Annotated in this window: 38 protein-coding genes and 1 tRNA gene; 27 read left to right on the forward strand and 12 right to left on the reverse strand. The window is 58.8% G+C overall.

Annotated features, from left to right (window positions below; all coding sequences use genetic code 11):
* From tuf to higA, 19 genes are all read left to right on the forward strand, one after another.
* Positions 1-148 (forward strand): elongation factor Tu (tuf, locus tag EPN96_07875; protein TAL16769.1); only part of this gene is annotated, 148 nt, incomplete at its 5' end.
* Positions 149-193: 45 nt separating this feature from the next.
* On the forward strand, positions 194-343 hold the full coding sequence (gene rpmG / locus EPN96_07880; GenBank protein TAL16770.1) for a 50S ribosomal protein L33: 150 nt from the start codon (positions 194-196) through the stop codon (positions 341-343).
* Positions 344-358: 15 nt separating this feature from the next.
* Positions 359-434, forward strand: a tRNA-Trp gene (locus tag EPN96_07885).
* Between the two features lie 20 nt (positions 435-454).
* Positions 455-640 carry a preprotein translocase subunit SecE gene (gene secE, locus EPN96_07890; GenBank protein TAL16771.1) on the forward strand — a complete coding sequence of 62 codons (186 nt, stop codon included), beginning with the start codon at positions 455-457 and terminating at the stop codon, positions 638-640.
* 31 nt (positions 641-671) lie between these two features.
* Positions 672-1,202, forward strand: coding sequence for a transcription termination/antitermination protein NusG (gene nusG / locus EPN96_07895; protein ID TAL16772.1), 531 nt, complete (start codon positions 672-674; stop codon positions 1,200-1,202).
* Between the two features lie 49 nt (positions 1,203-1,251).
* Complete coding sequence (gene rplK, locus EPN96_07900; protein ID TAL16773.1) at positions 1,252-1,677, forward strand: 50S ribosomal protein L11; 426 nt, start codon at positions 1,252-1,254, stop codon at positions 1,675-1,677.
* 135 nt (positions 1,678-1,812) lie between these two features.
* Positions 1,813-2,517: a 50S ribosomal protein L1 gene (locus tag EPN96_07905; protein ID TAL16774.1), complete on the forward strand. Its 705-nt coding sequence runs from the start codon at positions 1,813-1,815 to the stop codon at positions 2,515-2,517.
* A gap of 175 nt (positions 2,518-2,692) precedes the next feature.
* A complete protein-coding gene (locus EPN96_07910; GenBank protein ID TAL16775.1) occupies positions 2,693-3,211 on the forward strand; it encodes a 50S ribosomal protein L10 in 519 nt (172 codons plus the stop codon).
* A 67-nt stretch (positions 3,212-3,278) separates the two neighbouring features.
* Positions 3,279-3,659, forward strand: coding sequence for a 50S ribosomal protein L7/L12 (locus tag EPN96_07915; GenBank protein TAL16776.1), 381 nt, complete (start codon positions 3,279-3,281; stop codon positions 3,657-3,659).
* A gap of 352 nt (positions 3,660-4,011) precedes the next feature.
* Complete coding sequence (gene rpoB, locus EPN96_07920; protein ID TAL16777.1) at positions 4,012-8,136, forward strand: DNA-directed RNA polymerase subunit beta; 4,125 nt, start codon at positions 4,012-4,014, stop codon at positions 8,134-8,136.
* Between the two features lie 60 nt (positions 8,137-8,196).
* Positions 8,197-12,294, forward strand: coding sequence for a DNA-directed RNA polymerase subunit beta' (rpoC, locus tag EPN96_07925; GenBank protein ID TAL16778.1), 4,098 nt, complete (start codon positions 8,197-8,199; stop codon positions 12,292-12,294).
* A gap of 260 nt (positions 12,295-12,554) precedes the next feature.
* Positions 12,555-13,124, forward strand: coding sequence for a bifunctional pyr operon transcriptional regulator/uracil phosphoribosyltransferase PyrR (pyrR, locus tag EPN96_07930; protein TAL16779.1), 570 nt, complete (start codon positions 12,555-12,557; stop codon positions 13,122-13,124).
* A 3-nt stretch (positions 13,125-13,127) separates the two neighbouring features.
* Complete coding sequence (locus EPN96_07935; GenBank protein ID TAL16780.1) at positions 13,128-14,054, forward strand: aspartate carbamoyltransferase catalytic subunit; 927 nt, start codon at positions 13,128-13,130, stop codon at positions 14,052-14,054.
* Positions 14,051-15,349, forward strand: coding sequence for a dihydroorotase (locus EPN96_07940; GenBank protein TAL16781.1), 1,299 nt, complete (start codon positions 14,051-14,053; stop codon positions 15,347-15,349). The genes EPN96_07935 and EPN96_07940 overlap by 4 nt, the downstream gene beginning before the upstream one ends.
* Before the next feature lie 13 nt (positions 15,350-15,362).
* Positions 15,363-16,499: a carbamoyl-phosphate synthase small subunit gene (gene carA / locus EPN96_07945; protein TAL16782.1), complete on the forward strand. Its 1,137-nt coding sequence runs from the start codon at positions 15,363-15,365 to the stop codon at positions 16,497-16,499.
* Between the two features lie 156 nt (positions 16,500-16,655).
* Positions 16,656-17,060, forward strand: coding sequence for a hypothetical protein (locus EPN96_07950; protein TAL16783.1), 405 nt, complete (start codon positions 16,656-16,658; stop codon positions 17,058-17,060).
* 134 nt (positions 17,061-17,194) lie between these two features.
* Positions 17,195-20,437: a carbamoyl-phosphate synthase large subunit gene (carB, locus tag EPN96_07955; protein ID TAL16784.1), complete on the forward strand. Its 3,243-nt coding sequence runs from the start codon at positions 17,195-17,197 to the stop codon at positions 20,435-20,437.
* 3 nt (positions 20,438-20,440) lie between these two features.
* Positions 20,441-21,238 (forward strand): dihydroorotate dehydrogenase electron transfer subunit, encoded by a 798-nt coding sequence (locus EPN96_07960; protein ID TAL16785.1) that lies wholly within the window; start codon positions 20,441-20,443, stop codon positions 21,236-21,238.
* 417 nt (positions 21,239-21,655) lie between these two features.
* Entirely contained in the window at positions 21,656-21,940 is a 285-nt protein-coding gene (gene higA / locus EPN96_07965; GenBank protein ID TAL16786.1) for an addiction module antidote protein, HigA family, read from the forward strand.
* A gap of 907 nt (positions 21,941-22,847) precedes the next feature.
* On the opposite strand, the gene EPN96_07970 is transcribed toward higA, so the two are convergent.
* The 8 genes from EPN96_07970 to EPN96_08005 all read right to left on the reverse strand — a co-directional run bounded on the left by EPN96_07970 (position 22,848) and on the right by EPN96_08005 (position 33,960).
* Positions 22,848-26,153, reverse strand: coding sequence for a M20/M25/M40 family metallo-hydrolase (locus EPN96_07970; GenBank protein ID TAL16787.1), 3,306 nt, complete (start codon positions 26,151-26,153; stop codon positions 22,848-22,850).
* An 8-nt stretch (positions 26,154-26,161) separates the two neighbouring features.
* A complete protein-coding gene (locus EPN96_07975) occupies positions 26,162-26,872 on the reverse strand; it encodes a hypothetical protein (GenBank protein ID TAL16788.1) in 711 nt (236 codons plus the stop codon).
* A gap of 89 nt (positions 26,873-26,961) precedes the next feature.
* Positions 26,962-27,891, reverse strand: a complete 930-nt coding sequence (locus tag EPN96_07980; GenBank protein TAL16789.1) for a rhomboid family intramembrane serine protease — start codon at positions 27,889-27,891, stop codon at positions 26,962-26,964.
* Between the two features lie 103 nt (positions 27,892-27,994).
* Positions 27,995-30,214, reverse strand: a complete 2,220-nt coding sequence (locus EPN96_07985; protein TAL16790.1) for a response regulator — start codon at positions 30,212-30,214, stop codon at positions 27,995-27,997.
* Positions 30,215-30,800: 586 nt separating this feature from the next.
* Positions 30,801-31,862: a hypothetical protein gene (locus EPN96_07990; GenBank protein ID TAL16791.1), complete on the reverse strand. Its 1,062-nt coding sequence runs from the start codon at positions 31,860-31,862 to the stop codon at positions 30,801-30,803.
* A 62-nt stretch (positions 31,863-31,924) separates the two neighbouring features.
* Positions 31,925-32,182, reverse strand: a complete 258-nt coding sequence (locus EPN96_07995; GenBank protein ID TAL16792.1) for a hypothetical protein — start codon at positions 32,180-32,182, stop codon at positions 31,925-31,927.
* 211 nt (positions 32,183-32,393) lie between these two features.
* Positions 32,394-33,575, reverse strand: a complete 1,182-nt coding sequence (locus EPN96_08000; GenBank protein ID TAL16793.1) for a hypothetical protein — start codon at positions 33,573-33,575, stop codon at positions 32,394-32,396.
* Complete coding sequence (locus EPN96_08005) at positions 33,562-33,960, reverse strand: CrcB family protein (protein TAL16794.1); 399 nt, start codon at positions 33,958-33,960, stop codon at positions 33,562-33,564. The genes EPN96_08000 and EPN96_08005 overlap by 14 nt, the downstream gene beginning before the upstream one ends.
* A 505-nt stretch (positions 33,961-34,465) precedes the next feature.
* On the opposite strand from EPN96_08005, the gene EPN96_08010 reads away from it, so the two are divergent.
* Positions 34,466-35,359: a hypothetical protein gene (locus tag EPN96_08010; protein TAL16795.1), complete on the forward strand. Its 894-nt coding sequence runs from the start codon at positions 34,466-34,468 to the stop codon at positions 35,357-35,359.
* 993 nt (positions 35,360-36,352) lie between these two features.
* Here the strand turns inward: EPN96_08010 and EPN96_08015 are convergent.
* Both EPN96_08015 and EPN96_08020 read right to left on the reverse strand, forming a co-directional pair.
* Positions 36,353-37,441, reverse strand: coding sequence for a DUF4238 domain-containing protein (locus EPN96_08015; protein ID TAL16796.1), 1,089 nt, complete (start codon positions 37,439-37,441; stop codon positions 36,353-36,355).
* Between the two features lie 232 nt (positions 37,442-37,673).
* Complete coding sequence (locus tag EPN96_08020) at positions 37,674-39,362, reverse strand: hypothetical protein (GenBank protein ID TAL16797.1); 1,689 nt, start codon at positions 39,360-39,362, stop codon at positions 37,674-37,676.
* A gap of 715 nt (positions 39,363-40,077) precedes the next feature.
* On the opposite strand from EPN96_08020, the gene EPN96_08025 reads away from it, so the two are divergent.
* From EPN96_08025 to EPN96_08055, 7 genes are all read left to right on the forward strand, one after another.
* Positions 40,078-40,434, forward strand: a complete 357-nt coding sequence (locus tag EPN96_08025) for a DUF3795 domain-containing protein (GenBank protein ID TAL16806.1) — start codon at positions 40,078-40,080, stop codon at positions 40,432-40,434.
* A gap of 590 nt (positions 40,435-41,024) precedes the next feature.
* Complete coding sequence (locus EPN96_08030; GenBank protein TAL16798.1) at positions 41,025-42,164, forward strand: 3-deoxy-7-phosphoheptulonate synthase; 1,140 nt, start codon at positions 41,025-41,027, stop codon at positions 42,162-42,164.
* A gap of 144 nt (positions 42,165-42,308) precedes the next feature.
* Positions 42,309-42,860, forward strand: coding sequence for a methyl-accepting chemotaxis protein (locus tag EPN96_08035; protein ID TAL16799.1), 552 nt, complete (start codon positions 42,309-42,311; stop codon positions 42,858-42,860).
* Positions 42,832-44,364: a hypothetical protein gene (locus tag EPN96_08040; protein TAL16800.1), complete on the forward strand. Its 1,533-nt coding sequence runs from the start codon at positions 42,832-42,834 to the stop codon at positions 44,362-44,364. Before EPN96_08035 ends, EPN96_08040 begins: the two co-directional genes overlap by 29 nt.
* On the forward strand, positions 44,365-44,913 hold the full coding sequence (locus EPN96_08045; protein TAL16801.1) for a TlpA family protein disulfide reductase: 549 nt from the start codon (positions 44,365-44,367) through the stop codon (positions 44,911-44,913). It abuts the gene before it with no gap.
* Positions 44,914-44,915: 2 nt separating this feature from the next.
* Positions 44,916-45,443: a TlpA family protein disulfide reductase gene (locus EPN96_08050; protein TAL16802.1), complete on the forward strand. Its 528-nt coding sequence runs from the start codon at positions 44,916-44,918 to the stop codon at positions 45,441-45,443.
* Between the two features lie 174 nt (positions 45,444-45,617).
* The gene (locus EPN96_08055; protein ID TAL16803.1) at positions 45,618-45,980 is read left to right on the forward strand and encodes a PilZ domain-containing protein; all 363 of its coding nucleotides are present in this window, start codon (positions 45,618-45,620) and stop codon (positions 45,978-45,980) included.
* A 42-nt stretch (positions 45,981-46,022) separates the two neighbouring features.
* Here EPN96_08055 and selD read toward each other — a convergent pair whose 3' ends face one another.
* Entirely contained in the window at positions 46,023-47,003 is a 981-nt protein-coding gene (gene selD, locus EPN96_08060; GenBank protein ID TAL16804.1) for a selenide, water dikinase SelD, read from the reverse strand.
* A 63-nt stretch (positions 47,004-47,066) separates the two neighbouring features.
* A complete protein-coding gene (yedF, locus tag EPN96_08065) occupies positions 47,067-47,654 on the reverse strand; it encodes a sulfurtransferase-like selenium metabolism protein YedF (GenBank protein ID TAL16805.1) in 588 nt (195 codons plus the stop codon).
* Between the last annotated feature and the right edge of the window lie 227 nt (positions 47,655-47,881).

Consider the following 47,881-nt stretch of genomic DNA (forward strand, 5'->3'; position numbering starts at 1 on the left):
AGGAGTAGAGATGGTAATGCCGGGCGACAACGTAAACCTCACCATCGAACTAATCACGCCCATCGCGATGGCCGACGGCCTTCGCTTTGCGATACGCGAAGGCGGCAGAACCGTCGGCGCAGGCGTCGTCACCAAGATAATCGAGTAGTGAATGTTCGCGGCCAGCCGAGCCGGCCGCGAGGAGACTTGAGAGATGCGCGACAAGATCCAGCTTGCCTGCACTGAGTGCAAGCAGAAGAACTACCAGACCACGAAGAACAAGAAAAACACTCCGGGAAAGCTGGAGCTGAAGAAGTTTTGCCGCTTCTGCTCAAAGCACACGCCCCACAAGGAATCGAAATAATTTACGTCAGGATACAGGCCAGTAGCTCTAATGGTAGAGCGCCGGACTCCAAATCCGGATGTTGGGGGTTCGAGTCCCTCCTGGCCTGCCATCTTGGTGAAGGGACCTTTCATGCTAGCTAAAGCGCAGGATTTTCTGAGGGAAGCGAAAGCCGAGCTCCTGAAGGTGACCTGGCCTGACCGCAAGGTCACGGCGGCGTCAACCGTGGTGGTGGTCGCGGTCTCCCTTATCATCGGCATCTATCTTGGTATACTGGATGTCATTCTGAGCAAGATTTTTGAAATTATTTTCAAATAAAGCGCTAGACGACGGAGCGGGTGACCTATAAATGGCGAAACAGTGGTACGTCGTTCACACATACTCGGGCTATGAGAATCGAGCCAAGCTTGCGCTCGAACAGCGCATCAAGGAATTCAACAAACAGGATTTCTTCGGCGACGTTCTCGTTCCTTCCGAAAAGGTGGTCGAGGTCGTAAAGGGAGAGAAGCGGACAAGTTCCCGCAAGTTTTTCCCCGGCTACATACTTGTGCAGATGGAGCTCAACGACGAGACCTGGTACGTGGTGAAGAACACTCCCAAGGTAACTGGTTTCATCGGCGGTACGACGAATCCGACTCCGGTATCCGACGACGAGGTGAAGAAGATACTCGGTCAGATGGAAGAGGGGCGCGTCAATCCCCGTCCGAAGTTCGAGTTCTCCCCCGGCGAGCAGATCAAGGTCATCGACGGACCTTTCAGCAATTTCACCGGCACGGTGGAGGACGTTCATCCCGAGAAGGGCAAGCTTCGCGTCCTTGTAAGCATCTTCGGACGCTCGACCCCCGTCGAGCTGGAATTTTTTCAGGTAGAAAAGACCTGAGCGGCGCCGCCGCCACAGGCCGGCACATTTAGTTCAAGGAGTTCTCGTCATGGCCAAGAAAGTAACGGCTATGGTCAAATTGCAGATTCCGGGAGCGCAGGCAAACCCTTCGCCGCCCATCGGTCCCGCGCTCGGCCAGCACGGCGCCAACATCATGGAATTCTGCAAGGCGTTCAACGCCGCGACCAAGGATAATCCCGGCCTCATCATCCCGGTGGAGATCACCATCTTCTCCGACCGCTCCTTCACCTTCATCACGAAGACCCCGCCCGCTGCGGTTCTTCTCAAGCTGGCGGCGAAGATACCCAAGGGCTCCGGCGAGCCCAACAAGAACAAGGTCGGCAAGATAAAGCGCGAAGAAGTGCGCCGCATCGCCGCCGAGAAACTTGTCGATCTTAACACGACCGATCTCGAGGCCGCCGTGCGCACCATCGAAGGCAGCGCGCGTTCAATGGGCCTCGAAGTAATAGACTGAACAAAAGCAGTAGATTAAACCCGAGTAATTTATTAAACCGAGGTTGTTTAAAAACGTAACGAGAAGTAAACGGGTCTCGCAGCAGTTATTAAACAACCTTCAAACAACGCAAAGCTTCGCGGTGGGAGACTAAGTATGGCAAAGCGCGGTAAAAAAACTCTTGCGGCTCGCCAGAAGGTCGACAGGACCACCAAGTACACTCTCGATCAGGCTGTACAGCTGGTCACCGAGTCGGCCTTCGCGGGCTTTAACGAATCCGTCGATCTGGCGGTGAACCTGGGCGTCAACCCCGCCCACGCGGACCAGATGGTACGCGGCACCGTCGCACTTCCCCACGGCACCGGCAAAACCGTGCGCGTCCTCGTCTTCGCCAAGGGCGACAAGATGGCGGAAGCGCGCGACGCCGGAGCTGATTTCGTGGGCGCGGAAGACCTCGTCGAAAAAATCACGGGCGGATGGCTCGATTTCGACAGCGCGGTCGCAACCCCGGACATGATGGGCGTAGTGGGCAAGCTGGGCAGAGTGCTCGGTCCCCGCGGCCTCATGCCCAACCCCAAGACCAACACGGTGACTTTCGACGTTGCCAACGCCGTCAAGGAATTGAAGGCCGGCCGCGTGGAGTTCCGCGTCGAGAAGGCAGGCATCATTCAGGTGCCCGTCGGCAGGAAATCCTTCACGCCCGAGCAGATTCGCGAAAACGTCGAGGCCGTCATGGACAGCCTCGTCAAGGCGAAGCCCTCCACGGCGAAGGGAACCTACATCAAGGCCGTGGGCATCTCCACCACGATGGGCCCCGGCATCAAGATCGATCCGATTGAATTCGTCAAGGTGGCGAAGTAAGTAAATCCGTGCCTTCCGGGCCGTACGAAGACAGCAGGCGCCCTCGGGCTTAAAGTTAAAACGCCTGCCAAGTCGGCTGGATGGGATGGGGATTGGCTCTCCCCCCCTCTTTAGCGGCTGACCGAAGGTATAATTGGCAAACCCTGGCTAAAGGCGAAAGGGGGTAGTAGACACAGTGGACAAACAGAAAAAAGATCTGGAACTGGTCGAACTCCAGGCAAAGTTCAAAGCCGCCGGAGCCGTCTATTTTACCCACAACAAGGGTATGACGGTAAAAGCGACAAACGAGCTGCGCCGCTCCATAGACAAGAGCGGCGGAAAATACCGCGTGGCGAAGAACACCCTTCTTCGCATCGCGATCAGGGACACAGAGTTCTCTGTCCTCGAAAACAGCTTCAAGGGCCCGACGGGAATCATCTTCATCAGCGGTGATCCGGCGGCTGTCGCCAAGACGCTCCTCGAATTCGCGAAGAAAAACGACAAGCTCGAAATTCGCGGCGGCGCGCTCGGCGGCAAACTCCTCAGCGCGGACGACGTAACCGCGATAAGCAAGCTTCCCGGCAGGGAACAGCTTCTCGGAATGCTCGTCGGCGTCATGCAGGGGCCGCTCCGCAACCTCGTGGGTGTTCTCTCCGGTGTTCCGAGAAGCTGCGTGCAGGTTCTCAAGGCCATCGAAGAGAAGAAGGCTGCCTGAGTCCTTCCGGCTCGCAGACCAAAAAAGTTCACAATCCTCGTTTCATTCAGAATAGGAGAAAAGAAAAATGTCCGTTACCAAAGAAGATGTCGTCAAGTTTATCGAGAATATGACCGTGCTTGAGCTTTCCCAGCTCGTCAAGGAGCTGGAGGAAAAGTTCGGCGTCACCGCTTCGGCCCCCATGGCTTTCGCCGCCATGCCCGCCGCCGCCGCTGAGGCCGCCGTTGTCGAGGAGAAGACTGAATTCAACGTCAAGCTCACCGATTCCGGCGCCAACAAGATCCAGGTCATCAAGGTGGTCCGTCAGATCACCGGCCTCGGTCTCAAGGAAGCCAAGGACCTCGTCGATGGCGCTCCGAGCCTGGTCAAGGAAGCAGTCTCCAAGGACGAAGCCAACGAAATCAAGGCCAAGATTGAAGAGGTTGGCGGCAAGGTCGAAATCGCCTAGCTCCATAAGGGCGGCGAATAATCTCTCCAGAAAGTCTGGGGGCTCACGAGCCTTGATGGGTTCGTGCGCCCCCTGTTTTGGCTTTTTAAAACCGGTAACCCCAGGGCGCGCTTCGCGCGTCTAAGGGGCTTGCTGGACAGATTGCTGAAATGCCTTAAATTTAAAGGGGTTTTCAGCTTCTGCACTCCGTCCCTGCGAAGGGGCGCGAAAATGGCTGTAATTCAGCCATCTTGCGAGTGCCGGGTTTTCCCGGCGCCAAATGAAAAACCCCGCCTGGGGAGTTTTTCATTCTACTGTTAGACAAGGCCCGCAAGGCCTTTGCACCTGATTCTCCAGAAGGAGTTGACACGGAATGGCCAATTTTGTCGCCGAAAGCCGCAGGCTCCGCCGCAAATTCAGCAAATTCGGTAAAGTTGTCGAAATTCCAAATCTTATCGAAGTTCAGAAGGAATCCTACGACCGGTTTTTGCAGGCGGCCACTTTGGCCGAAGAGCGCAAGGACTACGGGCTCCAGAAGGTCTTCAATAGCGTCTTCCCCATAAAGGATTTCGCGGAGACGGCCTCGCTGGAGTTCGTCAAGTACGAGCTCGGCGAACCGAAGTACGACGTCGAGGAATGCACCGAGAGGGGAATGACCTTCGCCTGCCCGGTAAAGGTCACCGTACGCCTTGTGGTCTGGGACGTGGACGAAGCCGGGGGGGCGCAGTCGGTGCGCGACGTGAAGGAGCAGGAGGTCTATTTCGGGGAAATTCCCGTGATGACCAAGAACGGCACCTTCATAATAAACGGCACCGAGCGCGTCATCGTCAATCAGCTTCACCGTTCGCCGGGCGTCTTTTTCTCCCACGACGAGGGGAAGCGCCATTCGAGCGGCAAATATCTTTACTCCGCGAGGGTTATACCCTACCGCGGCTCCTGGCTCGATTTCGAGTTCAACCACAAAGACCTCCTCTTCGTGAGAATCGACAGAAGGCGCAAGTTCCACGCCACGGTGCTTCTGAAGGCGCTCGGCTATTCCTCGCAGGAGATTCTCGACAAGTTCTACGAGAAGCTCAGGGTGGAGGCCGACTGGGAGAAAAACGTTTTCCTCAAGGAACTCCGCATCGACCTTCTCGAAGATTCGAGGGCCACGGAGAACATCATCCACCCCGAATCCGGCGCGGTCCTCGTCAAGTCGCAGCGCAAGGTCAACCGCAGAGCCGTCAAGAGGCTCAAGCAGGATGACGTAAAGCAACTGCCGATAGAGCTGGACGATCTCAAGGGCGCGTATCTCGGAAGCGACGCGGTTAACCCCGCGACCGGCGAGATAGTGGTGGAGACCGGAGTACAGCTTTCCGGCGACAAGATAAACGCCATGCGCGAAGCGGGAATCAAGGAGTTCGACCTCCTCTTCATCGACAACCTGAAGGTCGGCCCCTACCTCCGCGACACCCTCATGGAAGACAAAATATCCACCAAGGAAGACGGCATAGTCGAGATATACCGCAGGATGAGGCCCGGCGACCCGCCGACCCTCGACACCGCGTCGAAGTTCTTCGAGAACCTCTTCTTCAACGCCGAGCGCTACGACATCTCCAAGGTCGGAAGAAGGAAGCTCAACCACAAGCTCAAGGTTGACGCCCCTCTGGAGCAGCAGACCCTCACCCGCGAGGATATCCTCGCCGTGGTCCGCTACCTGGCTAACCTCAAGAACGCCCGCGGCACCATCGACGACATCGACCACCTTGGAAACCGCAGGGTCAGAAGCGTCGGCGAGCTGCTTGAGAACCGCTACCGCGTCGGCCTCGTCCGCATGGAGCGCGCCGTCAAGGAGCGCATGAGCCTCCACGAAGTGGATTCCCTCATGCCCCACGACCTCATAAACAGTAAGCCCGTCACCGCCGTCGTGAAGGAATTCTTCGGCTCGGGCCAGCTCTCCCAGTTCATGGACCAGACCAACCCGCTCTCGGAGACCACCCACAAGCGCAGGCTTTCGGCCCTCGGGCCGGGCGGCCTCACCCGCGAGCGCGCCGGTTTCGAGGTGCGCGACGTCCACACCACCCATTACGGACGCATCTGCCCCATCGAAACCCCTGAAGGCCCCAACATCGGCCTCATCGTCAGCCTCGCCATCTACGCGAGGGTTGACGAGTTCGGCTTCATCGAGACTCCCTACCGCAAGGTGGTGAAGGGGAAGGTGCAAAAAGCCATAGTCTACCTCTCCGCGATGGAGGAGGAAGAGCACACCATAGCCCAGGCCAACGCCCCCATTGACGACAAGGGCAAGTTCAAGGAAGACATGATCACGGCGCGCAGAAACGGAGACCCGATACTGGTCCCCGCCGCCGAGGTCGACCTGATGGACGTATCCCCGAAGCAGTTGGTCTCCGTCGCCGCCGCGCTCATACCCTTCCTTGAGCACGACGACGCGAACCGCGCGCTGATGGGCTCGAACATGCAGCGGCAGGCCGTCCCCCTCCTTCGCACCGAGGCCCCCATCGTGGGCACCGGCATCGAAGCGGTGGTCGCCTCCGACTCCGGCGTTACGGTAGTCGCCGACCGCGAGGGCGTGGTGGAAAGCGCCGATGCCTCCCGCATAGTGCTCAAAGTCCGCGAGAACGAAAACGACGAGCTTCGCACCGGAGTGCAGATCTACAACCTGATAAAGTTCCAGCGCTCCAACCAGAACACCTGCCTCAACCAGAGGCCGATAGTGAAGCGCGGAGACATTGTAAGACCGGGCGACGTGCTGGCCGACGGACCCGCCACCTCCAACGCGGAACTGGCTCTCGGCAAGAACGTCGTCGTCGCCTTCATGAGCTGGGGCGGCTACAACTACGAAGACTCGATCATCATCTCCGAAAAGATTCTGGAGAGAGACACCTTCACCTCGGTTCACATCGAGGAGTTCGAGTGCGTCGCCAGAGACACCAAGCTCGGCAAGGAAGAGATAACCCCCGACATCCCCAACCTCGGCGACCGCAAGCTGAAGGATCTCGACGAGCAGGGCATCGTCCGCATCGGCGCTATGGTGCGCCCCGGCGATATTCTGGTCGGCAAGGTCACTCCGAAGGGCGAGACGCAGCTTAGCCCCGAGGAAAAGCTCCTTCGGGCGATCTTCGGCGAGAAGGCCGGAGACGTTAAGGATACGAGCCTTCGGGTTCCCCCGGGCGTAGAAGGCATAGTGGTTGACGCCAAGGTCTTCTCAAGGAAGGGCTCCGGCGAAGACGAGATAATGGAGGACGTAGAGGACCGCGAGGCCGCCCGCCTCCGCGATATCATGGGCGAGGAGGTAGCCATCCTCTCCGGCGCCACCTACAGCTCCATCGCCGACCTTCTCACCGGCGAGAAGGCCGCCATCGACATCCAGGACCTCGACGGCAACACCGTCATCCCGGAGGGCGAGGAGATACGGCGCGAAGCCCTGAAAAACGTCCCCAAGGCCGCCTGGGCCGAAATTCCCCTCCTCGGCGCGCACGAGAAGGAAGACCGCATCTTCCAGCTCGCCGAAAGGCTCGACGAGCGGGTCGCGAAGGTCCGCCAGAAGTTCGAGGAGCGCATCGACCGCCTGCAGGACGGCGACGACCTTCTGCCCGGCGTAATCAAGATGGTAAAGGTCTTCGTGGCCATCAAGCGCAGACTCTCGGTCGGCGACAAGATGGCGGGCCGCCACGGAAACAAGGGTGTCATCTCCAAGATCGTCCCCGTGGAGGACATGCCCTACCTCGAAGACGGCCGCACGGTGGACATCATCCTCAACCCCCTCGGCGTTCCCTCCCGTATGAACGTCGGGCAGGTGCTCGAAACCCATCTCGGGTGGGCCGCCTACAGCCTCGGAAGGTCGATAAAGGCTTTCCTGGCCGAGAACTACGGCCCCGACAAGATGAGGGAGAAACTAAAAGAGGTTTACCACGACGAGGACCTTCGCGCGCTTATCGACAAGGCCTCCGAAGAGACGGTAATGAGCATATCCCGCATGGTCGCGGCCGAGGGCGTAGCCACCGAGAGCCCGGTTTTCGACGGCGCCTCGGAGCCCGAGATACGCAGGTTCCTGGTCAGCGCGGGTTGTTCCGAAACCGGTCAGGAGCGTCTGTGCAGCGGCCAGACCGGCGAGTATTTCGACCAGAAGGTCACCGTCGGCGTCATGTACATGCTCAAGCTCCACCACCTTGTCGGAGACAAGATACACGCCCGCTCAACGGGTCCGTACAGCCTCGTCACCCAGCAGCCTCTCGGAGGCAAGGCGCAGTTCGGCGGCCAGAGACTGGGCGAAATGGAAGTGTGGGCGCTGGAGGCATACGGAGCGGCGCACACCCTGCAGGAGATGCTCACCGTCAAGTCCGACGACGTGGCGGGGCGCACAAGAATTTACGAATCCATCGTCAAGGGCAAGAACGTACTGGAGCCCGGCCTGCCGGAGTCCTTCAACGTTCTCATAAAGGAAATGCAGGCCCTCGGCCTTGACGTAGAACTGCTCGAAGAAGAGGAGGCCGTATAATCCCGGCCGTAACGGAAGTTAACCGAGATTAAGCCTTTTCTTGTTAAGGAGGTCAACGCCTTGCAGAGCATCCATAAGTTTTTCGATCAGCCAAAAGATCCGCTGAGCTTCAACGCCGTCCGCGTCTCCATAGCGGGGCCGGAAAAGATCAGGGAATGGTCCTTCGGGGAAGTAAAAAAACCCGAAACGATAAATTACCGCACCTTCAAGCCCGAATCGGACGGACTCTTCTGCGCGAAGATTTTCGGCCCGGTGAAGGACTACGAGTGCAATTGCGGCAAGTACAAGAGGATGAAGCACCGCGGCGTGGTCTGCGAAAAGTGCGGCGTGGAGGTTATCCGCTCCTCCGTCCGCAGGGAGCGCATGGGCCACATCGAGCTTGCGACGCCGGTCGCCCACGTCTGGTTCCTCAGAAGCCTTCCCTCTCGCATCGGGAGCCTCCTCGGCGTCAAGCTAAAAGATCTTGAGCGGGTTCTCTACTACGAGGCTTACATAATCATAGCCGAGGGCAAAACCGGCCTCGAAATCGGCGAGATAATCACCGAGGAGAAGTACCGCGAGCTGGTACAGCTCCACGGCGCCGAATTTGAAGCGGGAATGGGCGCGGAAGCCGTAAGGAAGTTCCTCGCCAATCTCCACATGCCCAGCCTCGGGGAAACCCTTCGCGCCGAGATGGTGGAAGCCACCTCCAAGGCGCGCAGGAAAAAGTACGCCAAGCGCCTGAAGATCGTAAACGCCTTCAAGCTCTCGGGAAACCTTCCCCAGGACATGATCCTGGAGGTCGTCCCCGTGCTGCCGCCGGACCTTCGCCCCCTCGTCCCCCTCGAAGGCGGAAGGTTCGCCACCAGTGACCTGAACGATCTCTACCGCAGGGTCATCAACAGGAACAACCGCCTGAAAAGGCTTCTGGACCTGAACGCGCCGGACATCATCATAAAGAATGAAAAGCGCATGCTTCAGGAGGCCGTTGACGCCCTTTTCGACAACGGCAGAAGGGGCAGAACTATTACGGGAGCCAACAGAAGGCCCCTCAAGTCCCTCTCCGACATGCTCAAGGGCAAGCAGGGGCGCTTCCGCCAGAACCTTCTGGGCAAGCGCGTCGATTACTCCGGCCGTACCGTCATCGTCGTCGGCCCCGAGCTGAAGCTCCACCAGTGCGGTCTGCCGAAGATAATGGCGCTCGAACTCTTCAAGCCCTTCGTCTTCAACAAGCTCGAAGAGCGCGGGCTGGCCGCGACGATAAAATCCGCCAAGAAGATGGTCGAGCGCGAAGAAGACGTAGTCTGGGACATTCTCGCGGAAGTCACCCGCGAGCATCCCGTCATGCTGAACCGCGCCCCCACCCTCCACCGCCTCGGCATACAGGCTTTCGAGCCGGTTCTGGTCGAGGGCAAGGCGATACAGCTCCATCCCCTCGTCTGCACCGCCTACAACGCCGACTTCGACGGCGACCAGATGGCGGTTCACATCCCGCTGACGGTGGAAGCGCAGATAGAGGCGCGCGTCCTCATGATGTCCACCAACAACATCCTGAGCCCCGCCAACGGCAGGCCGATTATCGTCCCCTCGCAGGACATCGTCCTCGGCGTCTACTACATGACGCTGGCCCGCGGCAAAAGGCTCGGCGAGGGAATGGTTTTCTCCAGCCCCCGCGAGTGCCGCATCGCCTTCGATCAGGAGATGGTGGATCTTCAGGCCAAGGTAAAGGTCCGCGTTGACGGAGTGCTGGCCGAAACCACCCCCGGCAGGATAATCCTCTGGGAGATAATCCCCGCCGAGGTCGGCTTCGAGACGATCAACCGCGTCATAAAGAAGGGCGATCTGGCGAGGCTCATGGGCACGGTCTTCAAGAAGGCCGGCGACAAGGCCACCGTCCTCTTCGCCGACAACGTAAAGACCCTCGGCTACAAGTTCGCCACCCGCGCGGGCGTCTCCATCTCCATCGACGACATGGTGGTGCCCGCCAAGAAGGAACAGATAGTCCAGGATTCCTTTAACGAGGTCGCCACCATCCAGCGCCAGTACCAGGACGGTCTCATAACCGACGGCGAACGCTACAACAAGGTCGTCGATATCTGGTCCACCGCTTCGGACACCATCGCCGGAGAGATGATGAAGGGCCTTGAGGTCGCCGAGGAATCGGAAAAGCTCAACTCCATCTTCATCATGGCCGATTCCGGAGCCCGCGGCTCGACCCAGCAGATGCGCCAGCTCGCGGGCATGCGCGGCCTGATGGCCAAGCCCTCCGGCGAGATCATCGAGACGCCGATCACCGCGAACTTCCGCGAGGGCCTCACGGTTCTCCAGTACTTCATCTCGACCCACGGCGCCCGCAAGGGTCTCGCCGACACCGCCCTCAAGACGGCGAACTCCGGCTACCTGACCAGAAGGCTGGTTGACGTGGCGCAGGACGTGGTCATCACCGAGCAGGACTGCCAGACCCACGCGGGTATCTACGTCTCGGCCCTCGTCGAGGGCGGCGAGGTAGTCGAAAGGCTCCGCGACCGCATACTCGGCAGAACGGCCCTCGTGGACGTGCTCGAACCCTACACCGAAGAGGTTCTGGTGGGGGCCAACGAGGAAATAGACGAAGCTCTCGCCGAGAAGGTGGAAGACGCGGGCGTCAAGGACGTTCTCATCCGCTCGGTTCTCACCTGCAAAGCCAAGGTCGGCCTCTGCATCGAGTGCTACGGACGCGACCTGGCCCGCGGGCGCAAGGTCAACATCGGCGAGGCGGTCGGCATCATCGCCGCCCAGTCGATCGGCGAGCCCGGCACCCAGCTCACGATGCGCACCTTCCACATCGGCGGCGCGGCCAGCAAGAGGGTCGAGCAGTCCACCCTTGAAGCCAGAAGCGCGGGCACAGTCAAGTACATGAACCTCTCCACCGTCACCACCGGCGACGGCGAGATAGTCGTCATGAACAGAAACGGCGAAGTCGCCGTCCTCGACGCCGAAGGCAGGGAGCGCGAGAAATATCCGGTCATCTACGGCGCTACCCTGAAGATACGCGACGGCGGAACGGTCTCGCCCCGCCAGCTTCTCGCCGAGTGGGATCCCCACGTCTCCCCGATCCTCACGGAAGCCAGCGGCATCGTCAAGTTCGGCGACATCGTGGAAGGCGTCACGATGCGCGAACAGCTCGACGAGGTCACCGGCCTTTCCCGCAAGGTCATCATCGAGTCCAGGGGCGGCGACTACCGTCCGCGCGTCTCGATAAAGTCCAAGGAAACCGGGCAGACCGCGGCCCGCTACATCCTCCCCGTCGGGGCGCACATCAACGTCCTCGAAGGGCAGGAGATCTCCGCGGGCTCGGTCGTCGCGAAGATGCCCAGAGAGACCACCAAGACCAAGGACATCACCGGCGGTCTCCCCAGGGTCGACGAGCTCTTCGAGGCCAGAAAGCCCAAGGACTTCGCCATCATCTCCGAGGTAGACGGCGTGGCCACCTTCGGCAAGGACCAGCGCGGCAAGAGAAAGGTGGTCGTCACTCCCGACATCGGAGAGCCCAAGGTCTATCTGATACCCAAGGGCAAACACCTCTCGGTTCACGAGGGCGATTCGATAAAGGCGGGCGAGCCCCTAATGGACGGCGCGACCAACCCCCACGAGGTGTTGAAGGTTCTCGGCGAGCACGAGCTGATGAAATACCTCGTCGATGAAATCCAGGAGGTCTACCGCCTCCAGGGCGTCGATATCAACGACAAGCACATCGAGGTCATCGTCCGGCAGATGCTCCGCCGGGTCGAGATACGCGACGTGGGCGACACCGATTTTCTCCTTCGCGAGCACGTCGAACGCCAGATCTTCGAGGAGACCAACCGCAAGATGGAAGCGGCGGGCAAGAAGAAGGCCGTCGCCATGCCGATGCTCCTGGGCATCACCAAGGCCAGCCTCTCGACGGAATCCTTCATCTCGGCGGCCTCCTTCCAGGAGACGACGAAGGTCCTCACCCAGGCCTCCATCGAGGGCAAGGTCGATTTTCTGCGCGGCCTGAAGGAAAACGTAATCATGGGCAGGCTCATACCCGCGGGCACCGGCCTCGCCCGCTACCGCAAGCTCAAGATAAACGTACAGGACGAGGATCTGCCGCTCATTGCGCCTACCCCCCCCGTAAAGGTCATTGACGATTTCCCTGAAATCGACATGGACGAATAAATAGCGATAACGGCCTTCCCGATGGGAAGGCCGTTTTTTTGAGGCCCCGGGCCTTTCTTTAATCCGGCGTTGCGCTATCCTGAGCGGGGCCGGGTGAAAGATTGCGAAAACGGTTCGCGGGCGTTGACCGTGAAACCCGCCGGTGATATATACGCACGAACTAAATGGAGGAATCCTCATCATGGGATGCCCGGTAAAGAACCATCACAAACAAGACCTTCCGCCTCGCGGCGAGAAGGTTTTTTTTTGAGGTGCGCAAGATGAGCGAGGAACTCCCGAAAAACATCATGGACGCGGCCGCCCTCAAGAGGACGGTCGAGAGGATGGCCCACGAGATACTCGAAACGGAGGGAGGGGCCGAAGGGCTCGCCCTCATCGGAGTGGTGAGGAAGGGCGATTACCTCGCCGCGAGGCTCAAGACGGTGATCGACCGCGTAGAGGGAGTGACGGTGCCTCTGGGCAGGCTGGACATCACCCTCTACCGCGACGACCTCGGAAGGTCGGGTTCCTCTCCGGTCGTCAGAAAGACCCAGATTCCCTTCGACATCACCGGCAAGACCATAGTCCTCGTGGATGACGTTCTTTTCACCGGCCGCACCACAAGGGCCGCCCTCGACGCCATCATGGATTACGGAAGGCCAAGGGCGATACGCTTCGCGGCCCTCATCGACAGAGGCAACAGGGAGCTTCCCATCCAGCCTGATTTCACGGGGATGAAGGTGAAGACCGGACGGGGCGAGAGGGTCATGGTAGAATTGTCGGAGGACGGGCTGGAGGATTCGGTCTACCTTATGAACGCGAAAGCCGGATGGATTCCGGGGGAGGACTGATCGATGGCTTTCTCCGGCAAGGACCTCCTCGGCATGGCGCCCCTCGGGGCCGAAGAGATAACCGCGATACTCGATTCGGCGGAAGGGTTCGCCGACGTGAGCAAGAGGGACGTGAAGAAGGTGCCCGCCCTTCGCGGCAAGACGGTGGTCAACCTCTTCTTCGAGCCCTCCACGAGGACCCGCGTCTCCTTCGAGATAGCGCAAAAGCGCCTTTCGGCGGACGCGGTGAACTTCACCTCCTCGGGCAGTTCGACGACGAAGGGAGAGACCCTTCTCGATACGGTTAAGAATATCGAGGCGATGGCCCCCTCGGTGCTGGTCATACGCCACTCTGCCGCCGGGGCCCCGCACTTCGTGGCGAAGCGCACCCGCGCGGCGGTGGTCAACGCTGGCGACGGCAGGCACGAGCACCCCACGCAGGCGCTCCTCGACCTCTTCACCATAAGGAAGAGCAAGGGGGCGATAGCCGGGCAGAAGGTCTCGATAATCGGCGACATAGCCAACAGCAGGGTCGCCCGCTCGGACATCAATGCCCTTAATAAGCTCGGGGCTAAGGTGACTATCTGCGGCCCCGCGACTATGCTCCCGCCGAGGCCGGAGGTGCTGGGGGTGAGGGCGGTGACGCGGCTGGAGGAGGCTCTTGAGGGGGCTGACGTGGTCATTGCCCTGCGGATACAAAAGGAGCGCCAGACGGGGGGTAACTTTCCCTCAAACCGCGAATACGCGACTTTTTTCGGTATCACCCCGCGTAAACTCGAAATGACCGCGAAAGACTGCATAGTGATGCACCCCGGCCCGATAAACAGGGGGGTCGAGCTTTCTTCCGACGTGGCCGACGGCCCCCGCTCGGTTATACTTGACCAGGTTGAGGCGGGTGTCGCGGTGCGCATGGCGGTTATCTACATGCTGGCCGGAGGCGACTTCAAATGAAAACGGTCATAAGGGGCGCTCACGTAATCGACCCGGCGAACGACGTGGATTCGGTGATGGAAATCCGCGTCGAAGACGGGATTATAAAGGCGGTCGCGCCATCCGTGGACAGGGCCGGAGCCGAGGTCATCGACGCCGGAGGGCTCCACCTCTTCCCCGGCCTCGTGGACATTCACGTCCACCTTCGCGAGCCGGGTCAGGAGTACAAGGAGACGATAGCAACCGGCACGAGGGCGGCGGCGGCGGGAGGCTTTACCTCGGTTGCCTGCATGCCCAACACCCTGCCGGTTAACGACAACGCCTCGATAACCGGGTATATTCTCGAAAAAGCCCGCGAGGAGGGCGTCTGCCGGGTCTACCCGGTGGGGGCGATATCGAAGGGTCAAAAGGGCGAGGAGCTCGCCGAGATGGGGGAACTGCGGCAGGCCGGGTGCGTCGCGGTGAGCGACGACGGAAGGCCGGTAGACTCCTCCCTCCTCATGCGGAAGGCGCTGGAATACGCGAAGGGCTTCGGCCTCACGGTGATAAGCCACTGCGAGGACCTGGAGCTGGCGCGGGGCGGGGCGATGAACGAGGGGGCGGTCTCCTCCCTTCTCGGGATGCCCGCCATTCCCTCGGAGGCCGAGGAGATAATGGCCGCCCGCGACATAATGCTGGCGCGGCGCGCCGGGGCCAGACTCCACCTCGCCCACCTCTCCACCGCCGGGTCGATGGAGCTTCTGCGCTGGGGCAAGGCCATCGGCGTGAAGGTGACGGGGGAAACCGCTCCTCATTATTTCACCCTCACGGAAGAGCTTGTAAAGACCTTCGACTCGGTTTACAAGATGAACCCGCCGCTTCGGGCGGGCGAAGACCTCGAAGCGGTCACTAGGGCGCTTGCGGAGGGGGTTATCGACGCGATAGCGACCGACCACGCCCCTCACGGCAGGGACGAAAAGGAGGTAGAGTTCGAGGCCGCCCACAACGGCGTAATCGGGCTCGAAACCAGCTTCGCCCTGGCCCTTTCGCTCTGGCGCGAGGGGAAGGCGGGGCTGTCCACGATAATCCGCGCGCTCACCATCGGGCCTTCAAGGGCGCTCGGACTCCCCTCGGGAACCCTCTCCCCCGGCGCGAGGGCGGATATCGTTCTCGCCGACCTCGGGGCGAAGTGGCTTGTGGAGCCGGAAAAATTCAAATCGAAGGCGAGGAACTGCCCCTTCGCGGGGATGACATTGACCGGAAAGACGGTAAGGACGATCGTCGGCGGCAAAACTGTGTATCTCGATGGAGAGATAACCGCCGATAATATCATATAGCGGAGATTTCTGGATGGATAAGGCGATTCTGGCCCTCGCGGACGGGACGGTCTACGAAGGGATATCCTTCGGCGCGAAGGGCGAAACCGTCGGCGAAGTGGTCTTCAACACCGCGATGAGCGGTTATCAGGAAGTGCTGTCCGACCCCTCCTACAAGGGGCAGATGGTTGCCATGACTTATACCGAGATAGGAAACTACGGCCTCAACGACGAGGATTTCGAGTCCTCGGGCATTCAGGTCGAGGGTTTCATAGTCAAGGAGGCGTGGAAAACCCCCTCCAACTGGCGAGCCAAGACCTCCCTTCACGAGGGGCTCTTGAAGGCGGGAGTCCTCGGCATCGAGGGGATAGACACGCGCTCCCTGACAAAGCACCTGCGCGACTACGGGGCCCAGATGGGGGTCATCTCCACCATCGACCTCGACCACAAGAGCCTTGTGGAGAAGGCCAGAAACGCGCCCTCCATCGAGGGGCGCGACCTCGTCGGCGAAGTGACCTGCAAAACCCCCTTCAAGTGGGAGATCGGCGACTGGAGCCTCGAAAAGGGGTATACCAGGCCCCGCTCCTCCCGCTACAACGTCGTCGCTTACGACTGCGGCATAAAGTACAACATCCTCCGGCGGCTCACCTCGGTCGGCTGCGCGGTAACGGTAGTCCCGGCCTCTACGAGCGCCGAAGAGGTGCTCGCGCTGAATCCCGACGGGATATTCCTCTCCAACGGCCCCGGCGACCCCGCGGCGGTTCCCTACCTCGCCGAAAACGTGCAAAAGCTCCTCGGCAAGAAGCCGATCTTCGGGATATGCCTCGGGAACCAGATACTCGGAATCGCGCTCGGAGCGGTCACCCGGAAGCTCAAATTCGGCCACCACGGCGCGAACCAGCCGGTAAAGGACCTCACAACGGGAAAGGTCGAGATAACCAGCCAGAACCACAATTTCGTGGTGGACATGGAGAGCCTCAAAAACAGCCCCCACGGCGAGCTGGTCAGGGTTTCGCACCTGAATCTCAACGACAACACTGTGGAGGGGATGGAGCACCTCGAAATGCCGGTTTTCAGCGTCCAGTACCACCCCGAGGCGAGCCCCGGCCCGCACGACGCCTCCTATCTTTTCAAGCGCTTCACCGATATGATTGAAAAAGCGGGCAAATAGCCCGGATTTTTAGGAGATGTAGAAAAACGTCGCGAGAAGATCCGGTTACAAGGAGACGTCTAGCGAGAAGCGAGACGAACTGGTAGTTAGACGAGCTTTCGACGACCATCAGGCGCTACTGGATATCGTTTACGCCCTCACGCGAAGGAGATTTTAATGGCCGGCTCGAAAAAATCAATCTATCTGGCCCCGGATACCCTTAGAATCCTCGGCAAAAGCGACAGCCTTAGCGGTCGGGTAAACAGCATTGTCACTCGTTACGCCGCCATCACCGCAGACGAGCGCCCGAAGTTATCTACCAGCGAGTGGATGCTCCTTTGCGATGTGCTTAACGAGTCGATACTCGATACTGACAACAGAGGCAACGATCCTGCCCGCTTTATCTGGGCCTTTGTCGCCGACTCCAAGCCGAACGGAACGGGCGAGAAACGGGGAGTTGACACCAAGGCTCTTTCCGCCCGGATCCGCGAGATGAGTTATGCTCAGCAGGTGTCCATAATTGAGGTGGTAACGCGTTTTTTGGCGCAAGGCGGGACGGATGATTTTGATTTCGCTGAATAAAATAATCCAGTCCTAAACGGGCCGGAAGGCGTAGCCATGCAGATACTTTGCCTGCGTCTGATCCGGCTTCCGAGGTCAAGAAGAAGTAAACTGGTTCACAGCAGTTTTTCAAAACCTCTTAGCGGAAAGATAAGATGCCTAGAAGAACAGACATCAAGAAGATACTGATTATCGGCGCGGGGCCCATCGTCATCGGTCAGGCGTGCGAGTTCGACTACTCGGGCTCTCAGGCCTGCAAGGCGCTTCGGGAGGACGGCTTCACCGTCATACTCCTCAATTCCAACCCGGCCACCATAATGACCGACCCGACGATGGCCCACCGCACCTACGTCGAGCCGATAACGGTGGACGTTCTGGAAAAGATAATCCAGGCCGAAAAGCCCGACGCGATACTCCCGACCCTCGGCGGCCAGACGGCGCTGAACACGGCGGTGGACGCGGCGAAGATGGGGATACTCGACAAGTACAACGTCGAGCTCATCGGCGCGAAGCTCCCTGCGATCCAGAAGGCGGAGGACAGGGCCAAGTTCAAGGAGGCGATGGAGCGGATAGGTATCGACCTTCCCAAATCCGGCTACGCGCACAACCTCTCCGAGGCGCAGAGGATAGTCGAGCACATCGGCTTTCCCGCAATCATCCGCCCCTCCTACACGCTGGGCGGCATGGGCGGCGGCATAGCCTACAACAAGGAGGAATTCGACAGGCTCGTCTCCTGGGGGCTCGACATGTCGCCGGTGAGGGAGATACTCATCGAGGAGTCGATAATCGGGTGGAAGGAGTTCGAGCTCGAAGTGATGCGCGACATGAAGGACAACGTCGTCATCATCTGCTCCATTGAGAATTTCGACGCGATGGGCGTCCATACCGGCGATTCCATCACCGTCGCCCCGGCGCAGACCCTCACGGACAAGGAATACCAGATAATGCGCGACGCCTCCCTCGCCATCATCCGCGAGATAGGCGTAGACACCGGCGGCTCCAACATACAGTTCGGCGTTTGCCCCGATACCGGCAGGCTCGTCGTAATTGAGATGAACCCCCGCGTCAGCCGCTCCTCGGCGCTGGCCTCCAAGGCCACCGGCTTTCCGATAGCGAAGATCGCGGCCCTCCTCGCCGTGGGCTACACCCTCGACGAGATAATGAACGACATCACCGGCGAGACCCCCGCCTGCTTCGAGCCCACCATCGACTACGTGGTGACGAAGATTCCGCGCTTTGATTTCGAGAAGTTTCAGGGCGCGGATTCCACCCTCACCACCCAGATGAAATCGGTCGGCGAGGCGATGGGAATAGGCAGGACCTTCAAGGAATCCTTCCAGAAGGCTATCTCCAGCATGGAGAAGGGAATGCCCGGCCTCGTCTCCCGCATGGGCAAGTACGCCCATTTGCCGGAAGAAGACCGTTTTGACCTTCTCCGCGAGAAGATACGGGTGCCCAACTGGGAGCGGATCTGGTTCATCGGCGACGCCCTCCGGCAGGGGTTCACCATTAAGGAGATTTACGACCTCTCCGGCATCGACCCGTGGTTTTTGGAGAACATGGAGCAGCTCATCAATTTTGAGGGCGAGCTGAAGGGTTTTCGCGGCGCGAAGGAAAAGCTCACCCCCGCGCTGCTGCGAAAGGCGAAGGAGTGGGGCTTCTCCGACATCCGCATCGGTCAGCTTCTCGGCGTCTCCGAGAGCGAAATATCCGGGCTCCGGCGCGAGTTTTCCATAATTCCGGTCTTCAAGCGGGTGGATACCTGCGGCGCGGAGTTCTTCGCCAAGACTCCCTACCTCTACTCCACCTACGAGAGCGAGTGCGAGGCCTCCCCCACGGACAAAAAGAAGGTCATCATCCTCGGCGGCGGCCCCAACCGCATAGGGCAGGGGATAGAGTTCGACTACTGCTGCGTCCACGGCGTACAGGCCCTGCGCGAGGACGGCTTCGAGACGATAATGGTCAACTGCAACCCCGAGACCGTTTCGACCGACTACGACACCTCCGACCGCCTCTACTTCGAGCCCCTCACCTTCGAGCACGTCATGAACATAGTAGACGTGGAAAAGCCGTGGGGCGTAATCGTCCAGTTCGGCGGGCAGACCCCGCTGAAGCTGACAAAGGCGCTGGAGGCCGCGGGAGTCCCCATCATCGGCACCTCGCCCGACGCCATCGACGTGGCGGAAGACCGCGAGCGCTTCCAGAAGCTGCTGAACGACCTCGGCCTTCGCCAGCCCAAAAACGGCATAGTGCGCAGCATCGAGGAGGCCATAGCCAGCGCGAAGGTTATCGGCTACCCCGTCGTAGTCCGCCCCTCCTACGTGCTCGGCGGCAGGGCGATGGAGATAGTTTACGAGGAGAAGAGTCTTCGCACCTACATGGCCGAGGCGGTGGACGTATCCCCCGAGCATCCCGTCCTCATCGACAAGTTCCTGCGCGACGCGATAGAGGTTGACGTTGACGCGGTGTGCGACGGCAAGACCGTGGTCATAGGCGGCGTGATGGAGCACATAGAGGAGGCCGGAATACATTCCGGCGATTCCGCCTGCTCGCTGCCGCCTTACAGCCTCTCAAAGGAGCTGGTGGACGAGATACGGGAGCAGACGGCAAAGATGGCCCTCGGCCTCGGCGTCGTCGGCCTCATGAACGTACAGTTCGCCATACAGGGCGACGTGATCTACGTCCTCGAAGTCAACCCGCGCGCCAGCCGCACCGTCCCCTTCGTCTCAAAGGCCACCGGCGCGCAGCTCGCCAAGATCGCCGCCCGCGTCATGAGCGGCAAGACCCTGGCGCAGGCGGGCTTCACAAAAGAGATAATTCCTCCCTACGTCTCGGTGAAGGAGGCTGTCTTCCCCTTCATCAAGTTCCCCGGCGTAGACCCCATCCTCTCCCCCGAGATGCGCTCCACCGGCGAGGTGATGGGCATAGACAACGATTTCGGCATGGCCTACCTCAAGAGCCAGATAGCGGCGGGCAACCGCCTTCCCCTCTCCGGCGCTGTCTTCATCTCCGTCAAGGACGAAGACAAGAATGACGCCGTGCAGCTCGCCAGGCGTCTCGTCGAGGACGGCCTCAAAATAATGGCAACGAAGGGCACGGCCGCCAGCATGCGCGCGGCGGGTATAGAGGTGCGCGAGATAAAGAAGATCGCCGAAGGGCGCCCCCACGTCGTGGACGCGATAGTCAACGGCGAGGCCTCGCTCATAATCAACACCATCCTCGGCACCAAGGCGCGGGACGACTCCTACAAGATCCGCAGGGCCATTCTGGAGTACCAGATACCCTACTTCACCACCATGGCCGGCGCGCGCGCAGCCGTGAGCGCCATCCGCTCGACGCGCAAGACCGAGATGACAGTCACGCCCCTTCAGGACTACTACAAGCGCCTGGAGAAGTAGGCGTTGAGCGCACAGGGGTTTCTCACCACCTGCCGGGTGACGCGCACCGAAAACCTTGGCGGCGGCTACCACCGCCTTGCGGTTCGCCCCGATTTTAAGTGCGATCCCGCGCCGGGGCAGTTCGCCATGCTGAGGGTGAGGGGAGGGATGGGAGGGGTGAATCCGGTTGACCCTCTCCTTCGCCGCCCGCTCTCCATTCACCGCCACGGCGGCGGCGAGCTTGAATTTCTCTTCCGGGAAAAGGGTCTCGGGACGAAGATACTCGCCGGACAAAAGGCGGGAGACACGCTAGACATCCTCGCCCCCCTCGGCAAGGGCTTCAAGGTCGAACGGGAATATCCCCTCCTCATCGGCGGAGGCATCGGCGTCGCCCCCCTTCTCTACCTGGCGGAAGACTGCCTCGCGAGGGGGTTTCGGCCCAAGCTTCTCCTCGGAGGCAGAACAGACCGCGACATCCTCTGCCACGGCGAATTCTCCTGCATCAACGTCCCCGCCCTCTACTCCACCGAAGACGGGAGCCTCGGAGAAACCGGCCTCGTCACCGAACTTCTGCTTAGGGAGATCGAGGCCAGGGACAAGACGAAAATGAGCGTCCACGCCTGCGGCCCCGTCCCCATGCTCGCCGCCCTCGCCCGCATCTGCGAAGCGGAATCCGTACCCTGCGAAGTCTCCCTCGAATCCCACATGGCATGTGGAGTCGGGGCTTGCCTCGGATGCGTGGTAAAGGGAAGGAATGGTGCGAATCTTCGCGTTTGCAAGGAAGGACCTGTTTTCGACTCCCGCGAGATTCTCTGGGGGTAGGCGCTTTCTGACGGCTTTCGGCTTTTGGCGTTTTGCCAGCAAATGTAGGTTGTGGTTGAGCGAAGCGAAACCCAACAAAACATTAGTGTAATTCTATACTTGCGGGGCTCTGCCCCGCTCCCCCTGGCACTTCTTTTAGAAAGAAGTGCCCAAGAAATCGGCCCGGACCCGTCGCTCGCGCTATAAAAAGCGCGACCACTTCGTTCCGGCTGGGCCGTACGGGGCACTCGCTCCGCTGTCGCTTCGCTAAGACCCCGCGCCGGCCCGACGCCTCCACTCGTTGCGCCGCGTACGGGCCCCGAAGGGGAACGAAAAGAAAGCTCGCCGATAAGAGGAGTAAATTTTTCTCTTATCGGCTCGAAGGTAGTTTGTTTACAGCTAGCCAAAGTGTAGATAATATTGCCTTAGGAGGCTGACATGACCCAAAATCCCCCTCATCCCGGCGAGGTGATCCGGGAACTGTGCCTTAACCCCCTCGGCATCACCGTAACCGAGGCCGCTAAATCCCTTGGCGTTTCCCGCAAGGCCCTTTCCGAACTTCTCAACGGACACGCGGGCATAAGCCCCGAAATGGCCGTGCGCCTCTCCATCGCCTTCGACACTACCGCCGAAAGCTGGCTCACCCAGCAGATGCAGTACGATTTGTGGCAGGCGGAGAAAAAGAGGGGAGAGTTGAAGGTCAAGAGGTTGTTGGCGGCATAGAGGCGGCTATAAATATTTTAATCGCGAAAACAAAGAAAAGAGGCGCTTTATGACAGGAAATTCTTGGCTAAGCGACATAGCAACCATTTTGAGCATATTGACCCCTCTTTTAGTCATTGGATTTGGAGTTTACTTTCATAGGCGTTTGGAGGGCATCAGGGCTGAGGCTTCGAGGCAATCTGATTTCCGCACGAAATGGGCGGAGCAGTTCTTTAACTGCTGCCAGGATTTTCTTCGTGCAAATGAACGCAATTTGGCTCTTATATGCCGTTTCCCCGGTCTTCCAGACAAGAACGGTAGTTCGGCAATTGAATTGACAAAAGAGGTGGAGCAATTGCATATACAGATAACCGAACTCTCAGTGCGAATACGAAGGTGTTTGGTTTTTGCTCCGAAGACAGGACAGGTAGCGGTAGTTGCCGCAAAAGAGTGTCTAGACCTCGTCAGCAATTCACTAAAGGCAAAACATGTTAATGTTGACGAAATTATCGAGAGCATGAACCGGTTCAATAAATTGTCCCGTGATTCGCACGCTGAAATGCTTGGCATTTGATCTTCAGCCATGTAGGGTGGGCTCGGCCCACCTAATAAAAAAACCTAATGTAATTCTATAATTGCGGGGCTAATCCCGCCCCGCGCCCCGGACCCCATTTCCTTTGACCGCCCAAAGGAAATGGGGGAAAGGAAAGGCGCGCCCCCTTTGCGCCAAAGCGCTCGTTCGTCGCTCGGCGAGCGCGCAAATCGCCACGGGCTCATGGCGCGCTCGGAACACCCTCGCTCTCTCACTCGCTGGCGCCGGAGGGCGTGGGGAACGAAAAGAAGGCTCGCACACGAGCAGAGATTTTTTTGCTCTTGTGCTCGAAGGTGTTTTTACAGCTACAAATACAACAGAGTGATAGGCACCGGACTACCTCTCCTGCACCTTCACCTCGGCCGACATCTCGCTCTCTCCCCGTTTCCAGGTCAGCTTTACGGTATCTCCGGGCTTTTGCTTCCTGAGTAGCTCGGAGTAGCCCTTCAGGTCGGCGGCCTTCTCGCCGCCTACGGCGGTTATCACGTCTCCGGCCTCAATCCCCGCGCCCTGCGCGGGCGAACCCTCGGCGACAGAGGAGACCTTTACCCCTTCGCCCTCCCAGGAAAAATCGGGGATGATGCCTATGCTGACCTTTCTGCTCCCCCCCGGCTGTCCGGGGTGGGACGGGGCGGCTGAAGGCCGGGACGCTCCGGCCAGAGTGGAAGTCAGCGGTGTCTCCCTCGCCGAAAGGTATTCCACAGCCTCTTTCGCGACGGCGGCGACGGCGGCGAGGCCCTCCGGGTCGATCTTTTCAGGGGTATCCGCCGGGGAATGGTAATCCGGGTGGGCTCCGGTGAAGAGCTGAACTGCGGGAATCCCCTTTTCGATGAAGGAGGCCTGATCGCTTGAGCCGAAATCTTTCGAGACGGATTCGACCTTCGCCCCCGTCACGAAAGCGGCTCCGTTGAAGATATGCACCCATTCCCTGGCCGACCCGGCCCCGAGGGCGAGGAGTTTGCCGTCTCCAAGACGCCCCACGGTGTCGAGATTGACCATTCCGATAGTCTTTTCCGGCGGGAAAGAGTTCGGAGCCGAGAGATAGTGGAGAGAGCCCGCCCTTCCGGCCTCCTCGCCTGAGAAAAGGACGAAGACAAGCGCCCTTTCGGGCGAGCTTTTCGCGAAATAGCGTGCCAGTTCGAGAAGGACGGCGACCCCGGAAGCGTTGTCGTCGGCCCCCGGATGGAGCTTTCCCTCGTTGCCTTTCTTCGCCTCCGGCCAGCCGAATCCCAGATGGTCGTAATGGGCTCCCACCACCACGCTTTGCCCGGCGTAGGCGGGATTCGAGCCGGGAACCATCGCCGCGACGTTTTGGAGCGTCACCGTAGCGCCCTCCGGTCCCTTCATTCTGAATTCCTGAAAGTATCCCTCCGGGAAGGCCGGAGCCAACCCCTCCTTTTTCAGTTCCTCCGCGAGGAGCCCCGCGGCGAGCGAAACCCCCTTCGTCCCCGCGCCCCGCCCCTCCATCTCGTCCGAGGAGAGCTTTTCGATTGTCTTTTGCATCCTTTCGCCGGAGAAAACCGGGGGAAGGTCCGCGAGAGGCCTGGTTTTCGGCAGCTTTCCGCGCTCGGACAGGGGGGTGAGGTAAAAGGTCAGCGGCGAGCCCACGGCGGGCCAGCGTCCCTTGACGATGTTGGCGGGCTCTTGCCCCTCGAAGCCGAGGTAGCTGTACTTGTTGTAGTGGGGGAGCTTGCGGGTGAGGCCGTCGAGCGGCTCCGGCCCGTCGGCGGCGAGAAAGGCGACAGGGGCCTTGGGATTGTCCGGATTTCGCCCGGTTACGACTACGGAATGTCCCGCCCGCTCTACGGTGGAGCGCTCAAGGTCTGTTGCGCTATCCGAAAATACCGCCGGGTAGGTTGAAATCGCCTTTCTGAATTCCCCGAAGAAGTTGTTCTCCCACCCGAGGACCCAGACCGCCCTGTCGCCGGGTAGTTTTTCGATTTCCGAGTCCAGCGTCACTTTAATCTCCGACTCCCCCGAGGACGCCCAGTTTTCGGCGAGTTTTCGATAGGCCGAAAGCAGCTTTTCCTCCGCCTTCGAGGGAAGGACCATCAGCACCTTCGGGTAGCCGAAGACCCCCGAAAGCGCGGGCGGGGTCTCGCTTGCGTCGAGAAGGCGGAAGAGGTCGAACTCCGGGTCAACGTCTACCCGGAGGGGGGGATTGGGAAGCTCGAACTCGAAGGAGAGCTTGTCCCCCTCCAGACGAAGCTGTTTCAGCTCGGTCGAGCCGTCTTCGAGAGTTATCTGCACGGGCACGGTGACTATGTAATTCTTGCCGCCCTGCACTTGCTCGATCGTTCCCCGGAGCTTTCCGCCGGAATAAGAGGTTCCCGACAGTTTCATGGAGAGAGCGCCGGTTTCCTTCACCCACTGGTCGAAAAACCACCCCAGCTCCTTTTGCGAGACCTTTTCAAAGGCCGCGCGAAGGTCTTCCCAGGAGGCGCTTTGCCACTTGTTTTCCTCGTAAAAGGTTCCAAGCCCCTTGCGAAAAGCGTCGTCCCCCAGCTCCCGCCGGAGCATGTGAAAGACCATCAGCGCCTTACCGTAGCCGAGCGCTTCGGAGGCCGAGCCGTGGCGGGAGACGAAGGAGGTGAGGGGTGCGTCGGCCTCACCGGCGACGTAATCGGCGTATTTTTGCAGGGTCGATTCCCTGTACTCGTGGCCCTGCCCTGCCTGTTCCCTAAGGAGGTGGTCGGCGAGGTAGGCCGTCAGCCCCTCCGACCAGTTGCCGGTGGCGTAATCCGCGTAGACGCTGTTTCCCCACCAGTTGTGCAGTATCTCGTGGGGATAGGAGGTGCGAAGTATGAAGGGGAAGCGGATTATCTTCGGGCCGAGGAGGGTGAAGGAGGGCATGCCGAAGCCGGTCTCCCAGAAATTCTCCACCAGCGCGAATTTCGAGAAGGGGTAGGAGCCTATCAGGGCTTCGTACATCGTCACGTACTGGATGGTCGCGTCGAGGTATTTCTGGGCGAGCGCGTCGTCCGGTTCGCGCAGGTACGCTTCCGCGAGAACTCCCTTTCCCTTTTGGACGTACCTTTTGAAGGGGGCGCTGATGAGCCAGATGTCGTTCTGGGCGCTCCTCGAGTCCCAGACGACCTCGCCCTTCCCCCCCTCGCCCTTCCCCCCCTCGCGCCGCTCCCCCTGACTCACTGCGTCCCACCCCTTTGGGAGGGTGACGGTCATGGTGAAGGTGGAAAGCGATTCCTCGCCGGTCACGGGGTACCAGAAAGACGAGGAGGAGAGAACGACCCCCTCACTGCTGATGATTCCCGGCGTCGAATTGAACCCCCGGGCGTATTCCTTCCCCACGGGTTCCAGCTCGTGAAAGATCACCCCCGAATACTCGATGGTGAAAGAGTTTTTACCCTTCTCCGGCACGGCGCGGTAAGCCTTTGCCCACTGCGGCCCTCCACTTTCGGGGAGTTGTTCCAGAGCGGCTCCGTAGGCTTTCGGGTCGAGCCCTTCGTGTAGCCGGAAGACGAATTCGACGCTCCCTTCGGGAAGGGTGACTGTGTCTTTTACGCCGAGCGAGCGCGTTTCGGGCGAAAGCGAGACCGCAAGCTCGTGGTTCACCGCTTCTGAAATTTTCTGACCGGCGAGCGAGGCCGGTGCCGCTGCGAGAAAAGCGATTAAAAGCGCCATGCAAAGCCTCATTTAGCCATCTCTCCGTTCGTCGGGGGCTTGCCCGCCGGGATTATCCAGAGGTAAACCGTGGCGGGTTCCTTCTGCCGGGATACCATAAGCTCCGAGGGTGCCGAATCGAAGCGAAGCTCCATCGCCCGTTCGACCGCCTCGGGCATTATCCTCATCATATCCCCGTTCTGCTCCAGAAAGGGGAACTCCGAGAGGTAGCGGAGGGTGTCGCCCGTCCCAACCTCGCCGAGGGTCACCCAGCCGGGGTTTTCAATCACGACTTTTTTCGCCGGACCGAATCTCTTCTCGTACCAGCCGAGGGAGGAGGCGAGAACGGCCCCAGCTCCCGAAAAGGGTATGGCCCGGTGCGCCAGCCTCATCCGCGCGTTTTCTTCGGATACCACCGCTCCCGCCGCCAGAAGCGCCTCCCCCGCGCGCGGCGCGAGATCGCCGTTGAAGTAGACCGCTTTTGAGAACATCGCGGAGGCGGAGTCGAATTCGCCTTTGGAAATCCTCAGTTCGGCTTCCCCGAACCAGAGAGCGCCGACTTCTTCGTTGAGGCGCGGCTCAATCTTCACCGCCTGATCGAAATACTCCTCGGCCAGGATGAAATCGCCCTCTAAAAGGCGGTTCTTTCCCTTTGAAAGCGCGTCTTCTCCCTCGCCTGCGAACGAAAAGGCGGGCGTCAGAAAAAGCAGAAGAATTACGAGGATATTTCTAAGAGACATGTTCTCTCCCGAAAACGGGCCGAAGCGGTCATTTCAGGGAGAGATTCTATCAGCTAGGAGTGAGCGTTTCAGGAAAAAATTAGGGGGATTTACTTTGAGAGGAAGGCGAGCGCCCAGGAGCCCGTGAGGAGCGCCAATCCCGCAAGCCCCGCAAGGGGCTGCAGCCAGCGCGACCGGTAGAAATTCTTTCCTGAAACCTGTTCGAGGGGTAGCCCCAGGAGAAAACCGCAGAGAAGACCGGCGATGTGGGCCGTGAAATCCACGTTTTCGCCGGGGCCGCCGATCATCGAGAGGAGGGCCGCGCCCGCCCCCAGAGGGGCCAGCCAGCGCCGCCAGGAGATCGTATTTCTCCTTCGCGCGGCGAAGGCGCAAAGGCCGCCTATGAGGCCGAAGACAGCGGTGGAAAGGCCGATGCTGGAGTGGGGCATGCCCTCGATGAAGACGGTGAGGAGGTTCCCGAGCCCCCCGGCGAGGAGAAGGAACAAAAATCCCACGCCTATCCCCGCCTCCCTGCTGAGCCAGGCGAGAAAAAAAGCCCCGGTCAGCGCGTTCGCGCCGAGGTGCTGGAAGCCGGAGTGAAGGGTGAGGGCGGTCACCGACCTCCACCACTCTCCGTAGAGGAATATCTTGAGGGCGCTGACCCGGCCCGCCTCCCTGAGGTGCGAAAAGACAGGCTTGGTGGTGAGGTCGTGAAATACCGCAAGGCCGCTCATCACCGCCACAGAGAAGAGAAGCTCGTCCCCGGCGGGCTTTTCGTCGGCGGGGAGGGCGGGGGGAGGCCAGTCCAGGTTTTCCTTTTCGTAGAGGGCTATCTCCCTTTCGGCGCGGGCTATGTCGGAGGGCAGGACGTAAATAGAGGTAATTTGCCCGAGCCTGCGCATGCGGTGAGGTATTCCTCTGGCCTTGAGCACGAGCGACCAGACGGCGCCCTTTGAATCCCCCGCGCTTGCCGCTTCGCGCCACCCCGGAATTTCTTTTTGCGCTTCTCCGGGGTAGCCGCCGTTTTTGGGTTCGTCCATAGCTCTTTAGCCGTCCACAAAAAGCAAAGAGGCTTTTCGCCCCGGTGTAAGCGCAGGTCGCCTGTGCCGCGCACGAATAAACATAAGTCTCAAATTTTAAGTGTCAATTGAGGGAGGAGAGCCAATTCAGAATCGCCGCTTCGGGAAGGGGCTTTTCGAGAAAACCGTTTGCGCCTAGGGCGAGCGCGCCAGCTCTGGCTTCTTCGAGGGCGCAGGAACTGAGGACGAGAATCCGGCACTCTGGCGAAAGTTCCTTCACGGCCTCAATCACCTTTCGCCCGCCCGCTCCCGGAAGCAGAAGCTCGGTGACCACTCCGCAGACGTTTTCGCCGCTTTTTGAAAATTCCCCGAGCGCGGATTCCGCGTCTACGAAGTGCAGGGCGTTAAGACCGCTTTGGAGGGCGAGGTCGCTCACGCGGGCGCGTACGACAGGATCGGGATCGACGACGATGATGCTGTCGCGAAGCCTGGGAAGGATTATCTCGAAGCGCGTGCCGGAGGGTGAGGGAAGGAGCGAAAGGGTTCCGCCGCACCGCTCGATGAGGACTCTGGATACCGCCAGCCCGAGCCCGCTACCCTTGCCGGAGGGTTTCGTGGTGTAAAAGGGCTCGAAAATCCTCTCCCGCTCCCCCGGCGGTACGCCGGGGCCGTTGTCAAAGACCCGTAGCGACACCCCGCTCCCGCTCTTTGCCGCTTCGACCCTTATGACGCCGCCTTCTTTATCGCCGAGGGCGTCGCGGGCGTTAAGGAGCAGGTTTATGATTACCTGTTCGAGGTGGCAGCCGTCGGCGGCTACCGGAGGGAGGCTTTCCGCCAGGGAAAGTTCGAGGGCGACATTTCCCGGAAGCGCCTTTTTTTGAATTTTAGCGACGGCGGGGAGGAGTGCGGAAAGTGAAACCGCACTCTTTTCGCCCTTTGCGCCGTTGCCGGGTTTTGAAAGCCGCCTTGCGATTTCCCCGCCCCGGAGGGCCGCTTCCCTCGCTGCATAAAGGGCTTCTTCGTCTTTTTGCCCCTGAGCCTCGTCGCAGCAGGCCACGATGGTCTGGAGGATGTTCCCGAGGTCGTGGGCGACCCCCGCCGCGTATATCTCCTCCGAAAAAAATCCCTTTTGCCTTACCCCGCCGATAACCACCCTGAGGGCTTCCCCGGAGGCCGTCTTTATCCAGACAGCCCTGACGAGACCTTCAAACTCGCCCGACTTCCCTGAAAAAACCGACCTGAAGGGCGGGGTCCCCTCTGTAAATCCCGCCACCGATTCCCGCAACTCGCCCGACCCTCCCGCCCTGGCGAAACTCCAGAATGTTCTGGAGAGAAGCTCCTCGCTACCGAGGCCGAAGAGTTTTTGGGCCTCCCTGTTCGCGGAGAGGACAAGCCCGCTCTCCGGGTCGATGACGAGGGAAGCGTCCCCCTCCAGCTCCTCCCTTATTTTCCGGGTGTTTCCCTCGCCGTTTACGTTAAGGAAGAAAAAGTAGCCGTAAAAGGAGTCGGCGACGCTCAGCCGGAGGGTCTTCCCGCCCTCTTTTTCCAGAGTAAGGGCGCCGCCCCGCCCCCCGGAGACCCACTCCGAAAATTTTTCGCGGTCTTTGCCTGAAAAAAGCCCGGCGGCCGGCGCTCCCAGAATTTCATCGGGCTCTTTTCCCGTCGCCCGGCAAAAGCCGCCGCTCGCGAAGACCACCCTCATTCCGAAATCCGCCAGCAGCACCCCGGAAGGAGAAGCCTCCGCGCTCGAAAGCAGCTTTGCCGCCGCCCTTTCGCCCACTGCGCGAAAGATGAGAAAGCCGAGGCAGAGGTAGCCTCCGGTGACGATAAAAATCAGCGCGCCGTCCCATCCCGTAATGAAGCGCTGTCCAAGGCCGAGGAGTGACAGCGCGGCGGTCAGTCCGTCGCACCGGATGACAAGAGAGCTTCCGGCTCCCCCTTTCGGGGAAGGCAAAAAACCGCTCGCGGAGACGATAAACGCACAGAGGTAAACGGGAAGGGAGGAGGCGGAGGGGGAGAGCCCCAACAGGTTTGCTGCGATTCCCCACAGGACCAGCGCGGCGGGGAGCGCAAGGAAAACGGGAGAGGGTTTGACGCCCTGAAACCTCCGGTTTCCGAGCGCGAAAAAAAGAAGGGCGAGCGCGCCGAGAGTCTGGAGAAGCCCCGCAGGCAGCGAGGAATAAAAGTTAAGGGAGAGGATTCCCGTCAGATACCTCAGCGAGAGGAGAAGAAAGGCAACGGGCCAGAAGCGCGGGGCGTCGCGCCCTCTGGCGAGAAGGTACGCCGCTGCGGCGGAGGCGAGGGCGGCGACTCCCCCGAAGGAGACCAGAAAGCTCACCCACATCTTTTTTCGCCCCCTTTCCCCAGCTTTGAAGAAAATCGCCCGCGAACCAAGAGATTGTCGCGCCGTTTCGGTTTTTCGTCAATCGTTTGCGGTGAAAAGGCAAGGTTCCGCGAAATCAGGGCAAAAAAATGCCCGCTCCGCAGGAGGGCGCGGGCGGGCTAAAACAGGGAAGGTTTATTGTTCCTTCATTTGTTTAGACGCTATCTCCTTAAAAAAGATTACAAAGGTTTTAATTATTTTTTCCGGCGCGGTTTTTCCGCCCCCGGCGTCGTCATGTCCTCGCTCAAGGGCTCGCCGTAGCGCCGCTACTGCTTCGCCTTTTCGCTGCGGGATTCCTCGCCGGGAACGGAAAAACCGCGCCGGGGCGAGGCCTGGGCGCGGGAGTGACGGCTATTATAAGATAACCATACGGCTACGGAAAAACGTCGCGAGAGCCAGATGAGAAGCGCTTTTCAATCCGGCAAACTATTTTGGCGAAGGGCAAGGAGTCCGCAGGGCGCGTGGTCGAAGGCAGTATCGCGTAATACGCCAAGACCCGCGCCCGAGAAACGACGCAGCCATTCGCCGAAAGAGGAAGCCGGAAGTGCTACTCCCTCCAGTCGGCGATGAACACGTCGGTCGCTCTCGGCTTCTGCGGATTCCTGTTCGAGCAGAAGGAGAGCTTTTTTCCGTCGGGGGAGAACATCGGGAAGGAGTCGAAGGTGTCGTTGTAGGTGAGCCTTTTGAGGTTGGTTCCGTCGGCGTTCATCAGGTAAAGCTCGAAATTGTGGCCGAATTTTCCTATGTCCGCCCGCCAGTCGTCCATGTTCGAGCTGAAGATTATCCTCTTGCCGTCGGGGTGCCAGGAGGGCGACCAGTTCGTCGCGCCGTTGTCGGTCAGCCTCACCTTGTTCGAGCCGTCGGCGTCCATCAGCCAGATGTCGAGCCGCATCGGAAAGATGTAGTTGAAGTCCATGCAGTCTTTCCACTGCGCCTTTTCCTCGGGGGTCTGCGGGTGCCAGGCGCGCCAGACTATCTTCTTGCCGTCGGGTGAGAACCACGGCCCGCCGTCGTAGCCGTAGGTGTCGGTGAGTTTTTTGACGTTTCCGCCGTCCGCGTCCATCGTGTAGATGTCGAAGTCGCCTCCGCGTTTGGAGCCGAAGACGATCTTTTTGCCGTCGCTGGAGACTATCGGCTCCGCGTCGTATTCGGGATTGTCGGCGGTGAGGTCTTTGGGGTTGCCGCCGTCGGCGTCGGCGATGAAGATGTCGTAGGGGAAGAGCGCCCAGACCATGTGCTTGCCGGGGAGGTCGGGCTTGGGGGGGCAGTCCTCCGGCAGGTGCGCCGTCGAACCGTAGACGATTTTCTTGTCGCCGGGCAGGAAAAAGGAGCAGGTGTTGGCGCCGTGGTCGGGGCTGACCATCTTCTTTTCGGAGCCGTCAGCCTTCATCGTCCATATCTTGTCGCAGCCGCGGCCCCCGCGGTTCGACTGCCAGATCAGCATCGAGCTGTCCCAGCTGAAATAGGCCTCCCCGTTGTCCCCTTCGCCGGTGAGCTGGGTGACGTTTTTAATATAGCGCTCTTTCGGGTTGTCGAGAGAGGGGGTGTCCGCTCCGAAAGCATCCGCCGCCGAAAGGATAATAACGAGCAAAAGCGCTCTTCTTAGCATGGCTGTCCTCCGTTCGTTTTTGCGAAGGAATTATAGCACGCGGCGTTTTTATTTTGGAGCTTTCAGCCGTCTTTTGAGGAGGCGATAAAGTCATAACGCAGAAGAAGAGAGGCGAAAGCGACGAGGATGAGGGCGGTGTACATGAAGACGGCCGCGATGTCGCATTCCGTGGAATCGAGCAGTTCCAGAGCCCCTAAAAGGGGAAGGAGGCCGAAGACGGCTATCGTCAGGGCCGAAAGAGGGGTGCCTTCGGTTTCATAGCGCTCGGTGATTCTTTTTAAAGGCGGCAGAAAAAAAGAGATGAGTTTTGAAAAAAACAACGGCAACCCTGCTATAAACAGGATTACAGCGGTAGCCCCGGTTGTCGCCCTTCCCCTCATCCCACCCAAGAGCGCCCTCGGCCGCCAAGATGCGGCTAACGGGCACACGCCGTATTTTACTACGTTCAAAATAGCCGATAAGTTACCGGTGAATTCCAATAAAAAAGGGCTCCCCCGGGGGAAGCCCTTTTTATGGTTTTCGGTAACGCTATCAGTCGTGGACTTTCTCCCTGCCCTTCCAAGAAGAGAGCTGTTCCTTGGCCTTGTCTATGCTCCAGGTCGTATGGCAGATGACGCAGGCTTTGGTGTAGTCCTTGTCGTAACAGGTCTTCTTGTGGACAAGGAAGTAGGAGATCGAGTGGACGTTGTCATCCGCGTCGTCCTCGGTGACCACGCTGACCTTCTTGTGGCAGTCGAGGCAGTCGAATTTGGTCTCCTTGGCGTGGTTCGTGTGCTCGTAAAACTTGTCGCCGAACTTGTGGCAGCCCATGCAGTACTCCGTCTGGGATTTGGTCTTCGCCTTGGCCTTTCCGGAATCGTCGTTTCCGTAGAGGCCGCAGACCTCGCACTCGGCGACCTCCGTGCCCGCGTTGCCCCACCACTGGCGGAACTGGCGCAGGAGGGAGTCGGAGATGGGCTCCCCCGGTTCGAGTTTGGCGGGAATGTAGTAGTCGGCAAGGTTTCGCCCCGGATAGTAGCCGATCGGAAACTGGAATTCGCCGGAAGGGTCCTTGCCGCGAACGTGGCAGGAGGCGCAGATCATCTCCATCTCGACTCCGCCGAGCTTGGAGGGGTTGACTATCTGCCCCTTTCCCTCGGTTTCGGCGTGACCCTTGCCGGGTCCGTGGCACGATTCGCAGCCTATCTTATGCTCGACGAAAGAGCCGTCCTTCGGGTCGTAGCGCGTTACGTGGCAGCCGATGCAGAATTTGGAGTAGGGCATCTTCTTCCAGCCCCAGACGTTGTAAGGCTCCCAACGGCGGCTTGAGATCGACCACGATTTCGGCAGTATGTAGAAATCGTTGTCGATTTTCTTCATATAGCGCTGGTTCCAGTGGGCGCCGATGGTGAACTCAACCTCTTCTTTTTTGAAACCGAGCCCCTCCACCGAAAAGTCGCCGAGAATGGCCGAGGGCTCCGCCTTCGCGTCCCTGACGGCGGTGGAATGGAAGGTCTTTTTCCACCCGTCGTACTTGTCCTGGTGGCAGACCTTGCAGCCCTCCGCACCTACGTAGGCGTCGAGAGAAGGAACGGTCCTGAGCTCTTCGGCCATCGCGGACAGGGGTAAAAGCAAAAGTGAAAGCAGCGCTAAAAACTTGATCTTCAATTCCGGTTCCTCAAAAAAACCTGAGCCGGCTCGCCGGCTGCCGTGAAAAAGTTTAACCAGAGACATGCCCGGCCACACAAGGGCGATGCCGCGTGTATTCGAGGCAAGGAGATACGCAAGGCAGGCTCCGGTATGGTCCCTCGCGGAGAAGTTGCAGCGTCTCTAGCCCGAATGAACTGAATGTCGCGTAAGAGCCAAGGATCCCGATGAAGACGAAAGAGCGGGCCGCGGGAGACCATCCGCTTCTTTCGCTCAGTCCCCAAAGAAGGCCAATCAAAAGGCATCCGGTGAGAGTGATCGTCAGGGCTTTCCAAGGATAACCGCCGCGAACCCCGGACGCAATAGAACCGCCCGATATATACCGGGCAAAAGCGCTTGTTGTTGCGCCTGAAATGACCGCGATTAATTTCATCAGCGAAAGCCGCTTTTTCATGGGGGCGGCAACCCTCATAAAGACCAGGGGATTATGACAAATACCGGACGATTTTGAAATAGCCTTTTGTGGCGGATTTCGTCACCCCCGGAGGCCCCCAGAGGAGGGCCACGGTCCTTGAAAGAGTCTGATTTTGGTTTATACAGTCTTTATAATAACTTTCACAAGCCCGGGCATGTATCGGGTGCGCCTTGTCCGGAGGTCTCCACAGGCGATTGTGGAAAACCTGCCGAAAACTTTCAGGGCGCGGCAGCGGATATGGAAAAACAGGAGAATACCGGGCAGTGCACACAAAATGTGCAATAAAATAATCCAGTAATTACGGCAACTTGTAATTAGCGCTCGTTTTTCTCTAAAGTTTTCAAACCGAGTTTTAATGTATCAACAGGTTTTCAACACCGCCCCTTTGAAACGGCGGAAAATCCGGTTTTTTATCGTTTCTTCTCGTCCTGATAAGAGCTAACATTCACTTTCGCGGCAGAAATTTTGTCGTGTTTAAATTTTCTGGTTACCGGAGGCTTTGATGGAATTAGATATGCTTGGAAGGGTTGGAGCCGAGTTCGCCGCGCTTGCGCCCGTTGATCTGCTCACGGTGTTCACCCTTGCGATGGTCGAAGGCATTTTGTCGGTAGACAACGCCCTCGTGCTCGCGATCCTGGTCCGCGAGCTCCCCTGCCACCAGCAGAAGAAGGCTCTTTTGTACGGCATTGTAGGGGCGTTCGTCTTTCGCGCTCTTGCCGTCGTCTTCGCCGCCTACCTTATGGACCTGTGGATTTTCAAACTGCTCGGAGGGGGATATCTGCTCTACCTCTCAATGCGTCACATGTTCTTCGTCTCGATGGAGGACGCCTATCACGGCCCTCCGAAGGCGCAGGCAGGCTTCTGGCGCACAGTGATTGCGGTTGAGCTTACCGATATCGCTTTTTCCATCGACTCGATAACGGCTGCGGTGGGAATGACCGACAAGCTCATAATCGTCTGGGCCGGAGGGATTCTGGGGATAATCTGTTTGCGTTTCGCGGCGAACATGTTCATCACGCTGCTCGAAAAGCTTCCCAAGATGGAGGACCTTGCCTACCAGATAGTATTTTTCGTCGGCATAAAGCTGACCCTCGAGACCTTCAAGATAGAGATAGGCAAAGAGACATTCTGGATGGTGATGGGGATAATCGCTGTACTCGGCGCATCTCTGGTCTACAAGGACTGGCTGGAGCGGCGGACCCACCAGAGCCTGGAGGGGAGGCTTATCGAGGGTTTGCGGGACGGGACCACCACGGTTGCCGAACTCACCTGCCAGCCGGTAATCCCCTCCGGCGTACTTCGCTGGCTCGTCGAAAAAGGCTACCTGCTTTTGCCCTGTAAGGAGGTAAAACAGGAAGCTGCGAAGCAACCGGAGCCCGCCGCGCCGGAAGGATAAAGGGGCCGGGAGGATTTGAACAACGCAGAGGCCGCGCCGAAGGGTGCGGCCTTTTTTTGTCTTGTCCCCGCTGCAAAAAAGGCCAGGGAGCGGCTGCCTTAGTGTGTAAGGGTTAGGACAGGTGAAACGGGGAAATCCGCGATAGGGTAACTTTCCGGTTCGATATGGTGAAAAAGGGGAATCGCTGAAACCTTCCCCTTTTTTATGGGAAATGTAGGTCGCGCTTGAGGAACGAAAGCCGACAAAACCTCAAATTATTTTTGAGTGCTTATGTAGGATGGGCTTTAGCCCATCGGGCTACAACTTGCGAGGCTCTGCCTCGCGCTCCTAGCCACCTTTTGAATGAGCAAAAGGTGGCCCAAAACTCAGCCCGGACTCGTCGCTCGCTCTTGCGAGCGACCACTTCATTCCGGCTGGGCCGTACGGGGCACCCACTACGCTTCGCTCCGTTAAGACCCCGCGCCGGCCCGACGCCTCCACTCGTTGCGCCGCGTACGGGCCCCGGGGAGGACGAAATGAAGGCTCGTCCAAAAACGAATTAACGAAATGTTTTTGGACTCGAAGGTAGTTCGTTTACACGTATCCAATGTAGGGTGCGTTAGGCGTTAGCCGTAACGCACCAAGAGAAATATGACGGGGTGTGGTGCGTTACGCCTGCGGCTAACGCACGTATTCTTGGAGATAGTTGTAAACAAATTACCTTCGAGCAAATGAGCAAAAACAACCTTGCTCATTTGCGAGCCTTCTTTTCGTTCCCCACGCCCTCCGGCGCCAGCGAGTGAGGGAGCGAGGGTGTTCCGAGCGCGCCATGAGCCCGTGGCGATTTGCGCGCTCGCCGAGCGACGAACGAGCGCCTTGGCGCAAAGGGGGCGCGCCTTTCTTCTCCCCCATCTTCTTTTGGCGCTAAAAGAAGATGGGGTCCGGGCGCGGGGCGGATAGCCCCGCAAGTATAGAATTAATTAAATATTTTAAGTTGACGGGCCGAAACCATGGCTACCTTCTAATCTTTTCAAGTCGCTCGTTCAAGAGATCCCGGAGCGTATTTTCGGACAATTCATTAACTTCCGTAGCATCCATTAAAAGGCTCATTTGCCCGATAAAATTAGAAAGTGGCAAGTGTTTTCTATCGGATGCAAATATGCACTCAGTGGACATCTTAGCCGATAACTCATTTATCTCCTGCGTTGAAAAGCTGTGCTTTGCATTGGTATCGCCCCGTTCAGCAATCAAGACGCAGCTATCTGATATCGGTAAGTAGATTTCAGACCAATCTTTTTCTCTAGCCCTCGATACGCCAAACACTTTTCCATCGGCATCAGAACAAAAAATACAAGAATCGCCAAGTATAAAGCTGTTTGAAGCATCTCTTTGAATGCGCAACCGTGATGGGACAAAGTTGTCTGGATGTGTTTTGCCCGAATTAATCATTTCTCGCACAGCGCCATTCATGGATTGGCTTATACTATCCTTAAGTTGCTCAGGCATACGATCACAAACACCAGCCCAATGTTGTCCCATGACAGGGATCGCATGATCCCTTAAAAATGCTATCATTTTTGTTTTGGTCTCTGGGTTCGATAGAAGAGCTTTTATCGTGCTATGATGCGTTTGAGGAAAATCTTTCAGATAAGAATCAAGGTTAGTTTCAAGCTCAAGGAGTAGAAGTCTCTCCATCAAAGCATTATTTGTTTGCCCGAACATGGTTTGACCCATGCTTTCCATGAAAAGGGAACCAGATACAACGCCCGCTTCGCGGAGCGATAAGGTCCGCCAATGCATGAGCCATAAGAAGGGTATAATACTGTCTAAATGATTATTTGGGTCGTCACCATGATGGAGAATAGCGTCGATGGCTAAACTGGCCCTGTTCTCCATATTCGACAAGAAGTTCTCGATATCGCCTTCCTTGCCGTAAAACCACGCAGATACTGCTACATTATTTATGTTTGGCTCAAAAGGCTCTTTTGATTTACTGAAGCACCAGACCAAACTGTTTTTTTTGCGAGTGCGTGATGCAAAACGCTTCAGAAGCATCTTTGGAATGTAGTGTTGTCGGCGGACCTCTTGTGGAGAAGTAGGCATTATACAACTCCTCTCAGAGTCTAGTGAATCGAGAGACCTGCGTATCTCAAAAATGAATGGATTTCCACTTGTTAAATTCGATGGTTCTTTTAAGAGGATGCACAAAAAAAACGTCGCGAGAAGCCACGGTTACAAGGAGCCGCGCAACGAGAGGGCGAGGCAGTAGCAGCGCTACGGCGAGCCCTTGAGTGAGCACGCGACGAAGTAAACGGGGCTCGCAGCACGTTTTAACTTATAAAGAGGCGTGTACCTGCTCGTAAGAAACCTTCCCCTCCAATGCTTTCATCATCCCGTCCTGTATCAGGAGCCTGAGCCCCGCCTTGCGGGCGACTTCTTCTACGGCGCTTGCGGGGGGCGGGTCCATGATGATTTTCTGGAGGGTTTTGCCCGCCGGGAAGAACTCGAAGATGCCGAGGTTGCCGACCCTGCCGGTCTTGCCGCAGTTTTTGCAGCCCGGCGCGCGGTGGAGGAGCGGGTCTTCGATGCCGGTGAGCTTTTCGAGTTCGTTCCGAATCTGCTCGACAGGTTCGTAGTGTTTGGCGCAGGCAGGGCAGAGCATTTCGACGAGCCTCTGGCCGACGACGCCGACGAGCGCCGAGGCCAGTATCGCCGGGGATACGCCGGAGTTGGCCATCTTGACGACGAAGCCGAGGGCGCTTTTCTCCTTTACCCTCGCGAGAACCAGCGTCCCCCCGAGGGCGGCGTGAACGGCGGAGCGCATCGCCATGTGCGTGGATACGTCGTCTATGAGGAGATAGTCGGAATCCTGGCTGAGGAGGATGCGCAGCCCTTCTCCCTGCTCGACGTTTGGAGAGAGGTCGGGGTCGACCTGGAGTACGCCGGGCAGCCTGGCCTTCGAGTCGCGCTCGTAGGATATCGCGATCGAATCGGGCTTCATCACCTCTTTTAGGGTCGCGTACATCGTGGTGGTGACGCCGTTCAGGGAGGGGGCGACGTAGAGTATCAGCCCGTGCTTGCGGGCGATCGTTTTTTTGTAGTTGGCCAGCATGTTTGGGTAAAAGCCGAGGTCGGCGAGGGTGAGAGTCTCGGCGTCCGGCTCCTTGACGCAGGAGAGGACGAGGTGCTCGCCCTCGTGGGTGGGGAGCCCCGAAATCGTGAAGCGGTAATGGTTCTGGTTTATTTTCGCGGTAAAAGCCCCCTCGAAGGGGGAGCCCTCGGCGGAGTAGACCCCGGCGCGGACCTTGAGGATGGAGATTACGTTGAGCATCGGGTGGCGGGCGGAGCGGTAGGTCTTCTCGATGACGCCGCCGACCCTCGCGCTTATCTCTATCTTGCTCGGCTTCTTTAAAAAGTGCAGGTGGGAGAGCTTTTCGAGCGCCATCGTCGCGAGAATTCTTCTGGCGGTCTCCGAATTGGGGGTCGAGGCCGCCTGGGTGAGGATATCCTCGACCCTCGGCTGGAACTCCTCGCCGTCGGTGAGAAGATCCATCCCCTCGCGGAGCGCCTCCCCCTCGTCGTCGCTCTCTTCCTCGACTTTTTCGCCCAGAAAGCGGATGAGCGCGTCCCTTATGTTGTAGACCGAGGCGACAACGGGAGAGATGCGCTTTCCCGTCATGAAGCGAAGCTCGTCGATGAGCTTGAAGTTCCTCGGATCGGCCATCGCGACCGTGAGGGCCTTTTCGGTAAGCTCCACCGGGACTACAAGATTCTTCTTCATGTACCAGTTGGGGATGAGGGAGAGCGCCTCGGGAGAGGGCTGGTAATTGTGCAGATTTAGAGAAGGGGTGGCGAACTGCCGGGAGAGGATGTATTCAAGATCGTCGGCGCTGACCATGCCCCGTTTGATGATGATGTCGCCAAGCTTGTCGCCGGTTCTTCGCTGCTCGGCCATAGCGTCTTCAAGCTGGTTTTTCGAGATCAACTGGTAATCGAGTAGCATCTCGCCAATGCGCTTGCCCATCTGTCCTCCCTGACCTGCGGTCTTTACGGTCAAATCTCCCGTATTGTTAACCGAATTTGTAAAAAACACAATATTTGGCTGTTAAAGGCTATTGCGATGCGCGACGCCAAAACACGCCTTTCAAATTCATTTGGCATCCCACCCTCCCGGAAGTATATTCAAAGGGTTTTGAAAGTGCGCCCTGGATTTTGGGGCGATTTTATTCGGAGTTGCGGGAATGGGTACGCAAAATCTAAGGATTATCGAGCAGTTGGCCGCGATGGAGTTTGCCGTCGGCAGGCTTTACAGGACGTACGCGGAGAAGTTTCCCGAAGAGCGCTCCCTCTGGGAGGGGCTGGCCGAGGAGGAGGAGCAGCACCATCAGTGGGCGAATACCCTCCTCGAATCGGCAAAGGTCGGGAAGGTAAAGGTCAGGGAGGACGCAGGCGTCAGCGCGCAGATGATCGCTCAGGCGATAAGGGAGGTCGAAGGCCACACGTCGGAGGCCAAAGCCGGCTCCGTATCCCTTCGCGGCGCCCTGATGATCGCCTACTCGCTGGAAACTTCGCTGATCGACGGCAAGGCGTTTTCCCTGCTGGAAAGCCCTTCTTTCGGCAAGAACCTTTCGGTCTGCGAGGAACTGGCGAGCGCCACCTCAACCCACGCCCTGCGGCTAAAGATGCGCATCGAGGACGAATTCGGCTCCCTGGAATCCGCGCCGCCGTTTTATGACGTTCTGGCTCAGGACAAAAAGCCGAAGGAAGAGTACGTTGTCGCCTTCTGCGGCCTTCTTTGCTCCCTTTGCCGCAAGTACAAGGATAAGAAATGCCCCGGCTGCGCCGAAAACGAAAAGGCGAGTTGGTGCAAGGTGCGCCTGTGCTGCCTCGGCAACGGCTACAAGACCTGCGCCGAGTGCGAAAAATTCGCCGATCCCAGGGAGTGCCGGGATTTTGACAACTTCATCGCCCGCGCCTTCGGGATGCTCTTTAATTCCGACCGCGCCGAGTGCATAAGGCAGATAAAGAGGATAGGGCTGAAGGAGCACGCGAAGAAGTTGACCGAATCGGGGAATATGACGATTCCGCGCCGTTAGCGGACGCCTCATTCCTCTTGTCCGGCTTCCTCTTTCGTCCTCCCCGTGGCCCGTAGGTGACGCAGGGAGCTTAAGGCGGAAAGGGCGGCGGGGGGGTCTTAGCGAGCGTAGCGAACGGGTGCCCCCTCACGCCCCCGCCGCAGCGACCGGTCGCTCGAAGAGCGAGCGGCTCCTTCCGGGCCGAGTTTTGCCCCACTTTTTCGACAAAAAGTGGGGCGCGGGTGCGGGGTGCGCCAAGCCCCGCAAATTGTAAAAGTGCGAAGCACACAAAAGTCACTGGTTTCCCGCCTTCGCGGGAATGACGGGGTTAAGGGTCGAGCCCCGCCCTACACACTTTTGTAAATCTTGTAATGATGAATCGAAGGGTATATATTTCACCAACGATGAAAACTTATTCCCGCTTTTATTTTTCCGGCTGGTTCTTTTTTGGGGGCTTCTTTACGAAGTCTGCCCGGCCGGCGGAGGTTTGAGCGGGAAAAACCGATAACAAACCACAAAACAACGGCCACGGGCGGACGCGAAAGCAAAAGCCGGTGGCCGTTTTTTATTTTGCCGGTTTTGTTTGCGCGCCCCCCAAAAAAGGAGAAAAGATGATAGTAATACTCAAAAACCAGCTCAAAAAGGGGTCGCCGGAATTAAAGCAGCTTGAAGGGGTCGCCGCCCGCTACCCCGGACTCACCCTCAGCACCCACAACGTCAAGGGCGCGATAGAGACCATAAGCGAGGTCTACGTCTTCGGGCCGACCTTGCAGGTGCCCACCGCTCCCTTCGAGGAACTTCCCTTCGTCCAGAAGGTGGTGAGGGTGAGCTCGAAGTACAGGATTATCGGGAGCCACGAGGGGCAGGTGGACGCGGTGGGATTCGAGTACAAGGGCCTTAAGTTCCATCAGGATTCCTTCCACGTTTTCGCGGGCCTTTGCGCCGTCGATACCCGTCAGCACGTCGAGATGATGATGAAGGCGCTCCGGGACGCGGGTCTCGATACTACCCGCATGGGCGCCTACAAGCCCCGGACTTCGCCCTACGAGTTCCAGGGCCACGGCAAGGAGTGCCTCCCCTACGTCTTCGAGCTCGCCGGTAAATACAAGATAAAGGCGATAGCGATGGAGGTCACCCACGAATCCCAGCTGGAGGAGATAAGGGATGCTCTTCGCAGCGCGGGCGACCCTACCGGGGTCATCGTCCAGATAGGGACCAGAAACGCCCAGAACTTCGAGCTTTTAAAGCACGTCGGAAGGCAGACGGAGTTTCCCGTCCTCTTCAAGCGCGGGATGGGGATAACCCTGGAGGAATCCCTCAACGCCTGCGAGTACATCGCCAGCAACGGCAATTCCCGCATCATCTTCTGCCTGCGCGGGATGAAGACGAACCTGGGCGACCCGCACCGGAACCTCGTCGATTTCGCCCACGTCCCCGTGGTGAAAAGGCTGACCCGCCTGCCGGTCTGCATCGACCCTTCCCACTCGGTGGGCAAGAAGGTTCTGGCTCCCGACGGACTGCTGGACATCCAGCACGCGGGGGCGCAGGGCATAATCGCCGGGGCCAACATGCTCATCGTCGATTTCCATCCCCGCCCCGAGGCCGCCCTCTGTGACGGCCCTCAGGCGCTTCTCCTGAAAGAGCTGGAGTTCTTCCTTGAGGACGTGAACATCTGCCGCGACGCCTACGAAAAGCGCAAGACGGCCGCCTCCCGCTTCGCCCGGTCTTCGGGCAAGTGCGAGTGCAAGTAAGAATCAAAGCAGCGAAAAGGCCGGGGCAAAGGCTGCCCCGGCTTCTTTTCGCCGTTTCCGGCAAAAATAATGGGGGGTGGGAAGTCCGCGCGTGCGGTAGTATAAGGGGAACGTAAATTTCACTCCGTCTTTTTGGAGGATGAAATGTTTTCCATCGTGCGCCGCAAGCTGCTCATCGAAAAAGAATTCCAGATCAAGTTCATATTAAAAGTTCTGGCGGTTATAGTCGTCGGAACCGCCCTCACCGGAATTTTTCTCTACAAATTCGGAAATTACCAGTTCGACAGGACCTACTACCTCGCCCACCAGGATGTGCGCGAGAGCTGGGAGGTCTTCTGGGAGGCGGTTCTCGGCGCTTCGCTCGCCTCGATGGCCCTCGTCACGGCCCCTATAATCTTTTTCACCCTTTACGAGAGCCACCGGATAGTCGGCCCCCTTTACCGGGTGCGCGTCAACCTCGACAAGATCAGCGGCGGAGACCTCACGCTCGAAACGAAGCTCCGCAAGGACGACGAGTTTCTGGTCTTTAACGACGTAATGAACAACCTCACCCATTCCCTCCGGGACAAGGTGGCCGGGATACGGGAGGCGAAGGAGGCGCTCGGGAAGGAGCTGGAGGAGGGTGAAACCGACAGGGCCCGCCTCCGGGAACGTCTGAACGCCCTCGATGAGAAGATCTCCGCCTTCCGCATCTGAAATGCGCACAGTCGTTCTCGCCCTCGCGGCCCTCATCCTTCTTTGCTCCCCGGCGCTCGCCAAGGACCCGCACGAGCGGCTTCGCGACCCGGAGTACTGCAAGGAATGCCACGTAACAAAGGAGGGGAGCGGCGCGCCCGCAAAACCTGTCTCCCTGAACGCCGACGTGATAAGTCTCTGCCTCAAATGTCACGACCGGAAGATGGTCTTCGGAACCCATCCCGTCGAGATACGCCCCGAGATGAAGCTCCCGGAGGGAATCCACCTCTCGGAAGAGGGGGCGATGACCTGCGCCACCTGCCACGATCCCCACATGGAAAGCGAAAGCGAGACGCCCTACGTCGCCGAGCCTTTTTTTCTTCGGCTCAGGAACTTTTTCACCGCCGGGGAAAAGCACCGGACCTACTTTTTGCGCCTTCCCAACGACGAAGGGCAGCTTTGCAAGCTCTGCCACGACATGAAAACCCTCGGCTCGCGCTCCCCCCTCTGGGAGGTGCTGCGTTTCGAGGAATTCATCGGCTCGAAGAGCTGCGAGGGTTGTCACGCGGATATCTACGGCGAGTGGAAAAAGACCCCCCATGCGCGGATGGTGAGGGACGCGCGCGAAGAGCCTTCGGCGGTCGCCGGCGACTTCTCCAAAAATCCCCCCCTCCCGCTGAAGGAGGTTTCTCTGGTCCTCGGAAGCCATTGGAAGCAGCAGTACGTCGAAGAAACGGACGGGGAGCTTTACGTCAAGGGCAAGGGGTGGAACATGAAGGCGGGGGGGTGGGAGACGATGGCCTGGGAGGACAAGCCCTGGAGCCTCTCCTGTCAGGGTTGCCACACCACCGGCTTCGTTATGGAGGAAAAGCCGAAGTACGTTGAAGCGGGGATAGGTTGCGAGGCTTGCCACGGCCCCGGCAGGAGCCACGCCGGGAGCGGCGGAAGCTCCCCGATAGTGAACCCCGCCCGCCTCACCGCTGAGCGCAGGGAGATGATATGCCAGGCGTGCCACACCACCGGCCACGACGTGAGCGGCCAGTTCCAGTTTCCCCTCGGCTATCTTCCGGGGCAGGATCTCTCCTTCTACTTCAAGGGGCTGATGCCCAAATCCGGCCAGTCCGACGACACCTTTTACGGCGACGGCAGCTATGAAGACCGCCGGAGACAGTACGAGTGGTGGAAGACCACGGTGCTGGAGGCGAGGGGAGTGGCGTGCAGCGCCTGCAACGATTTTCGGTCGAGGGGGAAAAAAGAGGTAAAGCCCCTGATGTCCATCCCCGAGTACTGCCAGAGCTGCCACAGGGATTTTCCCGGCAAGACCGCCGTGCACAAAAAGCACCGGATGGCGTCCACCGGTTGCACCTCCTGCCACATGGCGAGGGTGGCGAAATCCACCGGAGGGTACTCCGTTCACGACCATAAGTTCCTCTTTTTGACCCCGCCGGGAAGTAAGATAGAAAAACCGTCGGAAACCTGCGATAATTGCCACAAGGTCTCGCCCGCTACTTCGGGCGTGCGATAGATGGAGGGAAAAATGAAAAAGAATTTCCGCTTCGCGCTGGTGCTGCTCTTCCTGACCCTCTTGCTCCCGTCCGCCTCTCTTGCCCTCTGCATCGGGACCGGGCAGCAGATGCCCGAATTCTGGGCTTACGACCTCGAAGGCAAAAAGGTCAGCATCAACGACTACAGGGGCAAGGTGGTCATGCTCGCATTCTGGGCCTCCTGGTGCCCGAGGTGCATGGACGAGCTTGCCTACCTGCAGAAGAACTTCGCCGGGGCCAACGGGGATCTGGTCGTTCTGGCCGTGAACCAGGAGACCAAGATGCTTTCCCCCCAGCACGTCGAAAAGCTGAAGGTGGAAGTCAAGCAGATGGGGCTGACCTTCCCCATCATCCTCGACAAGGATTTCGACGCCTACAAAAAGCTCTGCATAGCCGCCCTGCCGACCAGCATAGTCATCGACCGGGACGGAAAGGTTATTTACGCCGCGACCACCTATTACACCGATACGGCGAATTCCCTGAAAGAGACCCTGAAGTCGCTCGGAATCTCCACCGATCAGGGCAAATAAGGATGACGATGAGCCCAAGGGCGTCTTTTCGCCTCGCTGCTGCGGTCTTTTTGGCCGCCTGCCTACTCTTGTCGGGGTTTCCCGCCCGGGCAGCCGACTATCCCAAAACCCTCCCGGAGATACGGCTCAGCGACTGGGACGGGAAGGAATACGTAATCACAAGAAACGGTGACGGGGGAAACGTCCTCATATTTTTCTGGTCGGTCTTTTGCCCGAACTGCAAGGAAGTGATGCCGAAGCTTGCGAAATACGCCTCCTCGGAGGCGTCGCGGGGAACGAAGTTCTACGCGGTAAACGTTGACGGCGAAAATTTCAAGAACGCTGTAAAGGCTTTTCTCGACGATGTCAGGCCCGGGTACACCGTGGTCCTCGACCGCTTCGAGAAGGGGGCGATGGTAGCGGCGGATCCGCTTAACGTCGCGAAAACCCCGACGCTCTATCTTGTGACCTCAACCGGCAAGGTTATACTGCGACAGGAGATATCTATAGACCTCGACCGTTTTGAGAAGGCGAATTCGGCAAAAAAATAAGTTAATTTTTTCTCAAATACGGTCGATAAGTTAATCAAGAGGAAACGTCAGGCGAAATCGAATTTTCGGCAGTTACTCGATGTAAAAGACTTAACCTCGCCCGGCGCGGTTGAAAATCTGCTCAATGTGTGGAATAGTTATAGAGTGGGTTTACAGCAGGCACCGGACGGAAACATGGAAGACACAGCCGTGAAAAGAAGATTTCAAAGAATCAAGACTCAGGCGAGGGTCAGAATGTCGGCGCCGATAACCGGCGGCGTGCCGGACAGCGCGGAGGTTCGCGAACTCGGCCTCGGAGGTTGCCTCGTCTCCACCCCGATGAAGATAGGGGTCGGAAGAATGGTGATGCTCTACCTCGACCTCGAAGGGGATGAAGTGAGCGCGGTGGCCAAGATTCTCTACGAATACACCAACGAAGAAGGCTCCTTTAACTGCGGAGCGGAATTTCTCGATGTCGAGGAGGCCGATTTCGCCAGACTCTCGATCTACATCAACGACCGCATCTCCGACTATTCCAGGGAAAGATACACCTGCTGACGACAAACTTCGTCTTTTCTCGGGTTTACTTCGTCAGGCTTCCTACTCGATCCGCAATAATCCCTCGCCCGCCATTACCCTTCCTATAACCGCGCTCTCGGGAAATTCTCCGCCGATCTCTTCCAGAACCCTTTTCGCGCCCTCTTCGGGTATCGCTATAAGAAGACCGCCGGAGGTCTGCGGGTCGCAGGCGAAAAGGCTGGTCTCGGCGGAGTCGCACCTTTCGTTGACGATCTTTTTGGCGTAGGAAGAGAGGTTCGCGTAAGCCCCGGCGGGCACGAGCCCCGCCTGCCAGGCCTCTTTCGCGCCCGGCAGCATGGGAACTTTCTCCCAGTTTATGAGGATGTCTACGGAACTCTCTCGGCAGATGCCGAGGGCATGGCCCGCGAGGCCGAAACCCGTCACGTCGGTGGCGGCGGTCGCGCCGTGGCGCGCCATCGACTCGGAGGGGAGGCGGTTCAGCCGCGCCATCGAGAGCGCCATCTTTTCGGCGTGTTCGGGCTTCGCGAGACCTCCCTTTACGGCGGTGGCGACCATCCCCGCGCCGAGCGGCTTGGTCAGAACGAGAAGGTCGCCGGGTCTTGCGCCCCGGTTGGTGAAGAGTTTCTCGGGGTTTATCGTGCCGGTGACGGAGAGGCCGAAGAAGAGCTCCCGGCTCTCCACGGTGTGGCCGCCGACGAGGGCGGCCCCGGCTTCGAGAATTTTTTCCAGCGCTCCCGCCAGAATCGCCGAGATATCCTCTTTTTCCACGTCGCAGGCGGGAAAACACAGGATGTTCATCGCCGTGAGCGGTTTTCCGCCCATCGCGTAGACATCGGAAAGGGAGTTGGCGGCGGCTATCTTACCGAAGAGAAAAGGGTCGTCCACCACGGGGGAAATGAAGTCGAGAGTCTGCACGAGGGCGGTCTTTTCGTCCAGAAGGTAGACCCCGGCGTCGTCGCCGGTGGAAAGCCCCACCAGCACCCTTTCATTCGCCGGGACTTTAAGCCCCGAAAGAACTCCGGCCAGAACCTCCGGCCCGATTTTCGCTCCTCAGCCCGAGGCGCGAGAGAGAGAAGTAAGTCTTTTCTTCTCCATTTTTCCCTTTCAGGAGATGGTGGTAACCCGGTAGCCGCCGGTCATGGTTTCGATGGTGTCGAAGATGTTGGTCACCTTCCCCGTCTTCAGAGCTTCTTTTTTGCCGAAGAAATCGAGGCAGGTGCCGCAACTCAGTATCTCGACCCCCAGTTTCTCAAGGGCACAAAGCTCTTCGAGAACCGGCGAGCCTTCCGTGGTAAGCCGGACCGAGGAATTAAGGAAGATCAGCTTCGCCGGGAGTACTGTGGCCTTGGGCAGCGCCCCGAAAAAAGCGCGCATGAGTATAGCGCCCAGCTCCGGGTTTTCCCCGAGGGTGTCGGACAAAAAGAGAATCGCGCTTTTCGCCGGCTCCATCGTCGCGGGCTGTTCCGGGGTTTCGCAGGTCAAACCCTTTACGATGGTGATCTCGTAAGCCTCCCCGTGTTCCTTCGCGTTCACGTAGCAGCCGAGGTTCGCCGCGAAGCGCGAGACGTTTTCCTTCGCGGCGAGGTCATCCACCAGCACCGTGAAAACCCCCATCCCCGCGCTCTCCAGCAGTTCCTTCGTCTTTATTACCGGCTCCGGGCAGGGGAGCCCCCTCAGGTCCAGGATTCCCATGAATTTTTCTCCGGGTTTGTTGTACCTTCTTTTTATACCACAAAAGCCCTCGGAATGCAGGGTGCCGTTAGCCGCAAAAGCGGCGTAACGCACCACCCCGCCTTCCCCGTCATTCTCGCGCGAAGCGCTAATGGGATGGTCGCCCCTTTCCTGAACGGCATCTAAGTGCCAAAGTGGTAGATGTGCATCAACCACTTGAAAGAGAAAGGGGCGACCGGGATGAAGGT

The organism is bacterium (genome assembly GCA_004322275.1).
Classification (GTDB): Bacteria; Desulfobacterota; Deferrisomatia; order Deferrisomatales; family BM512; genus SCTA01.

What these genes read in the sequence shown, in the direction of transcription:
- EPN96_08045 (TAL16801.1), top strand. Translation starts at nt 44,365, where the DNA reads ATGGAGGGAAAAATGAAAAAGAATTTCCGCTTCGCGCTGGTGCTGCTC.
- EPN96_08030 (TAL16798.1), top strand. Translation starts at nt 41,025, where the DNA reads ATGATAGTAATACTCAAAAACCAGCTCAAAAAGGGGTCGCCGGAATTA.
- carB (TAL16784.1), top strand. Translation starts at nt 17,195, where the DNA reads ATGCCTAGAAGAACAGACATCAAGAAGATACTGATTATCGGCGCGGGG.
- EPN96_07905 (TAL16774.1), top strand. Translation starts at nt 1,813, where the DNA reads ATGGCAAAGCGCGGTAAAAAAACTCTTGCGGCTCGCCAGAAGGTCGAC.
- rpmG (TAL16770.1), top strand. Translation starts at nt 194, where the DNA reads ATGCGCGACAAGATCCAGCTTGCCTGCACTGAGTGCAAGCAGAAGAAC.
- EPN96_07985 (TAL16790.1), bottom strand. Translation starts at nt 30,214, where the DNA reads ATGTGGGTGAGCTTTCTGGTCTCCTTCGGGGGAGTCGCCGCCCTCGCC.
- EPN96_08020 (TAL16797.1), bottom strand. Translation starts at nt 39,362, where the DNA reads ATGGGCAAGCGCATTGGCGAGATGCTACTCGATTACCAGTTGATCTCG.
- EPN96_07935 (TAL16780.1), top strand. Translation starts at nt 13,128, where the DNA reads ATGGCTTTCTCCGGCAAGGACCTCCTCGGCATGGCGCCCCTCGGGGCC.
- pyrR (TAL16779.1), top strand. Translation starts at nt 12,555, where the DNA reads ATGAGCGAGGAACTCCCGAAAAACATCATGGACGCGGCCGCCCTCAAG.
- EPN96_07975 (TAL16788.1), bottom strand. Translation starts at nt 26,872, where the DNA reads ATGTCTCTTAGAAATATCCTCGTAATTCTTCTGCTTTTTCTGACGCCC.
- EPN96_07940 (TAL16781.1), top strand. Translation starts at nt 14,051, where the DNA reads ATGAAAACGGTCATAAGGGGCGCTCACGTAATCGACCCGGCGAACGAC.
- yedF (TAL16805.1), bottom strand. Translation starts at nt 47,654, where the DNA reads ATGGGAATCCTGGACCTGAGGGGGCTCCCCTGCCCGGAGCCGGTAATA.
- rplK (TAL16773.1), top strand. Translation starts at nt 1,252, where the DNA reads ATGGCCAAGAAAGTAACGGCTATGGTCAAATTGCAGATTCCGGGAGCG.
- EPN96_08050 (TAL16802.1), top strand. Translation starts at nt 44,916, where the DNA reads ATGACGATGAGCCCAAGGGCGTCTTTTCGCCTCGCTGCTGCGGTCTTT.
- EPN96_07990 (TAL16791.1), bottom strand. Translation starts at nt 31,862, where the DNA reads ATGCTAAGAAGAGCGCTTTTGCTCGTTATTATCCTTTCGGCGGCGGAT.
- EPN96_08000 (TAL16793.1), bottom strand. Translation starts at nt 33,575, where the DNA reads ATGTCTCTGGTTAAACTTTTTCACGGCAGCCGGCGAGCCGGCTCAGGT.
- rpoB (TAL16777.1), top strand. Translation starts at nt 4,012, where the DNA reads ATGGCCAATTTTGTCGCCGAAAGCCGCAGGCTCCGCCGCAAATTCAGC.
- EPN96_07915 (TAL16776.1), top strand. Translation starts at nt 3,279, where the DNA reads ATGTCCGTTACCAAAGAAGATGTCGTCAAGTTTATCGAGAATATGACC.
- EPN96_07950 (TAL16783.1), top strand. Translation starts at nt 16,656, where the DNA reads ATGGCCGGCTCGAAAAAATCAATCTATCTGGCCCCGGATACCCTTAGA.
- nusG (TAL16772.1), top strand. Translation starts at nt 672, where the DNA reads ATGGCGAAACAGTGGTACGTCGTTCACACATACTCGGGCTATGAGAAT.
- EPN96_08005 (TAL16794.1), bottom strand. Translation starts at nt 33,960, where the DNA reads ATGAGGGTTGCCGCCCCCATGAAAAAGCGGCTTTCGCTGATGAAATTA.
- higA (TAL16786.1), top strand. Translation starts at nt 21,656, where the DNA reads ATGACCCAAAATCCCCCTCATCCCGGCGAGGTGATCCGGGAACTGTGC.
- secE (TAL16771.1), top strand. Translation starts at nt 455, where the DNA reads ATGCTAGCTAAAGCGCAGGATTTTCTGAGGGAAGCGAAAGCCGAGCTC.
- EPN96_08015 (TAL16796.1), bottom strand. Translation starts at nt 37,441, where the DNA reads ATGCCTACTTCTCCACAAGAGGTCCGCCGACAACACTACATTCCAAAG.
- EPN96_07980 (TAL16789.1), bottom strand. Translation starts at nt 27,891, where the DNA reads ATGGACGAACCCAAAAACGGCGGCTACCCCGGAGAAGCGCAAAAAGAA.
- carA (TAL16782.1), top strand. Translation starts at nt 15,363, where the DNA reads ATGGATAAGGCGATTCTGGCCCTCGCGGACGGGACGGTCTACGAAGGG.
- EPN96_08040 (TAL16800.1), top strand. Translation starts at nt 42,832, where the DNA reads ATGAGAAGATCTCCGCCTTCCGCATCTGAAATGCGCACAGTCGTTCTC.
- EPN96_08035 (TAL16799.1), top strand. Translation starts at nt 42,309, where the DNA reads ATGTTTTCCATCGTGCGCCGCAAGCTGCTCATCGAAAAAGAATTCCAG.
- EPN96_07970 (TAL16787.1), bottom strand. Translation starts at nt 26,153, where the DNA reads ATGGCGCTTTTAATCGCTTTTCTCGCAGCGGCACCGGCCTCGCTCGCC.
- EPN96_08055 (TAL16803.1), top strand. Translation starts at nt 45,618, where the DNA reads ATGGAAGACACAGCCGTGAAAAGAAGATTTCAAAGAATCAAGACTCAG.
- EPN96_08010 (TAL16795.1), top strand. Translation starts at nt 34,466, where the DNA reads ATGGAATTAGATATGCTTGGAAGGGTTGGAGCCGAGTTCGCCGCGCTT.